At 71.9% G+C, this 57671-nt stretch carries 44 protein-coding genes, 1 tRNA gene, 1 rRNA gene and 1 pseudogene (1 of these 47 running past the window's edge); 15 read left to right on the top strand and 32 right to left on the bottom strand.

Annotation, left to right across the window (positions count from 1 at the left end):
* On the top strand, positions 1-560 hold the final stretch of the coding sequence (locus tag ACIRQ7_RS20135; protein WP_404264005.1) for a trypsin-like serine peptidase. Its footprint begins 628 nt before the window's first position; 560 of the gene's 1188 nt are visible here — the last part of the coding sequence; its start codon lies beyond the left edge, outside the window; it ends in the stop codon at positions 558-560.
* 127 nt (positions 561-687) lie between these two features.
* On the opposite strand, the gene hflX is transcribed toward ACIRQ7_RS20135, so the two are convergent.
* The 6 genes from hflX to miaA form a co-directional block, all read right to left on the bottom strand.
* On the bottom strand, positions 688-2175 hold the full coding sequence (hflX, locus tag ACIRQ7_RS20130) for a GTPase HflX (protein ID WP_403668749.1): 1488 nt from the start codon (positions 2173-2175) through the stop codon (positions 688-690).
* 236 nt (positions 2176-2411) lie between these two features.
* The gene (locus tag ACIRQ7_RS20125; protein WP_404264003.1) at positions 2412-3959 is read right to left on the bottom strand and encodes a M1 family metallopeptidase; all 1548 of its coding nucleotides are present in this window, start codon (positions 3957-3959) and stop codon (positions 2412-2414) included.
* Between the two features lie 73 nt (positions 3960-4032).
* Positions 4033-6276, bottom strand: coding sequence for a RelA/SpoT family protein (locus ACIRQ7_RS20120; protein WP_404264001.1), 2244 nt, complete (start codon positions 6274-6276; stop codon positions 4033-4035).
* Positions 6277-6465: 189 nt separating this feature from the next.
* Complete coding sequence (gene dapF, locus ACIRQ7_RS20115; protein WP_404263999.1) at positions 6466-7341, bottom strand: diaminopimelate epimerase; 876 nt, start codon at positions 7339-7341, stop codon at positions 6466-6468.
* A 61-nt stretch (positions 7342-7402) separates the two neighbouring features.
* Complete coding sequence (locus ACIRQ7_RS20110; protein ID WP_404264574.1) at positions 7403-7924, bottom strand: hypothetical protein; 522 nt, start codon at positions 7922-7924, stop codon at positions 7403-7405.
* Between the two features lie 108 nt (positions 7925-8032).
* Entirely contained in the window at positions 8033-8971 is a 939-nt protein-coding gene (gene miaA / locus ACIRQ7_RS20105; RefSeq protein ID WP_404263997.1) for a tRNA (adenosine(37)-N6)-dimethylallyltransferase MiaA, read from the bottom strand.
* Between the two features lie 181 nt (positions 8972-9152).
* On the opposite strand from miaA, the gene ACIRQ7_RS20100 reads away from it, so the two are divergent.
* The gene (locus ACIRQ7_RS20100) at positions 9153-9602 is read left to right on the top strand and encodes a hypothetical protein (RefSeq protein ID WP_404263995.1); all 450 of its coding nucleotides are present in this window, start codon (positions 9153-9155) and stop codon (positions 9600-9602) included.
* Positions 9603-9717: 115 nt separating this feature from the next.
* On the opposite strand, the gene ACIRQ7_RS20095 is transcribed toward ACIRQ7_RS20100, so the two are convergent.
* Both ACIRQ7_RS20095 and miaB read right to left on the bottom strand, forming a co-directional pair.
* On the bottom strand, positions 9718-10428 hold the full coding sequence (locus tag ACIRQ7_RS20095) for a class III extradiol dioxygenase subunit B-like domain-containing protein (RefSeq protein WP_404263994.1): 711 nt from the start codon (positions 10426-10428) through the stop codon (positions 9718-9720).
* A gap of 75 nt (positions 10429-10503) precedes the next feature.
* Positions 10504-12024, bottom strand: a complete 1521-nt coding sequence (miaB, locus tag ACIRQ7_RS20090) for a tRNA (N6-isopentenyl adenosine(37)-C2)-methylthiotransferase MiaB (RefSeq protein ID WP_404263993.1) — start codon at positions 12022-12024, stop codon at positions 10504-10506.
* A 185-nt stretch (positions 12025-12209) separates the two neighbouring features.
* On the opposite strand from miaB, the gene ACIRQ7_RS20085 reads away from it, so the two are divergent.
* A complete protein-coding gene (locus ACIRQ7_RS20085) occupies positions 12210-13208 on the top strand; it encodes a TAXI family TRAP transporter solute-binding subunit (RefSeq protein ID WP_404263991.1) in 999 nt (332 codons plus the stop codon).
* A 58-nt stretch (positions 13209-13266) separates the two neighbouring features.
* Here ACIRQ7_RS20085 and ACIRQ7_RS20080 read toward each other — a convergent pair whose 3' ends face one another.
* From ACIRQ7_RS20080 to ACIRQ7_RS20065, 4 genes are all read right to left on the bottom strand, one after another.
* Positions 13267-14781 (bottom strand): DEAD/DEAH box helicase, encoded by a 1515-nt coding sequence (locus ACIRQ7_RS20080; RefSeq protein ID WP_404263990.1) that lies wholly within the window; start codon positions 14779-14781, stop codon positions 13267-13269.
* A 67-nt stretch (positions 14782-14848) separates the two neighbouring features.
* Positions 14849-15052 carry a cold-shock protein gene (locus ACIRQ7_RS20075; protein WP_404263988.1) on the bottom strand — a complete coding sequence of 68 codons (204 nt, stop codon included), beginning with the start codon at positions 15050-15052 and terminating at the stop codon, positions 14849-14851.
* A gap of 167 nt (positions 15053-15219) precedes the next feature.
* Positions 15220-16656, bottom strand: a complete 1437-nt coding sequence (locus ACIRQ7_RS20070; protein WP_404263986.1) for a sensor histidine kinase — start codon at positions 16654-16656, stop codon at positions 15220-15222.
* 18 nt (positions 16657-16674) lie between these two features.
* Entirely contained in the window at positions 16675-17427 is a 753-nt protein-coding gene (locus tag ACIRQ7_RS20065; RefSeq protein WP_401480161.1) for a response regulator transcription factor, read from the bottom strand.
* 320 nt (positions 17428-17747) lie between these two features.
* Here ACIRQ7_RS20065 and ACIRQ7_RS20060 point away from each other — a divergent pair, with 320 nt between their 5' ends.
* The 7 genes and pseudogenes from ACIRQ7_RS20060 to ACIRQ7_RS20030 form a co-directional block, all read left to right on the top strand.
* Complete coding sequence (locus ACIRQ7_RS20060; protein WP_401480158.1) at positions 17748-18533, top strand: amino acid ABC transporter ATP-binding protein; 786 nt, start codon at positions 17748-17750, stop codon at positions 18531-18533.
* A 56-nt stretch (positions 18534-18589) separates the two neighbouring features.
* Positions 18590-19498, top strand: coding sequence for a glutamate ABC transporter substrate-binding protein (locus ACIRQ7_RS20055; protein WP_404263984.1), 909 nt, complete (start codon positions 18590-18592; stop codon positions 19496-19498).
* A 130-nt stretch (positions 19499-19628) separates the two neighbouring features.
* On the top strand, positions 19629-20276 hold the full coding sequence (locus ACIRQ7_RS20050) for an amino acid ABC transporter permease (protein WP_404263982.1): 648 nt from the start codon (positions 19629-19631) through the stop codon (positions 20274-20276).
* A 73-nt stretch (positions 20277-20349) separates the two neighbouring features.
* Positions 20350-21285, top strand: a complete 936-nt coding sequence (locus tag ACIRQ7_RS20045) for an amino acid ABC transporter permease (RefSeq protein ID WP_404263981.1) — start codon at positions 20350-20352, stop codon at positions 21283-21285.
* Positions 21286-21459: 174 nt separating this feature from the next.
* Positions 21460-23277: an FAD-dependent monooxygenase gene (locus tag ACIRQ7_RS20040; protein WP_404263980.1), complete on the top strand. Its 1818-nt coding sequence runs from the start codon at positions 21460-21462 to the stop codon at positions 23275-23277.
* Between the two features lie 157 nt (positions 23278-23434).
* Positions 23435-24022, top strand: coding sequence for a cysteine dioxygenase (locus ACIRQ7_RS20035; RefSeq protein ID WP_404263978.1), 588 nt, complete (start codon positions 23435-23437; stop codon positions 24020-24022).
* A 227-nt stretch (positions 24023-24249) separates the two neighbouring features.
* Positions 24250-24618, top strand: a pseudogene (locus ACIRQ7_RS20030) (rhodanese-like domain-containing protein); the annotation flags it as partial.
* Positions 24619-25136: 518 nt separating this feature from the next.
* On the opposite strand, the gene recX reads toward ACIRQ7_RS20030, so the two are convergent.
* The 4 genes from recX to ACIRQ7_RS20010 form a co-directional block, all read right to left on the bottom strand.
* Positions 25137-25781, bottom strand: coding sequence for a recombination regulator RecX (gene recX / locus ACIRQ7_RS20025; protein ID WP_404263977.1), 645 nt, complete (start codon positions 25779-25781; stop codon positions 25137-25139).
* A 6-nt stretch (positions 25782-25787) separates the two neighbouring features.
* A complete protein-coding gene (gene recA / locus ACIRQ7_RS20020; RefSeq protein WP_401480134.1) occupies positions 25788-26918 on the bottom strand; it encodes a recombinase RecA in 1131 nt (376 codons plus the stop codon).
* A 308-nt stretch (positions 26919-27226) separates the two neighbouring features.
* Positions 27227-28570 carry an AI-2E family transporter gene (locus ACIRQ7_RS20015; protein ID WP_404264573.1) on the bottom strand — a complete coding sequence of 448 codons (1344 nt, stop codon included), beginning with the start codon at positions 28568-28570 and terminating at the stop codon, positions 27227-27229.
* Between the two features lie 225 nt (positions 28571-28795).
* Positions 28796-28990, bottom strand: coding sequence for a DUF3046 domain-containing protein (locus tag ACIRQ7_RS20010; RefSeq protein WP_404263975.1), 195 nt, complete (start codon positions 28988-28990; stop codon positions 28796-28798).
* A gap of 78 nt (positions 28991-29068) precedes the next feature.
* Here ACIRQ7_RS20010 and ACIRQ7_RS20005 point away from each other — a divergent pair, with 78 nt between their 5' ends.
* Positions 29069-29992: a hypothetical protein gene (locus tag ACIRQ7_RS20005; RefSeq protein WP_404263973.1), complete on the top strand. Its 924-nt coding sequence runs from the start codon at positions 29069-29071 to the stop codon at positions 29990-29992.
* A gap of 64 nt (positions 29993-30056) precedes the next feature.
* Here ACIRQ7_RS20005 and ACIRQ7_RS20000 read toward each other — a convergent pair whose 3' ends face one another.
* The 3 genes from ACIRQ7_RS20000 to ACIRQ7_RS19990 all read right to left on the bottom strand — a co-directional run bounded on the left by ACIRQ7_RS20000 (position 30057) and on the right by ACIRQ7_RS19990 (position 32204).
* Positions 30057-30365: an AzlD domain-containing protein gene (locus ACIRQ7_RS20000; RefSeq protein WP_404263971.1), complete on the bottom strand. Its 309-nt coding sequence runs from the start codon at positions 30363-30365 to the stop codon at positions 30057-30059.
* Positions 30362-31108: an AzlC family ABC transporter permease gene (locus ACIRQ7_RS19995; protein ID WP_404264572.1), complete on the bottom strand. Its 747-nt coding sequence runs from the start codon at positions 31106-31108 to the stop codon at positions 30362-30364. Before ACIRQ7_RS19995 ends, ACIRQ7_RS20000 begins: the two co-directional genes overlap by 4 nt.
* A gap of 187 nt (positions 31109-31295) precedes the next feature.
* On the bottom strand, positions 31296-32204 hold the full coding sequence (locus tag ACIRQ7_RS19990; RefSeq protein WP_404263969.1) for an AraC family transcriptional regulator: 909 nt from the start codon (positions 32202-32204) through the stop codon (positions 31296-31298).
* A 136-nt stretch (positions 32205-32340) separates the two neighbouring features.
* Here ACIRQ7_RS19990 and ACIRQ7_RS19985 point away from each other — a divergent pair, with 136 nt between their 5' ends.
* The 3 genes from ACIRQ7_RS19985 to ACIRQ7_RS19975 all read left to right on the top strand — a co-directional run bounded on the left by ACIRQ7_RS19985 (position 32341) and on the right by ACIRQ7_RS19975 (position 38910).
* The gene (locus ACIRQ7_RS19985; protein ID WP_404263967.1) at positions 32341-37101 is read left to right on the top strand and encodes a DEAD/DEAH box helicase; all 4761 of its coding nucleotides are present in this window, start codon (positions 32341-32343) and stop codon (positions 37099-37101) included.
* Positions 37102-37246: 145 nt separating this feature from the next.
* Positions 37247-38101: an Fpg/Nei family DNA glycosylase gene (locus tag ACIRQ7_RS19980; RefSeq protein WP_404263965.1), complete on the top strand. Its 855-nt coding sequence runs from the start codon at positions 37247-37249 to the stop codon at positions 38099-38101.
* 32 nt (positions 38102-38133) lie between these two features.
* Positions 38134-38910, top strand: a complete 777-nt coding sequence (locus ACIRQ7_RS19975) for an SDR family NAD(P)-dependent oxidoreductase (protein WP_404263963.1) — start codon at positions 38134-38136, stop codon at positions 38908-38910.
* Here the strand turns inward: ACIRQ7_RS19975 and ACIRQ7_RS19970 are convergent.
* From ACIRQ7_RS19970 to ACIRQ7_RS19925, 10 genes are all read right to left on the bottom strand, one after another.
* The gene (locus ACIRQ7_RS19970; RefSeq protein ID WP_404263961.1) at positions 38858-39208 is read right to left on the bottom strand and encodes a hypothetical protein; all 351 of its coding nucleotides are present in this window, start codon (positions 39206-39208) and stop codon (positions 38858-38860) included. The two genes, ACIRQ7_RS19975 and ACIRQ7_RS19970, sit on opposite strands and share 53 nt — an antisense overlap.
* Positions 39209-39372: 164 nt before the next feature.
* Positions 39373-39843, bottom strand: a complete 471-nt coding sequence (locus ACIRQ7_RS19965; protein WP_404263959.1) for a Dps family protein — start codon at positions 39841-39843, stop codon at positions 39373-39375.
* Positions 39844-40032: 189 nt separating this feature from the next.
* Positions 40033-40416, bottom strand: a complete 384-nt coding sequence (locus tag ACIRQ7_RS19960) for a helix-turn-helix domain-containing protein (protein ID WP_401480104.1) — start codon at positions 40414-40416, stop codon at positions 40033-40035.
* Between the two features lie 94 nt (positions 40417-40510).
* Positions 40511-41047, bottom strand: a complete 537-nt coding sequence (locus ACIRQ7_RS19955) for a CinA family protein (RefSeq protein ID WP_401480101.1) — start codon at positions 41045-41047, stop codon at positions 40511-40513.
* Entirely contained in the window at positions 41044-41685 is a 642-nt protein-coding gene (gene pgsA / locus ACIRQ7_RS19950) for a CDP-diacylglycerol--glycerol-3-phosphate 3-phosphatidyltransferase (protein ID WP_401480098.1), read from the bottom strand. Before pgsA ends, ACIRQ7_RS19955 begins: the two co-directional genes overlap by 4 nt.
* Positions 41682-43163 carry a 30S ribosomal protein S12 methylthiotransferase RimO gene (gene rimO / locus ACIRQ7_RS19945; protein WP_404263957.1) on the bottom strand — a complete coding sequence of 494 codons (1482 nt, stop codon included), beginning with the start codon at positions 43161-43163 and terminating at the stop codon, positions 41682-41684. Before rimO ends, pgsA begins: the two co-directional genes overlap by 4 nt.
* Before the next feature lie 103 nt (positions 43164-43266).
* Positions 43267-44073, bottom strand: coding sequence for a helix-turn-helix domain-containing protein (locus ACIRQ7_RS19940; RefSeq protein WP_401480182.1), 807 nt, complete (start codon positions 44071-44073; stop codon positions 43267-43269).
* A gap of 225 nt (positions 44074-44298) precedes the next feature.
* Positions 44299-47076: a DNA translocase FtsK gene (locus ACIRQ7_RS19935; RefSeq protein WP_404263954.1), complete on the bottom strand. Its 2778-nt coding sequence runs from the start codon at positions 47074-47076 to the stop codon at positions 44299-44301.
* 111 nt (positions 47077-47187) lie between these two features.
* Positions 47188-47847: a two-component system response regulator gene (locus ACIRQ7_RS19930; protein WP_401480089.1), complete on the bottom strand. Its 660-nt coding sequence runs from the start codon at positions 47845-47847 to the stop codon at positions 47188-47190.
* Between the two features lie 255 nt (positions 47848-48102).
* Positions 48103-53631 carry a HAMP domain-containing protein gene (locus tag ACIRQ7_RS19925; RefSeq protein ID WP_401480086.1) on the bottom strand — a complete coding sequence of 1843 codons (5529 nt, stop codon included), beginning with the start codon at positions 53629-53631 and terminating at the stop codon, positions 48103-48105.
* Between the two features lie 262 nt (positions 53632-53893).
* On the opposite strand from ACIRQ7_RS19925, the gene ACIRQ7_RS19920 reads away from it, so the two are divergent.
* Positions 53894-56563, top strand: coding sequence for a SpoIIE family protein phosphatase (locus tag ACIRQ7_RS19920; protein ID WP_404263951.1), 2670 nt, complete (start codon positions 53894-53896; stop codon positions 56561-56563).
* A gap of 99 nt (positions 56564-56662) precedes the next feature.
* On the opposite strand, the gene ACIRQ7_RS19915 is transcribed toward ACIRQ7_RS19920, so the two are convergent.
* The 3 genes from ACIRQ7_RS19915 to rrf form a co-directional block, all read right to left on the bottom strand.
* Positions 56663-56735 (bottom strand) — tRNA-Thr (locus ACIRQ7_RS19915).
* A 56-nt stretch (positions 56736-56791) separates the two neighbouring features.
* A complete protein-coding gene (locus ACIRQ7_RS19910) occupies positions 56792-57469 on the bottom strand; it encodes a DegT/DnrJ/EryC1/StrS family aminotransferase (RefSeq protein WP_404263948.1) in 678 nt (225 codons plus the stop codon).
* 115 nt (positions 57470-57584) lie between these two features.
* Positions 57585-57671: ribosomal RNA gene (gene rrf, locus ACIRQ7_RS19905) — 5S ribosomal RNA — on the bottom strand; the annotation flags it as partial.

Here is a 57671-nt window from a genome sequence, read left to right as displayed (position 1 = left end):
CCGCCGAGAAGATGAAGACCACGCCGTTCGAGGACCGCGTCCCGGCCGGCAAGTGGTGGGCCGACGACATGGCGACGTCCAACGAGTGGATCAAGGACGGCGGCGCCGTTCCCGGCGTGCCGATGGCCCCGTACGACTTCGCGCTGATGCACGTCAAGCCCGAGGCCGGCAGCAACGGCAAGTCCCTTGAGGAGACCGCCGGCGGCGCGTACGACGTGGAGTTCAACGCTCCCGCGATCGGCAAGATCCCGAGCCTGACGGCGCAGGGCTACCCGGCCGAGCCGCCGTTCGACGGTGCGGTCCAGCAGCAGTGCACCGACAAGCCGACCCGTCTGTCGATGGACGCGAAGAAGCCGACCATGTACCGGATCGGCTGCACCATGACCGGTGGTTCCTCCGGCGGCCCCTGGTTCGCCAAGGGCAAGGACGGCAAGCCGGTGCTGGTCTCCAACATGTCGATGGGTCCGCGCCCGGCCAAGTGGGCGGCCGGTCCGCACCTCGGTACCGAGGCTCAGACCATCTTCCGGAGCATGAGCAAGAAGTGGGCCGCCAAGCAGTGATGCGGTGACGGGCGGCGCCGCACTCCGGCGCCCCCGTCGGCCCGCGGTACGCGCAGCACGAAGGCCCGCCTCCGGATCTCCCGGGGGCGGGCCTTCGTCGTGCGGTGCGGAGCCCTGCGTGCCGCTGCTAGGCGGCGGGCACGAACGGCTGGAATTCCGCGGCCAGCTCTTCGTGCACCCGCGCCTTGAGGACCGTGCCGTCGGCGGTGTGCTCCTCGGAGATGACCTCGCCCTCGGCGTGGGCCCGCGAGACCAGGGCGCCCTGGGTGTAGGGCACCAGTGCCTCGATCTCGACCTCGGGGCGCGGGAGTTCCTCGTCGAGCAGCTCGAGCAGCTCGGTCAGGCCCTGGCCCGTACGGGCGGAGACCACGATGGCGTGCTTCTCCTGGCGCAGCAGGCGCTGGAGCACCAGCGGATCGGCGGCGTCGGCCTTGTTGACGACGACGATCTCGGGCACGTCCGTCGCGCCGACCTCACGGATGACCTCGCGGACCGCGGCCAGCTGCTCCTCCGGCACCGGGTGCGAGCCGTCGACCACATGCAGGATGAGGTCGGAGTCGCCGACCTCCTCCATCGTGGAGCGGAACGCCTCGACGAGGTGGTGCGGGAGGTGGCGGACGAATCCGACGGTGTCGGCGAGGGTGTAGAGCCGGCCGCTGGGCGTCTCGGCCCGCCGGACGGTCGGGTCCAGAGTGGCGAACAGGGAGTTCTCCACCAGGACGCCGGCGCCGGTGAGGCGGTTGAGGAGCGAGGACTTGCCGGCGTTGGTGTAGCCGGCGATGGCGACCGAGGGGACCTTGTTGCGCCGGCGTTCCTGGCGCTTGATGTCCCGGCCGGTCTTCATCTCCGCGATCTCCCGGCGCATCTTCGCCATCTTCTCGCGGATCCGCCGCCGGTCCGTCTCGATCTTGGTCTCACCGGGACCACGGGTGGCCATGCCTCCGCCGCCGCTGCTGGATCCGCCGCCGCCCATCTGACGGGACAGCGACTGACCCCAGCCGCGGAGCCTGGGCAGCATGTACTGCATCTGCGCCAGGGAGACCTGCGCCTTGCCCTCACGGGACTTGGCGTGCTGGGCGAAGATGTCGAGGATCAGGGCGGTCCGGTCGACCACCTTGACCTTGACGACGTCCTCCAGGTGGATCAGCTGACCCGGGGAGAGCTCACCGTCGCAGACCACGGTGTCCGCGCCGGATTCGAGCACGACGTCGCGCAGCTCAAGGGCCTTGCCGGAGCCGATGTAGGTGGCCGGGTCGGGCTTGTCGCGGCGCTGGACAACGCCGTCGAGCACCATCGCGCCGGCGGTCTCCGCCAGCGCTGCCAGCTCGGCGAGGGAGTTCTCCGCGTCCTGCACCGTCCCGGAGGTCCATACGCCGACGAGCACCACGCGCTCCAGGCGGAGCTGTCGGTACTCGACCTCGGTGACGTCTTCGAGCTCGGTGGAGAGGCCCGCCACACGGCGCAGTGCGGCACGCGCCGAGCGGTCGTACTGATCGCCGTCCCGCTCCCCGTCGATCTCGTGGCTCCAGGCGACGTCCTCTTCCATCAGGGCGTCGGCCCGCAGGCTCTCGGAGAGGCGCTGGCGGTCCTGCGGAAGGGAAGAAGAGGAGGTCATTTGATCCTTTGTGTCGTTGGGAGTCCTCGACGGGGACCTGGCGGTCCCGCTGGAACTGTCGGTGATGACAACGTCCGGGCCGCCCGGGAGATTCCCCGGGTCCGCTCGACGCCGACCCGAAGATGGTCGCACGGCGGGTGAAGGCCGTCACGCGGGTTTCCGGCGCTTTCCCGCCGCGAGGCCGGCGGCACGGGGCGTGGCCGCCGCCCGTGCCCGCAAGGGGCCGCGGACGACGCTCACCGTCCGTGAGCGGGCTTCGCGGCGGCCGCCTTGGTTTTCCAGCCCGGGTGCCCCGGCATCGCGGGGGTGTGCCGGGCGTAGAGCCAGTCGTGCAGGAAGCCGGAGAGGTCCTGGCCTGCGACGTCGGAGGCGAGCGCCAGGAAGTCCGCGGTGTTCGCGACGCCGTCGCGGTGCCGGGCCACCCAGATCCTCTGGAGGCGGTCGAAGGCGGCGGAGCCGATCTTCTGCCGCAGTGCGTAGAGGACCAGGGCGCTGCCGTCGTAAACCGCCGGGCGGAAGATGCCGATCTTCTGGCCGGGGGCGGGGGGTTTGGGCGCGGCGGGCGGGCCGCCGTCGGCGCGCCAGCTGTCCGACGACTCGTAGGCGCGTCGCATCCGCGCTTCCATGGAGGCGCGGCTGTCGCCCTTCTCCTGTGCGTAGAGCGCCTCGTACCAGGTGGCGTGGGCCTCGTTCAGCCAGACGTCGGACCAGCGGCGGGGGCTGACGCTGTCGCCGAACCACTGGTGGGACAACTCGTGCACCATGATCGACTCGATGTACCAGGCGGGCAGCTGCTTGGTGGTGAACAACCGCTTCTCGAAAAGCGAGAGGGTCTGGGTCTCCAGCTCGAAGCCGGTGGTGGCGTCCGCGATGAGCACGCCGTACGACTCGAAGGGGAACCGGCCGACCCTGCGCTCCATCCAGGCGACCTGGTCCGGGGTCTTGGCCAGCCAGGGCGCGAGGGCCTTGCGGTCGGCGGTCGGGACGACGTCGCGCAGATACAGGCCGTGCGGTCCGCGGCGCGGCAGCACGCTGGATTTCCCGATGCTGACCTGGGCGAGCTCGGTGGCCATGGGGTGGGCCGTGCGGTACGTCCAGGTGCGGCGCGGTCCCCGGCCGCCGGCGCCCAGCGGCAGTCCGTTGGCGACGACGGTCAGGTTCCGCGGCGCGGTGATGTGGAAGCCGAAGTACGCCTTGTCCGAGGGGTGGTCGTTGCAGGGGAAGACGCGGTGTGCGGCGTCGGCCTGGTTGGCCATCGCCAGCCCGTCGGCGGTCCGGACCCAGCCGCCGTCGGCCTTGCCGCGCGGGTCGCTGGTGTGTCTGACGACGATCCGCAGCTCCTGCCCCCGGAAGACCGGGAAGGCGGGGGTGAGCACCAGGTCCTCGCCGTGCCGCTCGAACCGGGCCGGCAGGCCTTCGACGGACACGGAGCGGACGGTGCCGTGGGCGAAGTCGAGGTTGAGGTGGTCGAGCTCGGTGGTGGCGCGGGCGGTGATCTCGGTGACGGCGTTCAGCGGGCGGTCGTTCCGGCCCCGGTAGTCCAGCGACAGGTCGTAGGACATGACGTCGTATCCGGGGTTGCCGAGGGTGGGGAAGAGGCGGTCGCCGATACCGCGGGCCCCGGTGTCCGGGGGCGCGGCGGCGCCGAGCACGGTGAGGGCGGCCAGCCCGAGGGCGGCGGCGCGGCGGCCGGCCGGTGACAGGACCCGGCCGCGTGGGGCCCGGGGCGGCGTACAGGCGGGGCTGTCAGGAGCGCGGGGCGGGCGGCGCGAGGGAAGCGTCATGGCCTACCGCTATCAGCGCGGCCCGCTCCCCCGTGGGTGGCGCGGCAGGGCGGCACCCGAACGGGCGAGGTTCTCAGGAGGGCAGCGCGGCGGCGGGGTGGGCGCGGCCCGCCCGCAACACGTCGTAGACGCCCGGCACTTGGCGCATGGCGCGCATCAGGGACGGCAGTGCGGTGGCGCTCGGCAGATGCAGCGTGTAGGTGTGCCGGACGCGTTGCTCGTGCGGGGGCTCGACGGCTGCGGACACCACGGCGGCGCCCTGGGTGGCGATCGCTTCGGTGAGGTCGGCCAGCAGGTGGGGCCGGCTGAACGCCTCCGCCTGCAGGGTCACCCGGCAGGACTGGCCGCTCCGGTCCGCGCCCCGCCAGCGCACACCGACCGGCCGCCGCCCCATCGACGCCATGCGCGCCACCACGGGGCACAGGGCGCGGTGCACGGTGACCGTGCCGCCCCGTACGGAGAATCCCGTCACGGTGTCCGGTGGCACGGGCGTACAGCAGCCCGCCAGCCGCACCGCCGCGCCGGGCACGTCGGCGACGGCGAGGACGGAGGCCGGGGCGCGGTGCACGGGCCCGTCCGGGGCACCGTGCTCCGGGGCACCGTGCTCCGGGGCGCTCGGGGCCGGCGCGGCGGCGGGAGGCGCGGGGATCGTCCCGCCGGGCGCGGGTGGCGGCGTCGCGGTCACCGGGGGCCCCGCGAGCCACCGGGAGATGGCCAGGCGGGCGGCGGGCGTACGGGCGTGGTCGAGCCACTCGGGCGAGGGGCCCGTCGCGGAGTCCGGGGCCATCAGCAGCTGGAGGCTGTCGCCGTCGTGCAGGACGGTGGCGAGCGCGGCGAGCCGGCCGTTGACCCGGGCGCCGATGCAGCAGTGCGCTGCCTCGCCGTGCCGCGCGTAGGCGGCGTCCACACAACTGGCCCCCGCGGGCAGCCCGATGGCGCCGCCCGTACGGCCCCGGGTGTGGTGCGCGGCCGCGTCCGGCGCGCCGTCCGGCAGGGCGTCGGGGCAGAAGACGGTGATCTCCCGGTCCTGGGCGAGGTCGTCGCGCAGCGAGGTCCAGAACGTGTCCGGGTCGGGGGTGGTGCGCTGCCACTCCAGGAGCCGGGAGAGCCATCCGGGGCGGGTCGGGTCGGCGCGCTCGCCGTCGGGGGTGTCCGGGCCGTCCGTCGGGGCGTACGGGTTGCCGAGCGCGATGACGCCGGCCTCGGCGACCCGGTGCATCTGGTGGGTGCGGATCAGGGTCTCGGCGATCTCGCCGCCGTCACCGGTGACGGCGGTGTGCAGCGATTGGTAGAGGTTGAATTTGGGGACCGCGATGAAGTCCTTGAACTCGGAGATGACCGGGGTGAAGCAGGTGTGCAGCTCGCCGAGCACGGCATAGCAGTCGGCGTCCTCGGCGACCAGCACCAGCAGCCGTCCCAGGTCGGCGCCGGTCAGCTCGCCGCGCCCGAGGCGGACGCGGTGCACGGAGACGAAGTGCCGGGGCCGCACGAGGACTTCGGCGTCGATACCGGCCGCGTCCAGGGTCGTGCGGACCCGGTCGGCGATGGCGGCGAGCGGGTCCGGACGGCCGGCGTGCTCGGCGACGAGGCTGCGGGTGGCGGCGTACTCGTCCGGATGCAGGATCGCGAAGACCAGGTCCTCCAGCTCGCTCTTGAGCGCCTGGACGCCGAGGCGTTCGGCGAGCGGGATCAGTACGTCGCGGGTCACCTTGGCGATCCGGGCCTGCTTCTCGGGGCGCATCACCCCGAGCGTGCGCATGTTGTGCAGCCGGTCGGCGAGCTTGATGGACATCACGCGGACGTCGTTGCCGGTGGCGACCAGCATCTTGCGGAAGGTCTCCGGCTCGGCCGCGGCGCCGTAGTCGACCTTCTCCAGTTTCGTGACGCCGTCGACGAGATAGCAGACCTCGGCGCCGAACAGGTCCCGGACCTGATCGAGCGTCACATCGGTGTCCTCGACGGTGTCGTGGAGCAGCGAGGCGGTCAAGGTCGTGGTCTCCGCGCCGAGTTCGGCGAGGATCAGGGTGACCGCGAGCGGGTGGGTGATGTACGGCTCGCCGCTCTTGCGCATCTGGCCCCGGTGCGAGGACTCGGCCAGCACATAGGCCTTGCTCAGGATGTCCAGATCGGCGGCCGGATGGTGGCCGCGGTGCACCTTGGCGACATGCTCCATGGCATCGGGGAGGCCGTCGCGGGGGGCCGGGCCGAGCAGCGCCGCGCGCCCGATCCGGCGCAGCCCCCGCAGCTCCAGCCGGGCGAGACCGCGCTTGCGGCCCGCTGCTTCAGGGTTACCAGGGTTAGTGGCCTCTGCGCTCATGGGCACCTCCGGCAGCGTCGACCGGTGAGGTGGACGGCGTCAGTCGGACGTCCGGACCGGTGCTTGATGCTATCGAGCCCATCACGCACCGCTGACCCGCTCTCGCCCAGAGTGAAACGGATCACCCATTCGAGCGAAGTTTTCGGCCACGGCCGTGTCTCTCCGGGGGGCGGCCCGGAGAGGGGTGCGTCAGGCGAGTGCGGTGGTCAGCCAGGCCGGGTCGAAGGTGCCCTCGGCGACGATCACGGCGGGGCCGGTCATCTCGACCGTGCCGTCGGGCAGCTCGGTGATCGACAGGCTGCCGCCGAGGACATCGACGGTGTGGGTGACCGGGACGCCGGTGACGGCCGGGTCGGCACCGTCCCGGCGGGCGGTGGCGACGGCGACCGCGCAGGCGCCGGTGCCGCAGGAGCGGGTCTCGCCGGAGCCGCGTTCGTGGACCCGCATCGCCACATGGCGCGGGCCGCGGTCGACGACGAACTCGATGTTCACGCCGTCGGGATAGACCGACGCGGGTGCGAACGGCGGAACGTCCCGGAGTTCACCGGCGTGGCTCAGGTCCTCGACGAACGCGACGGCGTGCGGATTGCCCATATTGACGTTGCGGGCCGGCCAGCTGCGGCCGTCGAGCGTCACCACGACGCTCTCCTCGGGCAGCTCGGCGCGGCCCATCGAGACGGTGACGTCGCCGGTCTTGGCGAGGTGGACGCGGCGGATGCCGGCGCGGGTGGCGACGGCGAGATCGCCGGCCTCGACCAGCCCGGCGTGCAGCAGATAGCGCGCGAAGACGCGGACGCCGTTGCCGCACATCTCGGCGATCGAACCGTCGCCGTTGCGGTAGTCCATGAACCATTCGGCCTCGTCGGCCATCGCGCGCGCCTCGGGATCCGCGGCACAGCGCACGACGCGCAGCAGGCCGTCGCCGCCGAGGCCGGCCCGCCGGTCGCAGATCCTGCTGACGGCGGTCTCGGACAGCTCGAGGCGGCCCTCCGGGTCGGGAACGATCACGAAGTCGTTCTCGGTGCCGTGGCCCTTGAGGAAGTCGATACGCGGTGCGGTGCTCACCCCTGAATCGTACGGGGTCCGTGCCCTCGGGCGGGTCCCCGGGCGCCGCCCCCGCGAGCGGTCAGCGCAGGCGGTCGACGCGCCAGATGGCGAGGGCGGCCAGGACGATCACCACGGCGGCGTAGACGGCCACCACCCGCCAGTCGGCACGGCGGCCGGAGCCGCGGCCCGGGAGGCCGGGCCAGGTGTGGCCGACGCGGCGGGCGGCCATCATTCCCCAGCCGGCGGAGCAGCAGCACAGCAGGAGGCCGAGCATCGCTATGACGGCACCGCCGTCACCGCCGAATTCGAAGGCGAGGGGGAAGGCGAACATCAGCGAGCCGACGGCGGCGAGCACCACGATCGGCGCGAGCTGCCACAGCCGCAGCCGGCGGGGCGGGCGGAGTTCGCGGAAGGACTCGCCGCCCTCGGCGGACCCGCCGTCCTCGGTGTCAGGGCCGTCCGAGTCGTCCAGGGTGGCCTGCCGCGGGAGCGGGCTGCCGTCGTCGGCGGGCAGGTCGTCGGGGCCGTCCTGGGTCAGCGGTGCCGTATCGGCGCCGTTCCCGTCCGGTTGCTGCGCTCTGTTGCGAGGGCCGGCCTCCATTGCCACGCGCCCTCCCCACTGCAGACTGCACGCCTCGATCGAAGGTCGATGATGACACGCCCTCAGGGGGCCGGATGACGGCCGGAGCGTCCCGATGCCATGACGTGATCAGGCTGTGACCGGTCGTTCGAGCAACGCCAGCGCACGCCCGGGAAGTTCCGCCCTCCGGTCGGCCGCGCCGCTGAGCCAGTGCACGCGGGGGTCGCGGCGGAACCAGGAGTCCTGGCGGCGCGCGAAACGCTTGGTGGCGCGCACTGTCTCGTCGCGCGCCTCCTGGTCGGTGCACTCCCCCGCCAGGTGGGCGAGCACCTGCTGGTAGCCGAGCGCCCGGGAGGCGGTACGGCCCTCCCGCAGCCCCTCGCCCTCCAGGCGGCGCACCTCGTCGACGAGCCCGGCCTCCCACATGCGGTCGACCCGCAGCGCGATCCGTTCGTCCAGTTCGGGGCGCTCGACGTCGACGCCGATCTGCAGGGTGTCGTAGACCGCTTCGTGGCCGGGGAGGTTGGCGGTGAAGGGCCGCCCGGTGATCTCGATGACCTCCAGGGCGCGCACGATCCGGCGGCCGTTGCCGGCCAGGATGGCGCGGCCGGCCTCCGGGTCTGCGGCGGTGAGCCGGGCGTGCAGGGCGCCGCTGCCCTGTTCGGCGAGTTCGGCCTCCAGGCGGGCGCGGACCTCCGGGTCGGTGCCGGGGAAATCCAGGGCGTCGATCGCGCCGCGTACGTACAGGCCGGAGCCGCCGACGAGGACCGGGGTGCGGCCCTCGGCGAGCAGGCGGTCGATCTCGGCGCGGGCCAGCTGCTGGTATTCGGCGACGCTGGCCGCCCGGGTCACGTCCCAGATGTCCAGGAGGCGGTGCGGGACGCCTTGTTGTTCCTGCGGGGTGAGTTTGGCGGTGCCGATGTCCATGCCGCGGTAGAGCTGCATGGAGTCGGCGTTGATGACCTCACCGCCGGTGTGCCGGGCGAGCGCGACGCCCAGGTCTGACTTTCCGGCCGCGGTGGGGCCGACGACGGCGATGACCCGCGGAGCGGGAACGGCGATGTTCACCCCGTCAGTCTCGCAAACATCACGCCCCCATCCCGAATGAGCGACGTGACGCGCAACGGCCGGGGTCGTTTCCTGTTGCGGGATCCCGAGTGCCGGTTCACGACCGGCGCCCGCGGGCGGCGCAATGGGACGCTCCGAGGCGGCAAGGGATTTAGCCCAGATGAGCACAGTAGGAGCAGATATGGGTATTTTTTCGCGATTTCGGCGCCGTCCGTCCGACGCGTCGACGGAGGCTGGTGCGGCCACGACGGTAACGGCGGAGTCGGACACGGCGGAACCGGTTGACGAGGCGGTTACGGACGGGGCTGTCACGGCGGAGGAGACCGCCAAAACGGCGCCGGGGCAGGACGGTCCCACGGACCGGGCGGACGCGCCGGCAGCGGATGCGGGGAGCGCCGAGGAGAAGGGCGGGGCCGCGTCGGCGTCCGACGCCGATACCGCCGCTGCCGACACCGAGGCGGACACCGATGCCCCTGACAAGGGCGACGACGCCGCCGCGTCCGACGGTGCCGACGGTGCCGACGGTGCCGACGACGAAGCGGCGCCCGCGGCCGAGAGCTCCGGGATTCCGCGGCAGCAGTCCGCCGGCGCGGCCGCGGACAGCGACGCGGGCGAGAGCGCCCGCAACTAGCCGGACGCACGGCACACGGCAGCGGCCGCGAGGTGACTCACCTCGCGGCCGCTGCCGTACCGGCGGGACGACGGGACGTGCCCGGCCGCGGCTCCCCCGCCGGTCCGGGCGGCGACTAGGACCAGGCGGCGACGAAATAGCCGACGCCGTAGGGAGCTTCCTCGCGCAGCAGCGTGCCGCGCAGGTCCGCGCCCTCGGCCGCGCCCGCCAGGACCTGCCAGCAGGCCCTCCCGGACGCCTGGAGGTCGAAGGCCAGCTCCTCGTCGAGTGCGGTCAGCGCGGCGGTGTCGGCGGCGCCCAGGGCGCGGGCCGCTTCGGCGTCGAAGGCCTCGGCGCGCTCGTCGAAGTAGCCCGGTGCCTTGACCGTGCGGCGGGCGCTGCCGTCGCCCATGACCAGCAGCGCGACGCGCGGCGCGGAGGCGGAGATCTCGCGGCCCACCGGCAGGCAGCGGTCCCGGGTGAGCGGCTCGCCGACGCCCAGGCCCTCCACGGGCGCATCGGCCCAGTCCGTACGGGACAGCAGCCACGCGCCGACGGACAGCGACGGCGGCAGGCGCCGCTCGGAGGTCGTTCCGGGGGCGCCCAGCGCCACGTCGAGGTCCACGCCGAAGCCGCGGAAGGAGCCGATGGCGCCCTGCGGGTGCGGGCCGCGGCCCGCCTGTTCGGCCGGGCCCAGCACGACCAGCCGGTCCGGGCGGGCCGCGGCGAGCACCCCGACGGCGTCCAGGGCCGCGGCACGCAACCCGTCCAGCTCGGGCGCGGCACCGGCGGCGACCTCGGGAACGAGCAACGGCGGGCAGGGGCAGATGGCGGCGGCTACGAGCATGGCACGCAGCGTAACGCCCGTGGTGCGAGCCGGAATGCGGCAGCCCGGTGGCGGCCGGGGCCGGCCCGGGGTGCGTCAGTCGCAGCCGCAGCCCGGGGAGGCGGCCGGCACGGACGCCGGGGCGCCGATGGTGGGCAGCCCGAGCAACACGCCCTGGGGCTTCTGGGCGGGGGCGGCGTTGCGCTTCTCCCAGGCGTCGCCGGCGCGGGTGCGGCGCACGGTGCGGGTGGGGCCCTCGGCGAGGAGGTGGTGCGGGGCGGCGTAGGTGATGTCCACCGTCACCATGTCGCCGGGGCGGACCGGCTCCTGGGGGCGGGTGAAGTGGACGAGACGGTTGTCGGGGGCCCGGCCGGACAGCCGGTGGGTGGCGTCGTCCTTGCGGCCCTCGCCCTCGGCGACCAGGACCTCCAGGGTCCGGCCGACCTGCTTCTTGTTCTCCTCCCAGGAGATCTCCTCCTGGAGGGCGACCAGGCGCTCGTAGCGCTCCTGGACGACGGCCTTGGGGATCTGGCCCTCCATGCCGGCCGCGGGGGTGCCGGGCCGCTTGGAGTACTGGAAGGTGAAGGCCTGGGCGAAGCGGGACTCGCGGACCGTGTGCAGGGTCTGCTCGAAGTCCTCCTCGGTCTCGCCCGGGAAGCCGACGATGATGTCCGTCGAGATCGCGGCGTCCGGCATCGCGGCGCGCACCTTCTCGATGATGCCGAGGAAGCGGTCCTGGCGGTAGGAACGGCGCATGGCCTTGAGGACCGTGTCCGAGCCGGACTGCAGCGGCATGTGCAGCTGCGGCATGACGTTGGGGGTCTCGGCCATGGCGGCGATGACGTCGTCGGTGAAGTCGCGGGGGTGCGGGGAGGTGAAGCGCACCCGCTCCAGCCCCTCGACGGCTCCGCAGGCGCGCAGCAGCTTGCTGAACGCCTCGCGGTCGCCGATGTCCGAGCCGTAGGCGTTGACGTTCTGGCCGAGCAGGGTGATCTCGCTGACGCCCTCGGCGACCAGGGCCTCGACCTCGGCGAGGATGTCGCCGGGGCGGCGGTCCTTCTCCTTGCCGCGCAGCGCGGGCACGATGCAGAAGGTGCAGGTGTTGTTGCAGCCGACGGAGATGGACACCCACGCCGCGTAGGCGCTCTCGCGGCGGGTGGGCAGGGTCGACGGGAACGCCTCCAGCGACTCGGCGATCTCGACCTGCGCCTCCTCCTGGATGCGGGCGCGCTCCAGCAGCACCGGCAGCTTGCCGATGTTGTGCGTCCCGAAGACCACGTCGACCCAGGGGGCCTTCTTGACGATGGTGTCGCGGTCCTTCTGGGCGAGGCAGCCGCCGACGGCGATCTGCATGCCGGGCCGCGCGGCCTTCTTCGGGGCGAGCTGGCCGAGGTTGCCGTAGAGGCGGTTGTCGGCGTTCTCCCGCACCGCGCAGGTGTTGAAGACGACGACGTCGGCGCCGTCGGCGCCCTTGGGCGCGCGGACGTATCCGGCGTCCTCCAGCAGGCCCGACAAGCGCTCGGAGTCGTGGACGTTCATCTGGCACCCGTAGGTGCGGATCTCGTAACTCTTGGATTCCTGAACGTCCACTGCGTGGCTCCGGTCACTGCTGGTCATACGACAAGGGTAGGCGGTGCCCGGAGTGCCTCTCGACAAAGGCGCCGATCCCGCTCGGGCGGGCGCCGGCAGCCTCCTGAGGTGCACGTCATGGCCGTGGCGGACAGGGGGCGCAGCGGTCCGCGAAAGCGGCCGCACGGCGCCGCCCCTCCCTTTCCGGCCTCGGTACTGGCAGGATCCCGCCCATGGCCACCGCACTTCCCCGCCTCACCCGCCGCCGGGCACTCCGGGCGGCGATCGCGGCACCCGTCGCGCTCGGACTGCTGCTGTGGTGGCTGCTGTCGATGGGCTCCGAGCCGGCCCCCGGCGGCCGGGTCACCCTGGCGACGGGCGTGCCGACCGGCGTGTACGCGCGCTACGGCGAGCTGCTCAAGCAGGATCTGGCGCGGGACATGCCGGAGGTGGATCTGCGGCTGGCGCGCAGTGAGGGGTCGATCGACAATCTGCGCCGGCTGACCTCCGGGCGCGCGGAGTTCACCATCGCGACGGCGGACGCGGTCGCGACGTACCGCAGCAGGAACGAGCCGGGCGCCGCCCGGCTGCGGGCCTGTGCCCGGCTGTACGACGACTACATGCAGCTGGTGGTGCCGAAGGGGTCCGCGGTCCGCTCCGCCAAGGACCTGGGGCGGCTGCGGGTGGGGGTCGGCGCGGACGGCTCGGGCGTCCAGCTGATCACCCGGCGGCTGCTGGAGGCGGCCGGGCTGGACTTCGAGAAGGACATCACGGCGGAGCGGGTGGGCATCGACAAGATGCCGGGAATGCTGAAGAGCGGGAAGCTCGACGCCTTCTTCTGGTCGGGCGGGCTGCCCACGACGGCGGTGCAGCAGCTGGCGAAGACGTACCCGGTACGGCTGGTGCAGCTCGGGGACCTGAGCGACCGGCTGCACCGGCAGGGCGAGCGCACCCGCTATTACCGTGCCGCGGTGATGCCCGCCGACGCCTACCCGCAGGTCCAGGACGGGCAGGCGGTCAAGACCATCGCGGTGGCGAATCTGCTGGTGACGACGGACCGGGAGGACGCCGCGCTGACGCGGGGCATCACCGAGACCGTCATCCGCAGCCGGGACTGGATCGGGCTCCAGGTGCACGCGGCGCAGCGGGTGGACCTGCGGACGGCGGTGTTCACCGACCCGCTGGAGCTGCACACGGGCGCCCGGCGCTATTACCTGTCGGAAAAGCCCTGAGCCTCGCGACCGGGCGCCGCGCGCGTCCCGGCCGGGTGGCCGGGACGGCGCCCGAAGGTCAGCCCCGCGCGGTTCCTGAGGGGCGGCGGGCGGGCCGGCTGCGGCGCGGGCGGCGCCGGCCACCTCCGCCGGAGGCTCCGGCGCCGGCGGCCGGATCGGGCGCGGTGACCTGGACGGGCACCCCGGTGGGGGCCTGGGCGCCGGTGATCCGTATGAGTTCGGTGTCGCCGGGGGCGACCTCCGCGGTGCCCGGGATGATCTTCGCCTGGCGCATCAGCCGCGTCATGTCGCGCCGCTGGCCGGGCGTGACGAGCGTGACGACGGTGCCGGACTCGCCGGCCCGTGCGGTGCGTCCGCCCCGGTGCAGGTAGTCCTTGGCCTCGGTCGGCGGGTCGACGTTGACGACGAGGTCGAGGCCGTCGATGTGGATGCCGCGGGCGGCGACGTTGGTCGCGATCAGCGCCGAGGCATCCCCGGTGCGGAACTGTTCGAGGGTGCGGGTGCGCTGCGGCTGGGTCTTGCCGCCGTGCAGTGCGGCCGCGCGCACTCCCTGGGCGAGCAGGTGCTTGGTGAGCCGGTCGGCACCGCGCTTGGTGTCCACGAACATGATCACGCGGCCCTGCCGGGCGGCGATCTCGGTGGCGGTGGCGCGCTTGTCGAGATCGTCCACGTACAGGACGTGGTGGTCCATGGTGGTGACCGTGGCGGCCGACGGGTCCACGGAGTGGGTGACCGGATCGGTCAGGAAGCGGCGCACCAGCTTGTCGACATTGCGGTCGAGGGTGGCCGAGAACAGCATCCGCTGGCCGTCCGGATCGACCTTCTCCATCAGCCGGGTGACCTGCGGCAGGAAGCCCATGTCGGTCATCTGGTCGGCCTCGTCGAGGACGGTGATGGTGACCTGGTCGAGCTTGCAGGCGCGGCGGTCCAGCAGGTCGGCGAGCCGTCCTGGAGTGGCCACGAGCACCTCGGTGCCCTTGCGCAGCACGTCCACCTGACGGGAGATCGAGGTGCCGCCGACGACGGTGGCGCAGCGCAGTTCCAGCGCGGTGGCGTAGGGGGCGAGCGCCTCGGTGACCTGGCCGGCGAGTTCACGGGTGGGGACGAGGACCATCGCGAGGGGCCGCTTGCTCACGGCACGCCTGCCCGCGAGGCGGCTGAGCATCGCGAGGCCGAAGGCGAGCGTCTTGCCGGAGCCGGTCCTGCCGCGGCCGAGCACATCGCGGCCCGCGAGCGTCGCGGGGAGCGTGGCGGCCTGGATGGGGAACGGCTCGGTGACGCCTTGCGCGCGCAGCGCGGTCAGGAGGGCCGGCGCCAGCGGCAGCTCGTCGAAGGAGCCGGCGGGCGCGGGGACGGACGCCGCGGTGGGCGTCCTGGGGGCGGCGCTCTGTCGCGGTGCGGTCGCTGGTGTCACGGAAGGCCCTTCGGGAGCGAGAGGGAAGACGTGGGTCGTGCCGGTCTCGCACTCTCCCGTGGGGGTGACACCCGATGGCCGAGGACGGGGGATGCGGTGATCCTCTTGGCGGTGTGGCCGTGCGGCCGTGTGGCGGCGGATGCGTTTGCATCCGCGCATCTGTGCATACGGGACGGGGCCCGCACCGGCTGACCGGTGCGGGCCCCGTCACGAGACGCGGGGTGCGTCAGGCGGGGATGATGTTCTCCGCCTGCGGGCCCTTCGGGCCCTGGGTCACGTCGAACGAGACCTTCTGGCCCTCCTGCAGCTCACGGAAGCCCTGAGCCTGGATGTTCGAGTAGTGGGCGAAGACGTCGGGGCCGCCGCCGTCCTGCTCGAGGAAGCCGAAGCCCTTTTCCGAGTTGAACCACTTCACGGTGCCAGTAGCCATTTTTTTCTCCTTCATGGGGCAAACCGGAGACCACACTTCGTGGAATCCATGTCGCCGAGATGATTGCCCCACACCGGACCGGCGAAGGTCCGGAAAACAATGAACGCCCGGGGCTACAAGCCTCCGGGCGCACACAACGTTCATGGGTACCACAACTGCAACGTTGTTTACGGTAGCACAGGAGCAGCCGACGGCGCGGTGCGCGGCACGGTGACCGTCACCCGGAGGCCGTGCGGCGGATGGGGCGCGTAGGAAATGGCGCCGCCGCCCGCGGCGAGCAGGATGCGGGTGATCGACAGGCCGAGCCCGGAGCCGGAGACGTTCTGGTGGCGGCTGCTGCGCCAGAAGCGGTCACCGATCCTGGTGAGCTCGTCGTCGGCCAGGCCGGGGCCGCGGTCGGCGACGGTGATGGTGACGCTCTCGCCGTCCCGTACGACCGCCACGGTGACCGGTTCGTCGGGCGGGGTGAACTTCAGGGCGTTGTCGACGACGGCGTCCAGCGCGCTGGAGAGGGCTATCGGGTCGGCCCACCCGGTGACGGCCCCGGCCCCCTCGTACGTCAGCCGGACGCCCTTACTGTCGGCCAGCGGCCGCCAGGAGTCGACGCGTTCGGCGGCGAGTGCGGCGACGTCGGTGAGCTGGAGGTCGGCAGCGGCGTGTTCGGCGAGCGCGAGGTCGAGGAGGTCGTCCAGGACGCGGGCGAGCCGTTTGCCCTCGGTGCGCACCGACGCGATCTCCTCGTTGCCGTCGGGGAGTTCGAGGGCCAGCAGCTCGATACGCAGCAGCAGCGCGGCGAGCGGGTTGCGCAGTTGGTGGGAGGCGTCGGCGACGAAGGCACGCTGTTGTTCCAGGACGTCCTCGACGTTGTCGGCCATCTCGTTGAACGAGCGGGCCAGGCGGCGCAGTTCGGGCGGGCCGGCGGTGGCGGCGACCCGGGAGTTCATCCGCCCGGTGGCGATGTCGTGACTGGCCGTGTCGAGGACCCGTACGGGCCGCAGCACCCAGCCGGTGAGCCGGATCGCCGCGCCGACCGCGACGAGCATCGCCACGCACTCACCGGCCGCGATGAAGAGCCAGTCGTGCAGGATGTGCGCGCGCATCCGGTCCGTGGGCGAGTCGGTGACGACGACGGCGACGACATCCCCGTCGCGGATGACCGGCGAGGCGACCGGGACGCGGCCGGTGTCGTCCCAGGGCCAGATCTGGTGCGGGTCGTGGCTGCGGCGGCCGGCCAGCGCCTCGTTGAAGGCCTGCCGGCCCTCGCCGTCGCGCGGCACCGTCAGGGACGCGGGCGCCGCGGCCATCGGGCTGTGGTCGCGGTAGAAGACGCCGGCCCGGATGCCGTAGAGGGTGTGATAGCGCTCCAGTTCGGCGCCGAGGGTGGCACGCCGTTCCCCCTCGTCGGGGCTCTTGACGGCCGTGGGCCCTTCGGGGCGGGCGGTGACGAACTGCGCGAGGGAGGCGAACCGCGCGGCGTCGTCGATCCGGTCGACGACCACCTTCTGCTGCTCCACGCCGGCGGTGATCACGCCGAGCGGTACGCCGAGCGCGAGCAGCACAGCGGCCATGAGGACGATGAGGAGCGGGAGGAGTCGGGTACGCACGTGCGGGCGGCGGGGCGGTCAGGGCGCCGGGGACGCGGGCGGCCGGGTGCCGGGCGCGGCGGGGGTGCCGGCGGCCGGGGCGACGAGGCGGTAGCCGACGCCGCGCACCGTCTCGATCAGCGCGGGCATGCGGAGCTTGGCGCGGAGCGAGGCGATGTGCACCTCCAGGGTCCGGCCGGTGCCCTCCCAGCTGGTGCGCCACACCTCGCTGATGATCTGCTCCCGGCGGAAGACCACACCGGGGCGCTGCGCGAGCAGGGCGAGCAGATCGAACTCCTTGCGGGTGAGCGGGACCGCGGTGCCGTCCACGGACACCTGGCGGGTGGGGAGTTCGACGGTGACCGTGCCGAGCCGCAGCGGCTCCTGGGGGGCGGCCTCCTCGGCCGGCTGATCGGCACCGCCGGCCGCGCCGCGGCGGCTCACCGCGTGGATACGGGCCAGCAGTTCGCCGGTGTCGTAGGGCTTGACGACATAGTCGTCGGCCCCGAGATTGAGTCCGTGGATGCGCGAGCGCACATCGGCCCGAGCGGTGACCATGATGACGGGGATGGCGCAGATCTTGCGGATCCGGCCGCACACCTCGAAGCCGTCCTGGTCGGGCAGCCCGAGGTCGAGCAGGACCACGGCGAACGGCTCGGCGTCGGCGGGCAGCAGGGCCCGCAGCGCCTCCTCGCCGTTGCGGGCGTGCACGACGGAGAGGCCGTGCTTGGCCAGCACCAGGGACAGGGCCGCCGCGACATGGTCGTCGTCCTCGACGAGCAGCAGTCTCATCGGCCTCCTCCTCGGGTGCGCGCTTTTGTACAGGCCACAGGGCATCTACGGCGATGGAGGGTGTGCGCGTCAAGGGGCGGCCACCTCCCGGCCGCCATCCGTTACCCAGCCGGTACGCCGCCACGACATCCGCACGGCGCCCCGGGCCTGCCGGAACCGCGCCGCCTTTCGCACCGCACCGTACCGCCCGTAAGTCCGCGTTCACACAGAGTGTCCCTTTGCGGCCGGATCGTTATGCTCAATTCTCCCTCAGATGTAATGACGCTGGTCGCAGCGCATTACTAGGGTCCTCCCAACCGAGGAGGACGGAGCTACCGCCGATGAGCGAAGTATCGGTGACCAAGAACGCCGAGGGTCCCGCACCGGCAGGCGACGAGCTGGTCGTGCTGGACCACGTGAACAAGCACTTCGGCGCGCTGCACGTGCTCCAGGACATCGACCTGACGATCCGCCGCGGCGAGGTCGTCGTCGTGATCGGCCCCTCGGGGTCCGGCAAGTCGACGCTCTGCCGCACGATCAACCGCCTGGAGACCATCGACACCGGCAGCATCACCATCGACGGCAGGCCGCTGCCGCAGGAGGGGCGGGAGTTGGCGCGGCTGCGCGCCGACGTGGGCATGGTCTTCCAGTCCTTCAACCTCTTCGCGCACAAGACGGTGCTGGAGAACGTGATGCTGGGCCAGACCAAGGTCCGCAAGACGGACCGGGCGGCCGCCGCGAAGAAGGCCCGTGCGCTGCTGGACCGGGTGGGTGTGGGCACGCAGGCGGACAAGTACCCCGCGCAGCTGTCCGGCGGACAGCAGCAGCGCGTGGCGATCGCCCGTGCGCTGGCCATGGACCCGAAGGTGATGCTCTTCGACGAGCCGACCTCCGCGCTGGACCCGGAGATGATCAACGAGGTGCTGGAGGTCATGCAGCAGCTCGCCCGGGACGGCATGACGATGGTCGTCGTCACGCACGAGATGGGCTTCGCCCGCTCCGCGGCGAACCGGGTCGTCTTCATGGCGGACGGGCGCATCGTCGAGGAAGCCGAGCCGAACCAGTTCTTCAACAACCCGCGCAGCGACCGGGCGAAGGACTTCTTGTCGAAGATTCTTCATCACTGACGCCGTGGTTGGGCCACGATGACTGCCAACACTTGTTGATCCAAAGGATGTTCACCATGAGGATGCGTAAGACGGCTGCTGCGGGTGCGATGGTGCTCGCTCTGGCGGCGACGGCAACGGCGTGCGGCGGCGAGTCGGGCACGGCGGGCGACAAGCCGGCCGGCGGCGACGTGTTCAAGGGGACCTACAAGGCCGCCAAGAACGTCAAGGTCGACTCGCAGGTCCTGAAGGACGCGCAGAAGGCCAAGAAGATCGTCATCGGGGTCAAGGCCGACCAGCCGTACCTGGGGTTCCGCGACACGGACAACAAGTACTCCGGCTTCGACATCGAGATCGCCAAGATGGTCGCGGCCGACCTCGGTTTCACCGAGAGCCAGATCACGTTCAAGCCGATCGACTCCAACAGCCGTGAGACGACGATCAGCAAGGGCGACATCGACTACTACGTCGGTACGTACACGATCAACGACGAGCGCAAGAAGCAGGTCGGCTTCGCGGGCCCGTACTACACCGCGGGCGCCGACCTGCTGGTGCGCCGGGAGGAGAAGGGCATCACCGGCCCGACCTCCCTCAAGGGCAAGAAGGTCTGCTCGATCGTCGGCTCCACTCCGCTCCAGGAGATCAAGAAGGCGAAGTACGGCGCCGACACCACCGAACTGTCGAAGTACTCGGAGTGCGTGACGCAGCTGCTCGACAACCAGGTCGACGCGGTCACCACCGACGACGCGATTCTCAAGGGCTTCGCGGCCCAGCGTCCCAAGAAGCTCAAGGTCCTGGACAAGCCGTTCACCAAGGAGCCCTACGGCGTCGGCCTGAACAAGGACGACAAGGCGCTGCGCGAGGCGATCACCAAGGCGCTGGAGCACCACATCGCGAACAAGGACTACCAGAAGGCGTACGAAGGCACGCTCGGCAAGTCGGGCTCGAAGTACGTCGCCCCGGAGACCCCGCTTCCGCGGTACTGAGGCTCCGGCGTTCCTGTTCGACCACACGCCGCCCCGTACGCCCGCAGCGGCGGGCGTACGGGGCGTGCTGTTGCCCACCCCGCTTTGACCCCCTGCCCGCCGTCGACCCGACCGCTACCGCGGAGACCCCATGAACGTACTCCTCGATCATCTGCCCGAGTTCCGTGACGGGTTCCTCGGAACCCTGGCGATCACCGCGTCAAGTGCTCTGGTCGCCCTGGTATTCGGCGTTCTCATAGCCGGGTTCCGGGTCTCGCCGATTCCGCCGCTGCGCGCCTTCGGGACGGCCTGGGTCACACTGCTGCGCAACACCCCCCTGACGCTGCTCTTCCTGATCGCCTTCTTCGTCGTCCCGCGGATCCTCATCCCGGGCCTCAGCCCGTACGTGCTGGCCACCCTGGCGCTCGGCTTCTACACCTCGTCGTTCGTGTGCGAGGCGGTGCGGTCCGGTATCAACACGGTGCCGCTGGGACAGGCCGAGGCCGCGCGCAGCATCGGCATGACGTTCGCCCAGACCCTGCGGATGATCGTTCTCCCGCAGGCCACGCGCACCGTGCTGCCGCCGCTGAGCAGCATCTTCATCGCGCTCACCAAGAACTCGGCCATCGCCGGCGCCTTCAGCTACCCGGAGCTGTTCAACGTCTCCAAGCTGCTGAACGACAAGGGCTACGCGATCGCCTGGATCTTCCTGTGGGTCGCACTCGCCTACCTCCTCATCACCTTCGCGATCAGCGGCCTCTTCCGTCTGCTGGAGCGCCGGATGGGGGTCGCCCGATGAACGGACGCGACAGGCGGAACGGCACGACCTGGATGTCACGCGCATGCGGCGCGGAACGAAGCGAGGTAAGGGCATGAGCGGCGCCAGCGTTCTCTACGACGTACCCGGGCCGAGGTCGAAGGCACGCAACCGCGTCTACGCCGTCGTCGGCACACTCGCGGTGGTGGCGCTGATCGCCTTCGTCGTGCTGCGACTGGACGCCAAGGGCCAGTTCGCGCCCGAGATGTGGGACATCTTCAACTACGCCGGTGTGCGGAACAACATCCGCAACGGCCTGCTGACGACGCTTGAGGTCTTCGCGGTCGCCGCGGTGCTGTCCCTGCTCCTGGGCGTGCTGCTCGCGGTGGCACGGCTCTCGGACCACAAGCCGGTCCGGTGGCTGGCGACCTCGTTCATCGAGCTCTTCCGCGCCGTCCCGCTGCTGATCACCGTCTACGCGCTGTGGGTGATCCTCCTCAGCAACCGCGACGCCTTCGGCCTCTCCGGCAGCCAGCCGCAGTTCTGGGCGCTGGTCATCGGACTGACGGTCTACAACGGATCGGTCCAGGCCGAGGTGCTGCGGGCCGGCATCAACTCCGTCCCGAAGGGGCAGAGCGAGGCCGCGTACGCGCTGGGGCTGCGCAAGACGCAGGTCATGACGACGGTGCTGATCCCGCAGGCCGTCCGGGCCATGCTGCCGACGATCATCAGCCAGCTCGTGGTGACCCTGAAGGACACCTCCCTCGGCTACATCATCACGTTCGAGGAGCTGCTCTACACCGTCCGTCTGATGAGCAACAACACCATCGTGAACGGCGCGGACACCTACATCCCGTTCATCATCGTCATCGGCAGCATCTACGTGGCGATGTGTCTGGCGCTGTCCGCCCTGGCCACCTGGATCGAGCGGCGCGGCCGGCGGGCGAAGACCGGTATCGGCGTCGCCGAGGCCGGCGAGCCGGTGGCGGCCACCGACGCCCTGGAAACCGGCGACGCGGCACCCGGCGGCCCGGCCCGCAAGGACAACTGACGGCCGGACAGGTCCTTGATGAACCGTCCGGAGGCGGCGGCACCCGTGCCGCCGCCTCCGTCACTTGACGCGAGCGCCCGCAATGGGTTGCATACGCTGTGTGATCACGCACCGGGCTCCAACTGCCAGTTCCCGCACGTCCCGTAAGCACCACCGGGCCCGGGGAGTCACGCCGTGGACCCGGTGATCATCGTCGGGGCCGGCCCGGTCGGCCTCTCGCTCGCCCTCGCACTCGCCCGACTGGCCGTACCCTCCATCGTGCTCGACGAGACCGACGGCCAGGAGGACACCCGCCCCGCCCGCACCGCCGTGCTCCGCCAGGACACCGCAGCCTTCGCCGGCCGGCTCGGCTGCGCCGGCGCCCTGGAGACCGAGGGCACCCGCTGGACGGCCTGGCGCACGATGCGCCGCCGCCGGCTGCTGGAGCGCGTCGCCTTCGACCCCCGGCCGGGCGCGGCCGCCGCCACCGCCTCCCCCGTCCACCTCCCCCAGCACGCGCTGACCCGCGCACTGCGTGCCGCCCTCGCCGACCAGAAGCTCGCCCAGATCGTCACCGGCAGCCGGCTGGCCGAACTGGAGCAGGACCCGCACGGCGTCAGCGCCCACACCCGCGGCCCCAACGGCACCTGGTGGCGCGGGAGTTACCTCGTCGGCTGCGACGGCCCGCGCTCCACCGTCCGCAAGCTGCTGGACATCCGCTTCCCCGGCCGGACGGCCGTCGAACGCCATGCGGTCGCCGCACTGCGCACCGAACTCCCCTGGCCCGGCGAGGCCCTGCTGCACCGCTCACCGGCCCGGCCCGCCGGCGGCCCCGGCAGCGAGGTCTCCGCCCGGCCGATGGCCCACGGCGTCTGGCGGCTGGACTGGCTGCTGCCACCGGGACGGGACCTCGTCACCCCGGACGCCCTGATCGCCCGGATCCGCGACTCACTGGCCGGCTGGACCGGCGAAGCGGCGCCGCCGGAGACCGGGGGCAACGCCGTCACCGGGCTCTCGGGAGCCACGGACGAGCGCGGCGGGGCACCCGCCCGCGGACGCGGGCACCGGCGCCAGGTCCCGCCGTACGACCTCCTCGACACCGGCGTGCACACCGTCCACCACCGGCTCGCGCGGCGCTGGCGGGAGGGCCGCGCCTTCCTCGCCGGGGACGCCGCGCACCTGCTGGGCGCGCTCGGCACCCAGGGGCTGGACGAAGGCCTGCGGGATGCCGAGAACCTCGCGTGGAAGCTGGCGCTGGCCTGGCACCAGGGGGCATCAGAGACCCTGCTGGACAGCTACCAGGCCGAACGCCGGGGCTCGGTCGCGGCCCGGCTGCGCGCCGCCGACCAGGCCCTGCCGCTGCTGCGGGACGGCGGCGCGGGCCGCTGGCGGACCCTGGTCCCGGGCGCGGCAGGCGGCCGGAGCACCCTCCTCACGGACGGGCACCTGGGCCGCGGCCCGCTGGGCGCACCGCCCGTGTACGCCCGCTCGCCGCTCGCCGCGGCCGACGGCACCGGCTCCCCGGTCGGAACGCGGCCGGGTGCGCCGGTCACCGATGTGGCGGTGACGGCGGGCGACGGCGCCGAGGTCCGGCTGCGCGACCGCCTCGGGCAGGGACTGCTCGTGGTGCTGGTAGCGCCCGGCACCGGGGTCTGGGAACAGCGGCACTGGCAGTCGGCGGGTCTGATGCCGCAGCTGACCGACGCGGTCTCCGCGCTGCCGATGCGCTCCGAGGTCCTGGTCACCGAGGCCTACCCGGGCGCGCCCGCGCACACCGTCCTCGTCGTACGCCCCGACGGCCACCTGGTCGCGGCGCTGCCCGGCGTCCGCCCCGACGAGCTGTACGCCTGCGCGGACGCGGTACGGGGCGGGTCGTACGGGACCGGCGGGACCAGCGGAACCAGCGGAACCAGCGGGAGCATCCCTCCGCCGGTTGACCCGGTTGGTCCCGATGATCCGGTTGGTTCTGTTGACCCTGTGGGAAGCACCGTGTTTCACTCCGAGGGTGACTGACCAAGGCTCGCGATTCTGGCGGAGGGTCCATCTGGACCTGGTCCGCCATGCGAGCTGCATGTGTCGTCCGTCCTGCTGATCCGCATCCCCTCCCCCGCGCGGCCGTGTGCCTTCATCCGGCAGCCGCGCCTCTTCGCGATCCCCAGGACGGTCACCCGTGCCCGACGTACGTACCCCCGCGCGCCCGCACACCGCAGGCCCTGACGGCGGGGCAGCCGGCAGCAACACCGACGAGGGAACCGGCCCCCGAGCCGGCCCCAGCGCTTCCGCACTCCTCGACTTCGCCCACCGCACCGCCGCCGACACCACGCTCATCGCCTCACTCCCGCTCGACCCCGAGGGCCGCACCTGGATCCGGCTCGACGGACCGGGCGGCAGCGAGGCCTGGCTGATCGGCTGGCCGCCCGGTACCGGCACCGGCTGGCACGACCACGGTGGTTCGCGCGGCGCGTTCGCCGCGGCCGCGGGCGAGCTGACGGAACAGTCGCTCACCGCCCAACTCCCCACCGAGGGCTGGAAAACCTTGGAACTCGCCGACGACGTGGACCGGGAGCGCAAGCTCAGCGGCGGCCGCGGCCGGGCGTTCGGCCCGCACCACGTCCACCAGGTGCTCAACACGTCCCCGCACACCCACGCGGTATCCGTGCACGCCTATTACCCGCCACTGCCCCTGATGCGGCGCTACAGCCGCACCGGGCAGCTCCTGCGCCTCGAAGCGGTCGAAAGCCCGGACGAGTGGGAGTGAGCGCGGGGCGGGCGCGAGGTGGAGTGCGGGATGGGCGCGGGGCGGAGTGCCGGACGGGCCCGGGATGGGCGCGAGGTGAGTGGGAGCGAGCGGGTGCGTGGGAGCGAGCAGGTGCGTGGGAGCGAGCAGGTGCGTGGGAGCGAGCAGGTGCGTGGGAGCGAGCAGGTGCGTGGGAGCGAGCAGGTGCGTGGGAGCGAGCAGGTAGCTGGAAGTGAAGGGGCCGTGCGATGAGTGCCATTGACGAGCTGCTGGAGCGGACCCGGAGCGAACTGGAGCGGGTGGGCCCCCAGGAAGCCGCTGCCGCCCAGGCCGCCGGCGGGCTCCTGGTGGACATCCGCTACGCGGAACTGCGGGAGCGCGACGGCACGATCCCCGGCGCATTGATCGTCGAACGCAACGAGCTGGAGTGGCGCCTCGACCCGACGGGCGACCACCGCGCACCGGAGGCGACCCACCACGATCTGCCGGTCGTGGTGGTGTGCAACGAGGGATACGCCTCCAGCCTCGCGGCAGTATCGCTGCGCCAACTGGGCCTGCACCGCGCCACCGACCTCATCGGCGGCTTCCAGGCCTGGCGAACGGCAGGCCTACCGGTGCGGAGCGCGGCCGGGAACGCGGGCGAAAGCACGGGCGGGGACGGGGACGGGGACAGGGACGGGGTACACGGGCGGGGCTGACTGTTGGGGGGCGGCGGGGCGACCGGGCGAGCGTGGGCGGGGCGCTTGAGGTCAGTCATGGGGGGCTTCCCCCCCCGGCCCCCGCCCCACCCCTCCCACCCCACCCCGCAAGCTCAAAGCGCGTGCCATAGGCCCATTGCCCCGGCACATGAAGCCCCCACGCCTGAAGCCCCCACGTCATGCGCCCGGCGCCCCCACGCCATGCACCCGGCGCCCCGCGCAGGCACCCCTCAAAGCCGTCGAAGGCACCCTCGGTCGCCCACCCGCATGAAGCCTCGCCAGGCACCGCGCGCCCCACGCCGTGCCTCGTCAGACACCAGGCGTCAATCCCCCGCCCGACCCTCGTCCTCCCCCGCCCCCACTTCCGGCCCCCGCTTCCGGCTTCCGCTTCCCACTACCGGCTCCGGCTCGGCTCCCGGCATGAAGCTCACTCGGCGTCAGACGTCCGGCAGGTGATGATCCAGCAGTTCCGGGTCCTCGCCCTCCTCCTCCAGCGCCCGGCGGACCACGCGGAGGGCGAGCCCTTCCGAGTAGCCCTTGCGGGCCAGCATCGAGGCCAGGCGGCGCAGGCGTTTCTCGCGGTCCAGGCCCCGGGTCGTGCGCAGTTTGCGGTCGACCAGTTCGCGGGCCGTGGACTCCTCCTGATCGGAGTCGAGGCGGCTGACGGCCACGTCGATCACGGCGGAGTCCACGCCCTTGGTACGCAGTTCTCGGGCCAGGGCCCGGCGGGCCAGGCCTCGGCCGTGGTGGCGGGACTCCACCCAGGCGTCGGCGAAGGCCGCGTCGTCGATCAGTCCGACGTCCTCGAAGCGGGACAGCACTTCCTCCGCCGCCTCCTCGGGGATGCCCCGCTGGTGCAGGGCGTCCCCGAGCTGCTTGCGTGTACGCGGACTACCGGTGAGCAGGCGCAGGCAGATGGCCCGTGCCTGCTCCTCGGGCGTACGCGGTGGTCCCGTCTCGGCCCTCGACGAGGTGGGACCACCGCCGTTCTTACGGCCCTTGCGGCCGCTACGGTCCTCGGCTTCGCCGGCAGCGCCGCTGGTGACGTCCTCGCTGCCCGACCAGTCCGTTCGCCGTGTCATGGCGGGCTAGCTCTTGGCCGCGGCGGCCTTGGAACCCTTGGCGCTCTTGGCCGCCGGCGCCGGAACCGTCTTCGGCGGCTCTCCGTCCGCCCCGACCGGACCCGCTGCGTCCGCGCCGGGCTCCGCCGTGGGCTCCTGCGGCTTCACGCCGACGCCCAGCTTCTCCTTGATCTTCTTCTCGATCTCGTTGCCGAGGTCCGGGTTGTCCTTGAGGAAGTTGCGGGCGTTCTCCTTGCCCTGGCCGAGCTGGTCGCCCTCGTAGGTGTACCAGGCGCCGGACTTGCGGACGAAGCCGTGCTCGACGCCCATGTCGATCAGGCCGCCCTCGCGGCTGATGCCCTGGCCGTAGAGGATGTCGAACTCGGCCTGCTTGAAGGGCGGCGCGACCTTGTTCTTGACGACCTTGACGCGGGTGCGGTTGCCGACCGCGTCCGTGCCGTCCTTGAGGGTCTCGATGCGGCGGATGTCGAGGCGCACCGAGGCGTAGAACTTCAGCGCGCGGCCACCGGTGGTGGTCTCGGGCGAGCCGAACATCACGCCGATCTTCTCGCGGAGCTGGTTGATGAAGATCGCGGTGGTCTTGGACTGGTTGAGCGCGCTGGTGATCTTGCGCAGGGCCTGGCTCATCAGCCGGGCCTGGAGGCCGACGTGGGAGTCGCCCATCTCGCCCTCGATCTCCGCCCGCGGCACCAGGGCGGCGACGGAGTCGATCACGATGAGGTCGAGCGCACCGGAGCGGACCAGCATGTCCGTGATCTCCAGCGCCTGTTCGCCGTTGTCCGGCTGGGACAGGATCAGGGCGTCCGTGTCCACGCCGAGCTTCTTGGCGTACTCGGGGTCGAGTGCGTGCTCGGCGTCGATGAACGCCACGGAGCCGCCGGCCTTCTGGGCGTTCGCCACCGCGTGCAGGGTCAGGGTCGTCTTACCGGAGGATTCCGGGCCGTAGACCTCGACGACGCGGCCGCGCGGGATGCCGCCGACGCCGAGCGCCACGTCAAGGGCGGTCGATCCGGTGGGGATGACCTCGATGGGTTCGTTGGGGCGCTCCCCCATGCGCATCACGGCGCCCTTGCCGAATTGCCGTTCAATCTGTGCGAGCGCGGCGTCCAGCGCCTTCTCGCGGTCAGTGCCTGCCATGGGTTCCACCCGATTTGCTTGAGTCGATCGCTTCACGTCCATGACGCTAACGCCTGCCACTGACAATGCGCCCGGACCCGGCTCCGGCCTGTGGATAACTCCGCGAAAAGCCCGGAAACACAGGCCGGATCTCCCATGAGAATAGATGTTCGATTTTGGTGTCAAGCGCACCACACCAGCACGGCACCGCGGCGGGCGCGTCCGGATGCGCCGGCCCGCCCGGCCGGTCGGCCCCCGCCACCGGCCGGTCAGCACCCCGGCCGGCACCGATCACACGGGAGACGCCGCCACCCTGGAGGAGCCGTGGCTCACCGCCTGCCCGGGGCCCCTCCCGAAGCGTCCCCGCCGTCGCGCGGGTCGTCCCGGCCCTCTCCGCTCCCGCCCCGGCGCCCGCCCTCCACGTCACCCGCGCCGGTGTCACCGCCCGCGTCCTCCGTGCCGCCTGTGCTGCCCGTGCCGCCCGTGCTGTCCGTGCCGCCCGTATCCAGGTGGGAGCCGCCGCCCTCGGACTCCTTGTAGTCCTTCAGAGGGGAGGCAGGCTGCTCGTCGTGGAGGGTGCGGCGGAAGCGCGCGACCATCCGGGCGCCCCGCCTGCGGCGACCCCCGCCGTGGACGCGGGGGTCGTCGGTGACCTCGTACCGCTTGACGTACGCGCCCAGGAACGCCTGCAGAGTCGCGGTCACCGGGATCGCGATCAGCGCGCCGACCACGCCCATGAGGGCCGTGCCGGCGACGACCGACCCGAAGGCGACGGCCGGATGGATGTCCACCGTCTTGGCGGTGATCCGGGGCTGCAGGAGGTAGTTCTCGAACTGCTGGTAGACCACGACGAATCCGAAGACCCACAGCGCGTACCAGGGGTTCACGGTGAACGCGATCAGGATGGGCAGCGCGCCCGCCAGATACGTGCCGATCGTCGGGATGAACTGCGAGACCAGACCGACCCACATGCCCAGCGCGGGGGCGTACGGCACCCCCAGGATCTCCAGCAGGACGTAGTGCGCGATGCCGGAGATGACGGCCATCAGGCCGCGCGAGTAGAGATATCCGCCGGTCTTGGCGACCGCGATCTCCCAGGCCCGCAGCACCTCCGTCTGCCGCCTCGGCGGGAGGACGGAGCACAGTGCGCGGCGCAGCCGGGGGCCGTCGGCGGCGAAGTAGAACGAGAACAGCGCCACGGTGAGGAGGTTGAACAGGCTCCCGAGGACGGTGGCGGAGACGGCGAGGACGTTGTTGGCGCTGTCCTGGACGTACTTGCGCAGCCAGTCGGACTTGAGGAGGTTGTTCTGCACCTCCAGCCGGGAGAGGTGGGTGTGGAAGGTGCTGTTGACCCACTTGATGACGGAGTCCAGATACTGCGGGAACTCCTCGACCATGGTGGCGATCTGGCCGGCCAGCATCGATCCGAGGAGGGTGAAGAACCCTGCCGCGGCGACGAGGGTGCCGAGGAAGACCACGCCGGTGGCCAGCCCGCGCCGCATGCCGCGGGCCGCCATCCAGTCGACGGCCGGTTCGACGGCGAGGGCGAGGAAGAACGCGATCAGGATGTTCAGCAGCAGCGTGATGAGCTGGTGGAATCCCCAGCTGGCGAGCTGGAAGCAGGCCACCAGGGCGAGCGCGAGCACCATGGCGCGCGGCAGCCAGCGCGGCATCCGCGCGTCGGCCCGGTCCTCGGGTCGTGGGTCGTCGTTGCTGGTGATCTCATCTGTCGCGGGCACGGAGCAAGTGTCGCGCACGGAACTGACAGTCCCGGCCGTGCCCCGCTCATCCATCAGCGATGCCCGCCTGCCGGGCGTCGTCACCCCGTCAGGTGGACCAGGCGGATGCCCCGCCGGGCCGCGGGGCGAAGGGGCCGGGCGCGCCGTGCGGGGCCGCGCTCAGCGCCTCTCGTACGGCACGTCCATCGCCGAGCAGACCACCCGCCACACCTCTTTGGCGCTCCACCCCGCGTCCAGCGCCTCATGGACGGTCCGGCCGCCGAGGTCGGACATCACATGGTCGCGCGCGAAGGAGTCGGCGTACGCCGCACCGAAGTGATCCGCCATCCGCTGCCAGAAAACCGTCAACCGCATGCCCTCCAGTATCCCGCCCTGGGAGGGCAGCCGTGCGCGAGCGGTGCCGGGCCGCGTTTTCCGCTCTACGGTCGGGCCATGGCCGACAACGCAAGTCCCCCTCCGTCCCCGCTGGCGCGTGCCGAGCGCTTCATCTGGCTGACCGCCCGGGTGCTCGAACAGCGGCTTTTCGCGTACCACTTCCTCGGCGGCGGCGCCGACCCGGTGGAGACCGCGCTCGCCGCGTACCGCAACGACGACGAGGGCTACGGCCACGCGCTGGAGCCGGATCTGCGCGGCCCGGTCAGCCAGCCACTGCACACCGCGCACGCCCTGAAGGTCCTGGACCGCATCGGGCGCTGCGACGGCCGCCAGGTGGAGCGGATCTGCCGCTATCTGACGCGGATCTCGACCCCGGAGGGCGCGCTGCCCGCGCTGCATCCGTCGTTGCGCGGCTATCCGGCCGCCCCGTGGATCCCGGTGGTCGACGATCCGCCGAGCGCGCTGCTGGCCACCGGCCCCGTGGTGGGTCTGCTGCACCGCAATGAGGCGTGGCACGCGTGGTTGTTCCGGGCCACGGATTACTGCTGGGCGGCCGTGGAATCGCTGACGCAGACCCATCCGTACGAGGTCGAGGCGGCGGTCACCTTCCTGGACAGCGCCCAGGACCGCCCGCGGGCGGCGGCAGCGGCACAGCGGCTGGGTGAGCTGGTGCGGGACCAGCGGCTGGTGCTGCTGGACCCGGAGCGGGCGGACGAGGTCCCGGTGGCGCCGGGGTACGGCCCGGGGGAGCACCATCTCGCGTACGACTTCGCGCGGGTGCCCGGTTCGCTGGCCCGCCGCTGGTTCACCGACGCGGAGATGGACCGGGCGCTCGGTCATCTCGCGTCGCTCCAGGAGGAGGACGGGGGCTGGCCGCTGAACTGGCGGGTATGGGCACCGGGGACGGCGCTGGAGTGCCGTCCGATGGTGACGCTGGAGGCGCTGCTGACCCTGCGGGCGTACGGGCGGCCGCTCGGCTGACGCCCGTGGCCCAGGGCCGTCTGCGCCGGTCGGGCGGCCGGGGCCGCGGCGCGCCGCCGCTCGGTCACCCGCCCAGGGCCCGTACCCCCGCGGTGACGACCACGGCGGCGCCGACGACCAGGAGGAAGGGTGCCCGCAGGACCAGCGCGACGGCCGCCGCGGCGACGCCCGCGGCCTTGGCGTCGAGCAGCAGGTGCTGCCCGTCGCTGAAGGTCTGCTGGGCGGTGAGCGCGGCCAGCAGGGCGACCGGGAGCAGCGCGGCCAGCCGTTTGACGAGCGGGCGCTCCAGGAGGCCCGCGGGCGCGGACAGGCCGAGGTACTTGACCAGGTAGCAGCCGACGGCGGTGGCACCGATCGCGATCCAGACGCTCATGACCGGTCCTCCCCGGTGGCGTGACGGTGGCCGTCCCCGGTGGCGGCGACGGCGTCGCCGGAGTGGGCGCGATCGTCGGCCTCCTGCGTCCCCGTGGCCCGTTCCCGTCGCCCCTGGACGAACAGGACGGCGGGCGCGGCGAGCGCGGCGAGCAGCACCGGCACACCGGTGGGCAGCACGGGCAGCGTGATCATGACCAGCAGCACCGCGAGCCCGGCCGCCGCCCGTTCGACGGTGGCCTTGAGCATCGGTGCGAGCAGCGCGAGGAAGACGGCGGGGCCGGCCGCGTCCAGGCCCCAGGCGTTGGTGTCGCCGAGCGCTTCGGCTCCCAAGGCGCCGCCCAGGGTGGTGAGGTTCCACAGGACGTACAGGCTCAGCCCGGTGACGGTGAAGCCCAGCCGGGCGGTGTGCCGGTCGGGCTGCGCCAGGGAGACCGCCGCGGTCTCGTCGATGACCCAGTGGGCGGCGAACGGTTTGGCCGAGGCCCGGTAGCCGAGGATCGAGGACAGCCGCAGCCCGTAGAAGGCGTTGCGGGCGCCCAGGAAAAAGGCCCCGGCGGCGGCGGTGAGCGGGTTGCCGCCCGCCGCGAGCGCGCCGACCAGCGCGAACTGTGAGGCCCCGGTGAAGACGAGGAGGCTCAGTGCGCAGGTCTGCAGCAGGCTGAGACCGGCGCCCGCCGAGGTCACGCCGAAGGCGAATCCGGAGAGGCCGACGGCGATGCCGACGCCCAGTGCGTCCCTGATGACGGCGGAGTCGCTCTTCGCCCGTTCCGACGGTGTTGCCGGTGCCCCTGCCGCTGACGGTGCCCCTGCCGCTGCCGCTGCGGCTGCCGGCGGAACCGCCTGTTCCGTAGTGCGTATCTCTGTCTGTTCTCCCACGCCCCGCAGACTAGGAGGCGGCCCCGCGCCGGTCTTGTACGTTCTTGCGCCGCTACCTTCCGGCGCCGTCCGCCGGGGGCGACGCGCGTTCCCTCCGGTAGGCGCCCGGCGGAACGCCCACGATGCGGGTGAAGTGGCGGTTCAGGTGCGGCTGGTCGGTGAAGCCGACGGCCAGTGCCGTCCCGGCGGGGGCGCCGCCCGCTTCCAGGAGCCTGCGGGCGCGGCGCACCCGGGCGTCGGTGAGCCAGGTGTGCGGCGGCATGCCGTACGCCTCCTTGAAGGCGCGCAGCAGCGCGAACGGGCCGGTGCCGAGCTCCTGGGCCAGCTTCTCCAGGGAGGGCGGGTCGGCCATCCGCTCCTCCAGGAGGGCCTTGGCGCGGGCGGCGGCGCGGGCGCCGGCCGTAGGGGGTGTACGGGTCGGGAGCGGTCCTCCGTAGCGGCTCAGCAGCCCGGCGACGGCGAGGCGCAGCAGGCTGTCCGCGGCGAGGGCGTTTCCGGCTTCGGCGGCACCGTGGATGCCGGTGATCATGCGGCCCAGATGCGGGTCCTCGGCGACGGTCCGGGTGAATCCGGCGGTGCCGCGCAGGGCGCTGGTCTCCTCGGCGATCCCGGCGACGAGGCGGGCCGACGGGTAGAGCGTGGAGTAGGCCCAGCCTTCCGGGGCGCCGGCCCGCGCGGTGTGCGGAACCTCCGGGTTGATCATGACGATGCCGCCGTGGCCGGCCCGTACGACGCCGTCGGGCAGTCCGATCTCCTCGATCCCGTCGGTGACCGCGCAGACGACGTAGCCGTCGTGGGCGTGCCGGGGGAAGGAGTGCCCGATGTAGCGGGCGCGCAGCAGGTCGAGCCCCGGCAGCTCGGCGTGGCGCCAGTGGCGTGCCCATTCGCCGCCCGCCCGCGGCGCGGCCGGGGTGCCGGCGCGGCCGTCTGCGGGCGTGCTGCCGCCGCTGCCCGTGACCATGCCTCCATTCTGCGCCCGCGCGACAGCCGTCGGCCGGTGCGTCCGCACCCTGGACGGCTGCCCGGGAGCAGGTCCGCGGCCCTGTCCCCGCCGCTTCGCCGCGGCGTTGTCAGTGGTCCGGTGCACGATGGGGGACATGGCCAAGGCAGCGCTCGACTCGTTCTCTCCCGCGACCCGCGGCTGGTTCGCCGGGGCGTTCAGCGCGCCCACCGCCGCGCAGGAGGGAGCCTGGCGGGCGATCGGTGAGGGGGCTGATGTCCTGGTCGTGGCGCCGACGGGTTCCGGCAAGACGCTGGCGGCGTTTCTCGCGTCGCTGGACGCCCTCGCGAGCAGTCCCCCGCCGGCGGAGCCGAAGAAGCGCTGCCGGGTGCTGTACGTATCGCCGCTGAAGGCCCTCGCGGTCGATGTGGAGCGCAATCTGCGCAGTCCGCTGACGGGCATCCGCCAGGAGTCGGTGCGGCTCGGGCTGCCCGAGCCGGACATCACCGTGGGCATCCGCTCGGGGGACACCCCGCCGGCCGAGCGCCGTTCGATGGCCAACCGCCCGCCGGACATCCTCATCACGACCCCCGAGTCGCTGTTCCTGATGCTGACGTCCTCGGCGCGGGAGGCGCTGGAGGGCGTCGAGACGGTCATCGTGGACGAGGTGCACGCCGTCGCCGGGACGAAGCGCGGCGCGCATCTGGCGCTGTCCCTGGAGCGGCTGGATGCCCTGCTCGACCGTCCGGTCCGCCGGATCGGTCTGTCGGCGACGGTGCGTCCGGTGGAGGAGGTCGCCCGCTATCTGTCGCCGCAGCGCCGGGTGGAGATCGTGCAGCCGCCGTCGGGGAAGCGTTTCGATCTCTCGGTGGTCGTCCCGGTGGAGGACATGGGCGAGCTGGGCGGCTCACCTGTCCAGGAGGGCGACACCGGCGAGAAGCCGTCGATCTGGCCGCAGGTCGAGGAGCGGATCGCCGATCTCGTCCAGGCCCATCGGTCCACGATCGTCTTCGCCAACTCCCGCCGCCTGGCGGAGCGGTTGTGCAACCGGCTCAACGAGATCGCCTACGAACGCGCGACAGGTGAGGCCCTGCCCGAGCACCACTCCCCCGCCGAGCTGATGGCTGAGGCGGGCGCGGCGAAGGGTGCGCCCGCGGTGCTGGCCCGCGCCCACCACGGCTCGGTCTCCAAGGAGCAGCGTGCCCAGGTGGAGGAGGACCTGAAGGCGGGCCGGCTGCCCGCCGTGGTGGCCACGTCCAGCCTGGAGCTGGGCATCGACATGGGCGCGGTCGATCTGGTCGTCCAGGTCGAGTCGCCGCCGTCGGTGGCGTCCGGGCTGCAACGGGTGGGCCGGGCCGGCCATCAAGTCGGCGCGGTGTCGACGGGCATCGTCTTCCCCAAGTACCGCGGCGATCTGGTGCAGGCCGCCGTGGTCACCGAGCGGATGCGGACCGGCGCCATCGAGGCGCTGCGGGTGCCGGCCAACCCGCTGGACGTGCTCGCCCAGCAGATCGTCGCGATGACCGCGATGGACAGCTGGGACGTCGAGGAGCTGCTGTCGGTGTGCCGCCGGGCGGCGCCGTTCGCCGCGCTCCCCGAGTCGGCGTTCACCGCGGTGCTGGACATGCTCGCCGGGCGCTATCCGTCGGACGCGTTCGCGGAGCTGCGGCCGCGCATCGTGTGGGACCGCGTCGCGCAGACCGTGACGGGCCGCCCCGGCGCCCAGCGGCTCGCCGTGACCTCCGGGGGCACGATCCCCGACCGCGGCCTGTTCGGGGTGTTCCTCGCGGGCGGCGACACCGGCAAGGGCGGCGGCGGCCGCCGGGTCGGAGAGCTCGACGAGGAGATGGTCTACGAATCCCGCGTCGGCGATGTCTTCACCCTGGGCACGACGTCCTGGCGCATCGAGGACATCACCCGCGACCGGGTGCTGGTCACCCCCGCCCCCGGGGTGCCCGGCCGGCTGCCGTTCTGGAAGGGCGACCAGCTCGGCCGGCCCCTCGAACTGGGCCGTGCGCTGGGCGCGTTCCTCCGTGAGGTCGGCGCGCTGGCGCCGGCGGACGCCCGCGCCCGGCTGTCCGCCGCCGGTCTCGACGACTGGGCGAGCGACAACGTGCTCAGCTATCTCGCCGAGCAGAAGCAGGCCTGCGGACACGTCCCGGACGACCGCACCATCGTCGTCGAACGGTTCCGCGACGAGCTGGGCGACTGGCGGGTGGTGATCCACTCCCCCTTCGGCGCGCAGGTGCACGCCCCCTGGGCACTGGCCCTCGGCGCCCGCCTGGCCGAGCGCTACGGCATGGACGCCCAGGTGATGCATGCCGACGACGGCATCGTGCTGCGGCTGCCCGACGCCGACCTGATGGGCCTCGACCTCCTCGACTCCGACACCGGCTTCGACCCGGCCACCGACCCCGGTCTCGCCGCCCGGGGCGCGGAGTACGACCCCGAGCAGTCCCCCGTCGGCGCCGCCGATGTCGCCTTCAACCACGGCGAGGTCGACCAGCTCGTCACGGACCAGGTGGGCGGCAGCGCGCTGTTCGCCTCCCGTTTCCGCGAGTGCGCCGCCCGCGCGCTGCTGCTGCCGCGGCGCAGCCCCGGAAAGCGCACCCCGCTGTGGCAGCAGCGTCAGCGCGCCGCCCAACTCCTCCAGGTGGCGAGCGAGTTCGGCTCGTTCCCCATCGTGCTGGAAGCCGTCCGCGAATGCCTCCAGGACGTCTTCGACGTACCCGGCCTGACGGAGCTGATGGGCGACATCGAAGCCCGCCGGGTCCGCCTGGTGGAGGTCACCACCCCCGAGCCGTCCCCGTTCGCCCGCTCGCTCCTGTTCGGCTATGTCGCCCAGTTCCTGTACGAGGGCGACTCCCCGCTGGCGGAGCGGCGCGCCGCCGCCCTCTCGCTGGATTCCCGGCTGCTCGCCGAACTGCTGGGCCAGGCCGAGCTGCGTGAGCTGCTGGACGCCGAGGTGCTGGCGGAGCTGGAGCGGGAGCTGCAGTGGCGTACGGACGACCGGCGGGCCAAGGACCCGGAGAGCGTGGCCGACCTGCTGCGGATGCTGGGGCCGCTGACCGGCGCCGAGCTGGCCGAGCGCGGCGCGGAGCCGTCGTGGGCCGGGGAGCTGGCCGCCGCCCGCCGCGCCATCACGGTCCGGATCGCGGGGAGGGACCACTGGGCCGCCGTCGAGGACGCCGGCCGGCTCCGGGACGCGCTCGGCACGGCGCTGCCCGTAGGCGTCCCCGAATCGTTCACCGAACCGGTCAAGGACCCGCTCGGCGATCTGCTCTCCCGTTACGCCCGCACCCACGGCCCGTTCACCTCCGAGCAGGCGGCCGCCCGCTTCGGTCTCGGCACGGCCGTCACGGACGGCGCGCTGCACCGCCTCGCCGCCGCCGGGCGGGTCGTCCAGGGCGAGTTCCATCCGGCCGGGATCGGCCAGGAGTGGTGCGACGCCCAGGTGTTGCGCAGACTGCGTCGCCGCTCGCTCGCCGCGCTCCGGGAGGAGCTGGAGCCGGTGCCGCCCGCCGCCCTGGCCGCTTTCCTCCCCCAGTGGCAGCACATCAGTGCCCCGCGTCCCGCCGGGCAGCCCTCCGGCGGCTCGCACGGCCTGCGCGGGATCGACGGCCTGGTCCGCGCCATCGAGCAGCTGCAGGGCGCGCCGGTCCCGGCCTCCGCCCTGGAAAAGCTCGTCCTGCCGTCCCGGGTCGCCGACTACACCCCGGCCCTGCTGGACGAACTCACCGCCACCGGCGAGGTGTTGTGGGCGGGCGCGGGTGCCCTCCCCGGCAAGGACGGCTGGCTCTCCCTCCATCTGGCCGACACCGCGCCGCTGCTGCTGCCGCCCCCGCTCCCCCTGGAACTCTCCGCGCTGCACGATTCCGTGCTGGCCGCGCTCGCCCCCGGCTACGGCCTGTTCTTCCGCCAGCTCGCCGACCAGGTCCGTGCCACGACCCACCCCGACGCCACCGATCCGCAACTCGCCGACGCCCTCTGGGAGCTGGCCTGGTCGGGCCGGCTCACCAACGACACCCTCGCCCCGCTGCGCGCCCTCCTCGGTTCGGGCCGTACGGCCGGCTCGACCGCGCACCGCGCCCGCCGCTCCGTCCCCCGCGGCAGGTACGGCTCGCTGACCGCGGCCGCCGGCCGCACGGGCCGCCCCACCGCGTCGCGTTCCGGCCCGCCGACGGTGGGCGGCCGCTGGTCGCTGCTGCCCGCCCTCGAAGCGGACGCCACCCACCGCGCCCATGCCCTGGCCCGCACCCTCCTGGACCGGCACGGCATCGTCACCCGCGGCGCGGTCGCCGCGGAGGGGGTCGAGGGCGGTTTCTCGGCGGCCTACCGCGTGCTGGCCGCCTTCGAGGAGTCCGGGCAGGCCCGCCGCGGCTATGTCGTCGAGGGGCTGGGCGCGGCGCAGTTCGCGATGGACGGCGCCGTCGACCGGCTGCGCGCGGTCAGCACCCAGCGCGAGCGCACCGCCGACGACGCCGCTCCCGAGGGCGGCGCGGTGGCGCCCCGCCGCGGCGGCCCCCAGCGCGCGGTGGTCCTCGCCGCGGCCGACCCCGCCAACGCCTACGGCGCCGCGCTGCCCTGGCCCGACCCACCCGAGGGCTCGACCCACAAACCCGGCCGCAAGGCAGGCTCGCTGGTCGTCCTCGTCGACGGCGAACTGGCGCTCTACATGGAACGGGGCGGCAAGACCCTGTTGCTCTGGCCGCTCACCCACGACCCGGCCGGACACCCCGGCGACGCCCGGGTGCAGCCCGCCGTGGCGGCGCTCATCGACGCCGCACGCGCCGGCGCCCTCGGCACCATCACCACCGAACGCATCAACGGCACCTCAGCCCTCACCTCCCCGTACGCCACCACCCTGGAGTCCGCCGGCTTCCACCCCACCCCACGGGGGATGCGGCTCCGCGGATAACCAGACCGATGACCAGGCCCGATGACCAGGAGGACGCCGAGGACGCCGAGGACGCCGAGGACGACAGCAGGGCGAGGCACCCGGCGCGAGCCCCCGCCGAACCGCCGGCCGGTGCCTCGGGACCGCCCCCGGGCATGATGGTCACATGCCCGAAGGTGACACCGTCTGGCGCGTGGCCAGGCGCCTCGACGACGCGCTGGCCGGCCATCTCCTGACCCGCTGCGACCTGCGCGTCCCCCGGCTCGCCACGGCCGACCTGACCGGCCGCACGGTGCTCGGCGTACTCCCCCGCGGCAAACACCTGCTCACCCGCTTCGAGGGCGGACTCACCCTCCACTCCCATCTCCGCATGGACGGCGCCTGGAAGATCTACGCCCCGGCCGAACGCTGGCGCGGCGGCCCGGCCCACCAGATCCGGGCGATCCTCGGCACCGCCGACCACACCGCCGTCGGCTACCGCCTGCCCGTGCTCGACCTGCTGCGCACCGCCGACGAATCGCGCGTCGTCGGCCACCTGGGCCCCGACCTCCTCGGCCCCGACTGGGACCCCGCCGAGGCGCTGCGCCGGCTGCTCGCCGACCCCGGGTGCCCCCTCGGGGAGGCCCTGCTCGACCAGCGCAATCTCGCCGGTATCGGCAATGTCTACAAGTCCGAACTCTGCTTCCTGCTGCGCGCCTCACCGTGGCTGCCCATCGCCCGGCTCCCGGCCCCCGAACGCGTCCCGGCCCTCGCCCACAAACTCCTCGACGCCAACAAGCACCGCCCCGCGCGCATCACCACCCCCAGCGCCCGCCCCGACCGCCGCCTCTGGGTCTACGGCCGTGCCGGGCGCCCCTGCCCACGCTGCGGCACGACCGTCCGCACGGCCGATCAGGGCCCCGCCGCCGAGGAACGCGTCACCTACTGGTGCCCCACCTGCCAGCCCGCCCCACCGGACGCACCCCTCCGCCCACCCTCCGGTCCGCAGGGCCCCCAGGACCGCCCACCGAAGACCCATTGACGGTCCGTCAGATCCCTCCCTACCCTCGCCCCATGCCCCTCACCGCGTACGACCTCACCGGCCGCACCGCGATCGTCACCGGCGCGGCGAGCGGTATCGGCCGCGCCACCGCCGTACTCCTCGCCGAGGCCGGTGCCACCGTGCACTGCGCCGATCTCGACGACAGGGGCGCCGGCGCGACCGCCGCCGCCATCACCGCCTCCGGCGGCTCCGCCCACCCGCATGCGCTCGACGTCACCCGGCGCGAGCAGGTCGCCGCCCTGGTGGACGAGGCCCGGCGGCGCAGCGGCCGGCTCGACGTGATGGCCAACATCGCCGGGATCATGCACTCCTCGGCCGTTCTGGAGACGGCGGACGCCGATCTCGACCGGGTCTGGAACACCAACTTCAAGGGCGTGCTGTACGGCTGCCAGGAGGCCGCCCGGGTCATGATCGCCACCGGCATACGGGGCAGCATCGTCACCATGTCGTCCGGCGCCATCGACACCGGTGCGCCCGGCCTGCTCTGCTACGGAGCCGCCAAGGCCGCCGTGGTCCAGCTCACCAAGACGCTGGCCACCGAGGTCGGCAGGCACGGTATCCGGGTCAACGCGGTCGCCCCGGGCTGGGTGCGGACGGCGATGACCGACCGCCACACCGACGAGGGCAGGCAGCAGGCGGAGCGCCCCATGGTCCGGATGTCCCCCCTGGGCCGGGTCGGCGAGGCCGAGGACATCGCGCACGCCGTGCTGCATCTGGCCTCGGACGCCTCGTCCTTCACGACCGGCCAGATCCTCCGCCCGAACGGCGGCGTCGCCATGCCGTGGTGAGCGCCGCCCAGCTCGGCGGCCTCGCGCGCCTGCGCTCGCCCCTGGCCCGCCACGGGACGCAGTGCACCGGCAGCAGGCTCAGCCCCCAGCCGCCCACCACCACGGTCCCCTCGATCACCCCCGCCGACTGCGGCCACAGCGCCAGCCGGAGCGCCGCCCACCACCACAGCGCCCCCAGGAGGGCCATGGCTATCCAGCGGCTGCGGCGGCCCGGTATGCCCCGGGTGCGCGGCCCGGCCGTCCCGGACACCGATATGCCCCCGCCCACCCCACGGGCCTCGATGCCGCGCCACCCCATGACTGCCTCCTCCGGCCGACGCTAGGCGGGCCCGCCGACCGGCGGGAGAGCGCACCGGGGCATTCCCGGCGCGTACGGGGCGTTGGCACGCCCACCCGGATCCGGCGCACCAAAGGCGGACGGGTCACATCCCGCCGTCCGTCGGCGACGCCCTCGGTTGCCGGTCAGTGGGACTCGGCCTGGAACATCCAGTGGTGCTTCTCCAGCTCGGCGGTCAGGCCGATGAGGATGTCCTGGCTGACCGGGTCGGGGTCGGCGGTCGCGGTGATGCGCTCGCGCATCCGGCCGATGACCGCGCTCAGGGCCTCCACCAGGGCGCGAACGGCGTCGCCGTCCTTGATCCAGCCGTCCGTGACCTCGCTGATCCCGCTGGTCTTGGCGACGGTGACGGCCCGGCCGTCGGGCGAGACGCTGATCGCCGAGGCCCGCTCGGCGACCGTGTCCGCGTGCTGCCGTGCGGTGACGACGACGTCGTCGAGCTGGAGGTGGACGGAGCGGAAGCGCGGCCCGACCACGTTCCAGTGCACCTGCTTCGCCACCAGCGAGAGGTCCACGAGGTCGACCAGGGCGCCCTGCAACGCGTTCCCCACGAGGGTGCGATCCTCATCGGAAAGTGTGCTCTTGACCACAGACATCCAGTTACTCCTGTTCAAGGCAGTACTTCCGGAATACTCCGTTTCGCCCATCGTACAAACGATGCAGCTCCACGGTCAGGTCAAGCGGTCCAGCCGGGCACCACCCCCGCTGCCGCACCGCGGGCGGGCAGCACGAAGCCCCGGCCGACTGCGGTCGGCCGGGGCTCGGCGTACGTATGGGCGGGGGTGTCAGGCCGCGACGACGTCCACGACGTCTGCCGGGGACTTGATGGTCACGCGATCCTCCGGCACACCGGCCAGAGACGCGACGGACACCGAATTGAGCTTCGGCCGCACCGGCGCGGGCACCGGGTCGCTCGCGGCCGCGGACTGTGCCAGCTCGGCGAGTGCCAGCTCATCGCTGACCTCTCGCATGAGCTCTGACATGCGCACGTCCAGCGCGTCACAGATCGACGAGAGCAGCTCGGAGGAAGCCTCCTTCTGCCCCCTCTCGACCTCGGACAAATAGCCGAGCGATACCCGGGCGGAGGAAGAGACCTCGCGCAGGGTTCGGCCCTGGCGCTGACGCTGTCGGCGCAGCACGTCACCCAGCAGGCGACGAAGCAGAATCATCGCTGGCTCCCTCCTCGGACCTCGGATCCGGATCCTTCTCGCCCCACCGTACCGCCTCGGGCGGTAGCCGTGCCGGGCGCAAGTTCGTGTTCACTCAGGGCTGCAAACATCCATTCCCCCCGTGTTGTTCCGTATCCTGTGCACGCGCATTTTCTGCTAGTTCGCTCAACAACAGGACGAGCACGGCCTGGACACTGTTACGGCGGATCCGGTCACGATCACCTTCCAGCACCAGCCGCAGCGCCTCTCCGGCGCCGTCCGGCCCCTCGACCGCGACGAAGACGGTGCCCACCGGCTGCCCGTCCTGAGGGTCGGGCCCGGCCACCCCGGTGGTGGCGATACCCCAGTCGGCGCCCAGCTCCCGCCGCACACCGGACGCCATCTGCCGCGCGACCTCACCGTCCACGGCCCCGCGCTCGGCCAGGAGCGCGCCATCCACACCCAGAATGTCCCGCTTGAGGTCGGTTGCGTACGCCGTCACCGACCCGCGAAGGACCCGCGAGGCCCCCGGGACGGCGGTCAGCTCGCCGGCGACCAGGCCGCCGGTGAGGGATTCGGCGACCGCCAGGCTCTGCCCGCGCACCGCGAGCAGCTCCAGCGCCGCGGCCGCCGCAGAACCCGGCGCGTTCACCGGACGGCTTCCCGCTCGGTCCGCTCCTTGGCGAGGCCCGCCCGGCGCAGCACCACGGCCTGCCGGACGTAGTCGAATCCGGTGGCGACGGTCAGCAGCACGGCCACCGCCATGACCCACCAGCGGAACGTCGCCAGCGGCCCGGTCAGCACCAGGACATACATCCCCACGGCGGTGCCCTGCGCCAATGTCTTGATCTTGCCGCCACGACTGGCCGGAATCACACCGTGTTTGATCACCCAGAACCGCATCAGCGTGATGCCCAGTTCCCGGAAGAGGATCAGACCGGTCACCCACCAGGGCAGGTCGCCCAGCACCGACAGGCAGATCAGCGCCGCACCCATGATCGCCTTGTCCGCGATCGGGTCGGCGATCTTGCCGAAGTCCGTGACCAGGTTGTACGCGCGCGCCAGATGTCCGTCGAAGACGTCGGTGATCATGGCGACGGCGAAGGCCGCCCAGGCGAAAGCGCGCCAGGCCGGGTCGGAGCCGTTGTCGTGCATCAGCAGCAGCACGAAGGCCGGGACCAGGACCAGCCGCAGCATCGTCAGGACGTTGGCGATGTTCCACAGCCCGGCCTGCCGCGCGGCCGGAGCCGTGCGCGGCCCGCCCGCCGCGGAAGCCGAGGCTCCGGTCATCTGCCCGCCTCCTCGGTACACGCCGCGCCGTCCACCGACAGCACCTCGGCCACGAGATCCACGCCCTCGCTCGCCACGACCTTTGCTTCGACCATACGACCGGGGGCCAAGTCCTGGTCGGTCGACAGCAGCGTGACGCCGTCGGTCTCCGGCGCCTGGTGCGCGGCCCGCCCGACCACACCGTCCTCGTCGTCGGTCCGGTCGACCAGCACCCGCAGGCTCTCGCCGACCCGCTCCTCGGCGCGCTGCGCGGTCAGCTCCTCGGCCAGCCGGGACACCCGCGCGAGCCGTTCGGCGACCTCGTCCGGGTCGACCTTGTGCTCGTAGGAGGCCGCTTCGGTGCCGTCCTCGTCGGAGTAGCCGAAGACGCCGATGGCATCGAGCCGGGCCTCGGTGAGGAAGCGCTCCAGCTCCTCAAGGTCCCGCTCGCTCTCGCCCGGGAAGCCGACGATGAAGTTCGAGCGGGCACCGGCCTGGGGCGCCTTCGTACGGATCTGCGCCAGCAGGTCCAGGAAGCTGTCGGTGTCGCCGAAGCGGCGCATCGCGCGCAGCACGCCGGGCGCCGAATGCTGGAAGGACAGGTCGAAGTACGGCGCCACCTTGTCGGTGCCGGTCAGGACGTCGATCAGCCCAGGGCGCATCTCGGCGGGCTGCAGATAGCTGACCCGGATCCGCTCGATGCCGTCGACGTCCGCCAGCTCCGGCAGCATGGTCTCCAGCAGCCGGATGTCGCCGAGGTCCTTGCCGTAGGACGTGTTGTTCTCGGAGACCAGCATGATCTCCTTGACGCCCTGCTCGGCCAGCCAGCGGGTCTCACCGAGCACGTCGGACGGCCGGCGGGAGATGAAGGAGCCGCGGAAGGACGGGATGGCGCAGAACGAGCAGCGCCGGTCGCAGCCGGAGGCGAGCTTGACCGAGGCCACCGGATTGCTGCCGAGTCTGCGGCGCAGCGGCGCCCGCGGCCCGGAGGCGGGCGCAACGCCCTCGGGGAGGTCGGCCGGCGGGGTGTCCTGGGCGTGGCCCGGCAGCGCCACGTCGGCGCCCTGGCGCTCGGCCGGGCTGATCGGCAGCAGCTTGCGGCGGTCGCGCGGGGTGTGGGAGGCGTGGATGCCGCCATTGAGGATGGTCTGCAGGCGGTCGGAGATATCGCTGTAGTCGTCGAAGCCGAGCACGCCGTCGGCCTCGGGGAGCGCGGTGGCGAGCTCCTTGCCGTAGCGCTCGGCCATGCAGCCGACGGCCACGACGGCCTGGGTCTTGCCGTGATCCTTCAGATCATTGGCTTCGAGCAGGGCATCGACGGAGTCCTTCTTGGCGGCTTCGACGAATCCACAGGTGTTGACGACGGCCACATCGGCATCGGCGGCTTCCTCGACGAGCTCCCAGCCGTCCGCTGCCAAGCGGCCTGCGAGCTCCTCCGAGTCCACCTCGTTACGGGCGCAGCCAAGAGTGACAAGGGCGACGGTACGGCGTTCGGGCATGGGGCTCAGCCTACTTCGTCCCGGCCGGACCCTTGGCGCGCAGGTCTCCGCCGCCGGTCCCGGGCGCCCCGGGCCGGGCGGCGGACGCGCCTGGCGCCCGGTCTCAGCCCGCCTGGGGATCTCCGGGTGTGTAGCTGAGCCGCTCCACGGAACCCTCGTCGCCGACCTGCTTGACCTCCTTGCCGTTGACGTACAGCTGTACGGCGCCGGCGTTGCCGAGGACCAGGTCGATGCGTTCCTTGTCGGTGAAGGTCTTGGACTCGCCCTGCTTGAGCAGGCCGTCCTGGAGGAGCTTGCCGTTGGAGTCCTTGGCGGAGACCCAGCTCTGGCCGTCCCGGGCGGTCACCTTGATCGTGACCTTGTCCTTGGGCAGCCCGGCGATGGCGCTGTCGGAGGGATCGGGGGCCGGGGGCCGGGTGGTCGTCGGCGTCTTGGTGGGCGCCTTGCCGGGCTTGTGGACGTTGGCGGTGTCACCGGCCGTGACCGGAGCGCCGCCCTTGCTGCCGTCGCTGAAGAGCGTGAAGCCCGCGAAGCCGACGACGGCGACGATCGCCGCGACCATCGCCGCGGTCCAGTTGGGGCGGCGCGGCTCGGAACGGATCCGCTCCGCTTCGAAGAGCGGCGCCGCGGGGGTCGGGGCCGGCCGGCCGCCGTGTTCGGCGTCGTACCGTGCGATCAGGGGTTCGGGGTCGAGGTTCACGGCGCGGGCGAGCGTGCGGATGTGTCCCCGGGCGTAGACGTCGCCGCCACAGCGCGAGAAATCTTCCTGCTCGATCGCGTGCACGATGGGGATGCGCACCCGTGTCGAGGAACTGACCTCTTCGACGGTCAGTCCTGCGTCGATACGGGCCTGCTGGAGGGCACGACCGACGGAAGGCCGGTCGTCTTCGGGGGAGTTGCCGATGGACACGGGGGCGCCTTTCGAGCGTGTAGCCACCTGCTGGAGGTTCAGTCTAGGGGTGGGGCGAAAGGGTCGGGCAAGCGGAAGAGCGGGCTTTGTACGCCATCGGAACGCCCGCGGACCAAGCCGCCGGGACCGTCGGCGCAGCATCGTTCCCTCATCTCCCTCAACTTGACGTATCGGCAGAAGAAACGGTTGCTTTTCCCTCTCGTATGAGCGATCCGGAAGTGTGTGCTACTCCGTAGCCTCCCCCCGGATCACCGCGAGCACTCCGTCCAATTCATCCGGCTTCACCATGACATCGCGGGCCTTGGACCCCTCGCTGGGCCCGACGATGTTGCGGGACTCCATGAGATCCATCAGCCGTCCGGCCTTGGCAAAGCCCACCCGAAGCTTCCGCTGCAGCATCGATGTCGACCCGAATTGCGTCGAAACCACCAGCTCGGCGGCCTGGCACAGCAGATCGAGGTCATCGCCGATGTCCTCGTCGATCTCCTTCTTCTGCTTCGTGCCGACCGTGACGTCGTCGCGGAAGACCGGTGCCATCTGATCCTTGCAGTGCTGGACGACCGCCGCGACCTCGGATTCGGTGACGAAGGCACCCTGCATACGGACGGGCTTGTTGGCGCCCATGGGCAGGAACAGTCCGTCGCCCTTGCCGATCAGCTTCTCCGCACCCGGCTGGTCGAGGATGACCCGGCTGTCGGCGAGCGAGGAGGTGGCGAAGGCGAGCCGGGACGGCACATTGGCCTTGATCAGGCCGGTGACGACGTCGACGGAGGGGCGCTGGGTGGCGAGCACCAGGTGGATACCGGCGGCGCGGGCCAGCTGCGTGATGCGGACGATCGAGTCCTCCACGTCCCGCGGCGCGACCATCATCAGGTCCGCCAGCTCGTCGACGATCACCAGCAGATACGGATACGGGGACAGCTCGCGTTCGCTGCCCTCGGGCGAGGTGATCTTGCCGCTGCGGACCGCTTCGTTGAAGTCGTCGATGTGCCGGTATCCGTACGCCGCGAGATCGTCGTAGCGCAGGTCCATCTCGCGGACCACCCATTGGAGTGCTTCGGCGGCACGCTTGGGGTTCGTGATGATCGGCGTGATCAGGTGCGGGATGCCTTCGTAAGCGGTCAGTTCGACGCGCTTGGGGTCGACCAGCACCATCCGCACGTCCTCCGGGGTGGCCCGGACCATCACCGAGGTGATCAGGCAGTTGATGCAGGAGGACTTGCCGGAGCCGGTGGCGCCGGCGACCAGGACGTGCGGCATCTTCGTCATGTTGGCCATGACGTAGCCGCCCTCGACGTCCTTGCCGAGCGCCACCAGCATCGGGTGCTCGTCGCCCGCCGCGTCGGCCAGCCGCAGCACATCGCCGAGGTTGACCATCTCGCGGTCGGTGTTGGGGATCTCGATGCCGACCGCGGACTTGCCGGGGATGGGACTGATGATGCGGACGTCGGGGCTGGCGACGGCGTAGGCGATGTTCTTCGCCAGCGCGGTGATCTTCTCGACCTTCACGGCCGGGCCGAGCTCGACCTCGTACCGGGTGACCGTCGGGCCGCGGGTGAAACCGGTGACCGCGGCGTCGACCTTGAACTCCTGGAAGACCGTCGTCAGCGAGGCCACTATGGCGTCGTTGGCGGCGCTGCGGGTCTTGCCGGGGCCACCGCGCGCCAGCAGGTCCAGGGACGGCAGCGAGTACGTGATGTCGCCGGACAGCTGGAGCTGTTCGGCACGGGCCGGCAGATCGCCCGACGGCTCCGGCGGCGCCTTGGTGAAGTCCGGCACCGCCGGGGTGTCCTCGGCGTCGTCCCGCTTGCCGGGCACGCCGCGCCCCGCGTCGCGGGCCGGCGGCACCGAACCGCTCTCCCCCGTGCCCTCGTCGCGCTCCCGGCGCTCCCCGGAGATGCTGCTGCTGAGCCCGGCAACGAGCGGCGAGGGCTGCACGCCGTGCAGCACGGCGCCGTCCAGTGCGGCGGCAGCCGCGGCGGCCACGTCCACCGCGTCCATCGGCCGGTCCGGATCGGGCTGTACGGAGGCCCGGCGCGGACGGCGGCGCCGGGACAGCGCCTCCTCCTCTCTCGCGTCCGGGTCCGCCGGCGAGATCGCCGCGCCCCTGCGGGGCCTGCGGTCGGGCTGCTCACGCCACTCCTCGGCGTACTCCTCCGGCTCCTCGGCGTCCGCCGGACTCACCGCCGGCTCCAGCACGCCCAGCTTGGCGCCCAGCGCCCGCAGCCGCTGCGGGATGGCGTTGACCGGGGTCGCGGTGACCACCAGCAGCCCGAAGACGGTCACCAGCACCAGCAGCGCCACGGCGAGGGTCTGCCCGACGGTGAAGATCAGCGGCTTCGACGCGACCCAGCCGAGATAGCCGCCCGCGTCCTGCATCGCCGCGATGCCCTCGCCCCGGCCCGGGGATCCGCACGCCATCGCGACCTGCCCGAGCACCCCGACCACCAGCGCGGACAGCCCGATGATGATCCGGCCGTTGGCCTCGGGCTGCTCGGGATGCCGGATCAGCCGTACGGCGATACCGCCCAGCAGTATCGGCACGACCAGGTCGAGGCGGCCGAACGCGCCGGTCACCAGCAGCTCGACGAGGTCGCCGACCGGGCCGCTGAGGTTGGACCAGGTGCCGGCCGCGATGACCAGCGCCAGCCCGAGCAGCAGCAGCGCCAGGCCGTCCTTGCGGTGCGCCGGATCGAGGTTCTTCGCGCCCCGGCCCACCCCGCGGAACAGCGCGCCGATGCCGTGCGCCACCCCGAGCCAGCAGGCCCGGACGAGGCGGTAGATACCCCCGGTGGGGGACGGCACCGGCTTGGGGGCCGCCTTCTTCGCGGGCGCCCTCTTGGCCGGAGCCTTCTTCGCGGCCGCGGTCTTCTTCACCGGCGGCTTCCTGGTGGGCGCCTTCTTCGCGGCGGTCTTCTTGGCCGCGCCCCCGGGCTGTCCGGCGCGCTGCTTCGAGGGGCCCGCCGTGCTCTGGGTTCCCTTGCCGGACGTACGTGAGGCCATGGCGTCGAGATTACAGCGGACGGCGGGCATGACACGAGCGCACGGCCCTTCACCCATCCGTGTCGTGCGCCCGCCTCATGAAAGGGCGTCAGGCCCCGCCGGGAGCGCCGGTCAGCCCGCGGCGGTGCCCGAACCGGGTTCGAGTGCGTCCAGCGCCCGGCGCAGGCCGGTGAGTTTGCGCTCCAGATGGGCGGCGGTGGCCACGGCCGCGGCATCCGCCGACTCGTCCAACTGCTTGGACAGCGCCTCCGCCTGCTCCTCGACCGCCGCCAGCCGCGCCGAGAGCTCGGCGAGCAGCCCCGCGGACTCCCTCGCCTCGCTGGCGCTCGGCCGCCCGCCCTCCAGCTGCAGCCTCAGCAGGGAGGCCTGCTCCCGCAGTTGGCAGTTCTTCATGTAGAGCTCGACGAACACCGAGACCTTCGCGCGCAGCACCCACGGATCGAACGGCTTGGAGATGTAGTCCACCGCGCCGGCGGCGTAGCCACGGAAGGTGTGGTGCGGACCGTGGTTGATCGCCGTCAGGAAGATGATCGGGATGTCACGGGTGCGCTCGCGGCGCTTGATGTGCGCCGCCGTCTCGAATCCATCCATCCCCGGCATCTGCACATCGAGCAGAATCACCGCGAAATCGTCCGTGAGCAGTGCTTTGAGCGCTTCCTCCCCTGACGATGCCCGTACCAGTGTCTGATCGAGCGCAGAGAGGATCGCCTCCAGCGCCAGCAGATTCTCCGGCCGGTCATCGACCAGGAGGATCTTGGCCTTCTGCACCATGGCCCGTCCTCCTCGCCCCGGCATGGAACCGGACGCCGCCCCAGGGGACGACTCCGTCACGCCGCCCGTCCTTGTGCCGGTCATGGTAGCTGCACCCCGCCTGTCGCCACACCCTGTCACCGCGATGTCACTGTGCACTTAGCAGAAACGCAGCGAGGGACCAGAAGGTTCCCCGAATCACACGCTTCCACACGTCCACGGCAACCCTGAGTCAGCACGCGGTGATCCTCTTACGCCTCCATACTGGACGCTCCGTCACCCCGCGCGCATCCATTGCTCCATGACCGACAACAGATGATCGGTATCCACCGGCTTGGTCACGTAGTCGGAGGCCCCGGCTTCGATGCTCTTCTCCCGGTCGCCCTTCATCGCCTTCGCGGTCAGCGCGATGATGGGCAGCCCGGCGAACTGCGGCATCCGGCGGATCGCGGCCATCGTCGCGTAGCCGTCCATCTCCGGCATCATGATGTCCATCAGGACCAGGACGATGTCGTCGTGCTGTTCCAGCACCTCGATGCCCTCCCGGCCGTTCTCCGCGTACAGCACCGCGAGCCCGTGCTGCTCCAGGACGCTGGTGAGCGCGAAGACGTTCCTGATGTCGTCGTCGACGATCAGCACCTTCTCGCCGTGGAAGCCGCCCTCGAAGACCGGGTCGACCAGATCCTGGCCGTTGCCGATCCAGGGCTCCTCGGCCGGCTGAGCGGCCTGCCGGGGCGGCTCCGGGGCCGGCTCCTGGGGCAGCTGCCGCTGCGGGGCAGGCGCCGGCTGGCCCGGCAGCGCGAAGCGGCGTGCGGCGCCCGAAATCGCCCGGCGGCGGCGCCTGTTGAGCGTGCCCCCCGACCCCGGCTCGTCGCCCTGCTGCTCCTCGTCCGGGTCCTGGCCCTGGCGCCCGTGCTCGATCTCGCGGGCCTCCGCGTCCATCACCAGTCCGCCCGCCACCAGCTGCGGATAGCCCTGCGGCGGCAGCCCGCCGGGGTTGTGCGGCAGGTAGAGGGTGAAGGTGGACCCGCGGCTGGGCTCACTGGCGGCGTGGATCTCGCCGCCCAGCAGCCGGGCGATCTCCCGGCTGATGGACAGGCCCAGACCCGTACCGCCGTACTTGCGGCTGGTCGTGCCGTCCGCCTGCTTGAACGCCTCGAAGATGACCCGCATCTTCGTGGACGCGATGCCGATGCCGGTATCCGTCACCGAGAAGGCGATCATGTCGGCGTCCGGGTCGCGCAGCGAGCCGTGCTCCAGAAGCTGTTCGCGGATCGCCACCGGGACGTCCGCTCCCGCCGGCCGGATGACCAACTCGACGGCGCCGCTGTCGGTGAACTTCACCGCGTTGGACAGCAGGTTGCGCAGCACCTGCAGCAGCCGCTGTTCGTCGGTGTGCAAGGTCGCCGGCAGCTCCGGGGAGACACGTACGGAGAAGTCGAGTCCCTTCTCCGCGGTCAGCGGCCGGAAGGTCGCCTCGACGTAGTCGACGAGCTGGACGAGCGCGATCCGGGTCGGGCTGACGTCCATCTTGCCGGCCTCGACCTTCGACAGGTCGAGGATGTCGTTGATCAGCTGGAGCAGGTCGCTGCCCGCGCCGTGAATCGTTTCCGCGAACTCGACCTGCTTCGGGGAGAGGTTCCCCTCGGCGTTGTCGGCCAGCAATTTGGCCAGAATCAGCAGCGAGTTCAGCGGCGTACGCAGCTCGTGCGACATGTTCGCCAGGAACTCCGACTTGTAGCGCATCGAGACCGCGAGCTGCTCGGCGCGCTCCTCCAGGACCTGCCGTGCCTCCTCGATCTCGGTGTTCTTCACCTCGATGTCGCGGTTCTGCTCGCGCAGCTGCTCGGCCTTCTCCTCCAGCTCGGAGTTGGACAGCTCCAGCGCCTTCTGCCGGCTCTCCAGCTCGCCCGACCGCTCCTTGAGCTGCTCGGTCAGCTCCTGCGACTGCTTGAGCAGCACCTCGGTCTTGGTGTTGACCGAGATGGTGTTGACGCTGGTCGCGATCATCTCGGCGATCTGGCTGAGGAAGTCCTTCTGGATCTGGGTGAAGGGCTGGAAGGACGCCAGCTCGATCACCCCGAGCACCTTGTCCTCGAAGAGCACCGGCAGCACGATCACATTCGCCGGCGGCGCCTCCCCGAGCCCGGAGGCGATCTTGAGGTAGCCGGCCGGGACGTTCTCCACCAGGATCGTGCGGCCCTCCTCCGCGGCCGTGCCGATCAGCGTCTCGCCCGGCCGGAAGGTCGTCGGCATCCCGCCCATGGCGTAGCCGTACGAGCCCATGAGCCGCAGCTCGTACGCGCCGGCCTCGCCGCCGTCCGCGCCGATCTCCTTGCTGTCGGGCTGCGCGGCGAGGAAGAACGCGCCGTGCTGGGCGGAGACCGCGGGCGACAGCTCGCTCATGATGAGCGTGGCGACGTCCTTGAGGTCCCGCCGGCCCTGCATCAGGCCGGAGATCCGGGCCAGGTTGCCCTTGAGCCAGTCCTGTTCCTCGTTGGCGAGGGTGGTCTCGCGGAGCGTGGAGATCATGGTGTTGACGTTGTCCTGGAGCTCCAGGATCTCGCCGGCCGCGTCCACGTCGATGCGGACGTTGTGATCGCCGAGGGTGACGGCCGCGGCGACCGCGGCGATGGCCCGCACCTGGCGGGTCAGGTTGCCCGCCATCTCGTTCACGGACTCGGTCAGGTCCTTCCAGGTGCCGGCCACGCCGCGCACCTGCGCCTGACCGCCCAGCTGGCCTTCCGTCCCGACCTCGCGGGCCACCCTGGTGACCTGCTCGGCGAAGGACGACAGCTGGTCGACCATGGTGTTGATGGTGGTCTTCAGCGCGAGGATCTCGCCGCGCGCGTCGACGTCGATCTTCTTGGTCAGATCGCCCTTGGCGACGGCGGTGGTGACCATCGCGATGTTGCGGACCTGGCCGGTGAGGTTGTTGGCCATCGAGTTCACGGACTCGGTGAGGTCCTTCCACGTCCCGGCGACGCCGGGGACGCGGGCCTGGCCGCCCAGGATGCCGTCGGTGCCCACCTCACGGGCCACTCGTGTGACCTCGTCGGCGAACGACGACAGGGTCGTGACCATGGTGTTGACGGTGTCGGCGAGCTGCGCGACCTCGCCGCGCGCCTCGACCGTCACCTTCTTCGTCAGATCGCCGTTGGCGACCGCCGCCGAGACCTGCGAGATGTTCCGCACCTGGATGGTCAGATTGTTGGCCATCAGGTTGACGTTGTCGCTGAGGTCCTTCCAGATGCCGGTGACGCCCGGAACCCGGGCCTGGCCGCCCAGTTGGCCTTCCGTACCGACCTCACGGGCGACCCGCGTGACCTGCTCGGCGAACAGCGAGAGCTGGTCGACCATGGTGTTCACGGTCGTGACGAGTTCGAGGATCTCGCCCTTGGCGTCGACGGTGATCTTCTTGGACAGGTCGCCGCGGGCGACCGCCGTGGTCACCTCGCCGATGTTGCGCACCTGGGACGTCAGGTTGTTCGCCATGAAGTTGACGGACTGGGTGAGGTCCTTCCAGGTGCCGCTGACGCCCTGCACCTCGGCCTGGCCGCCCAGGATGCCCTCGGTGCCGACCTCCCGGGCGACCCGGGTGACCTGCTCCGCGAAGGACGAGAGCTGGTCGACCATGGTGTTGAGGGTGTTCTTCAGCTCCAGGATCTCGCCCCGGGCGTCCACGTCGATCTTCTGCGACAGGTCACCGCGGGCGACCGCCGTGGCGACCTGCGCGATGTTCCGGACCTGCGCCGTCAGGTTGCCGGCCATGCCGTTGACGGAGTCGGTCAGATCGCGCCAGACGCCGGCGACGCCGGGCACCTGCGCCTGGCCGCCGAGCCTGCCGTCCGTGCCGACCTCCCGGGCGACCCGGGTGACCTGATCGGCGAACGCGGAGAGCTGGTCGACCATCGTGTTGATGGTGTTCTTCAGCTCCAGGATCTCGCCGCGCGCGTCCACGTCGATCTTCTGCGACAGGTCACCGCGCGCGACCGCCGTCGTCACCTGCGCGATCTGCCGCACCTGCGAGGTCAGGTTCCCCGCCATGAAGTTGACGGAGTCGGTCAGTTCCTTCCAGGTGCCGCTGACGCCGTCCACCCGGGCCTGGCCGCCCAGACGGCCCTCGGTGCCCACGTCCCTGGCCATCCGCGTGACCTGATCGGCGAACGAGGACAGCTGGTCCACCATCGTGTTCACGGTGTTCTTCAGCTGGAGCATCTCGCCGGACACATCGACGGTGACCTTCTGCGACAGATCGCCGTTGGCGACCGCCGTCGTCACCTGCGCGATGTTGCGCACCTGTCCGGTGAGGTTGCGGAAGGCGGTGTTCACGGAGTCCGTGAGGTCCTTCCACGTCCCCGCGGCGCCCGGCACGGCCGCCTGGCCGCCCAACTCGCCCTCGACGCCGATCTCCCGCGCCACCCGGGTCACTTCGGCACCGAACGACGACAGCTGACCCACCATCGTATTGACGGTGTTCTTCAACTCCAGCATTTCACCGGCGACATCGACGGTGACCGTCTGCGAGAGGTCGCCGTTGGCGACCGCCGTCGTCACCTGCGCGATGTCCCGGACCTGCGCCGTGAGGTTGCGGAAGGCGGTGTTGACGGAGTCCGTCAGGTCCTTCCACGTACCGGCCGCGCCCGGCACCTGCGCCTGACCGCCCAGCTGGCCCTCGGCGCCGACCTCGTTCGCCACCCGCGTCACTTCGTCGGCGAAGGTGCGCAGCGTCTCGGTCATGGTGTTGATGGTGTCGGCGAGCTGCGCGACCTCGCCGCGCGCGCTGACCGTGACCTTCTGCGACAGATCGCCGCTCGCGACGGCGGTGGTGACCTGAGCGATACCGCGCACCTGCGCGGTGAGGTTCCCGGCCATGAGATTGACCGAATCCGTCAGGTCCTTCCACACGCCGGCGACGCCGGGAACCTGTGCCTGGCCCCCCAGCTCGCCCTCCGTGCCGACCTCCCGGGCGACCCGGGTCACCTCCGAGGCGAACGAGGAGAGCTGGTCCACCATCGTGTTGACGGTGTTCTTCAGCTCCAGCATCTCGCCGGCGACGTGAACCGTCACCTTCCGGGACAGATCGCCCTTCGCGACCGCCGTGGTGACGAGAGCAATGTCACGCACCTGAGCGGTGAGCCGGGACGCCATCGTGTTGACGGATTCCGTGAGGTCTTTCCACGAACCGGACATACCGCGCACCCGCGCCTGCCCGCCGAGCTTGCCCTCCGTACCGACCTCACTGGCCACCCGGGTGACCTCGTCGGTGAATGCGGAGAGCTGGTCCACCAGGCCGTTGACCGTCCGGCCGACCTTCAGGAACTCGCCCCTGAGGGGATGCTCCGACGAGCTGTCCGAACTGCGCGAGCGCAGGTCCATCCGCTGTTCCAGGTCACCCTCGGACACCGCCGACAGCACCCGTCCCACCTCGGAGACGGGCCGTACGAGGTCGTCCACCAGGGCGTTGGAGGCGTCGATGGCCGCGGCCCAGGATCCCTCGCAGGCGCCGACCTCCAGCCGTTCCGTGAGCTTTCCCTCACGTCCGACCACCCGCCGCACCCGGGCGAGCTCGCCCGTCAGATGCAGATTGCGGTCCGCGACCTCGTTGAACACCGCCGCGATTTCCGACATCGCGCCATCGCCGGAAACCGTGAGCCGCTTGCGGAAGTTCCCGTCCCGCATGGCGACCAGAGCGACCAACAGCCGATTCAGGGCAGCCGTATCCACCTCGGTCGTCCCGTTGTTCCGGGATCGTCCGCTTTTCGCGCGCGTGCTTGTGGCTCGCGCGGCTGCGCCAGACTCCACCGTGTCCCTCCCGCAGGGTCGACCGTTCTACCCGGGCTTTCTCTTGATACCTGCCCAGTGTTTCACCATGGCCCAACCAGGCCATAACAGTTCGGCAGCATCGCACACCCTCCCGAGGCACGATTAGGACGGAAACACCCGTGACCGGCATCCTCGGGCGCGGCGAAGGTAAGTAACCTGGCATACGGCTGTCCATCCGCCCCGGCCATCCAGCTCGGGCGGTGGCGGGAGCACAACAGGTATTCGGAGGGGCGCCGCGACCATGGGGGAGCAGATCACCGACACACGCATGAGGAGACCAGTGATCACCGCGCGGGCCGCCGCCACGTTCGAGCCGGTCGGGCGCTCTGTAGCCACTGCCCGCTCCTTCGTCCGCGACACCCTTCAGGGCTGGGGCCACGGCGACATCGTCGATGACGCCGTCGTCCTCACCAGTGAGCTCGTCACCAATGCGGTGGTGCACGCCGGCACCGCCGCCGATGTGCTGTGCCTGCGGACGGAGGGCGGGGTGCGCATCTCCGTCGCCGACCGCTACCCGGAGCGTGAGATTCCGCTCCAGAACGCCGGCCAGACCGTCGTCCACCCCGACCGCGAGGGCGGCCGCGGCCTGCTGCTGTGCGGCGCGCTGGCCTCCCGCTGGGGCGTGGAGTACACCGCCGCCCAAAAGCACGTCTGGTTCCAGCTGGACCTCCCCGAGCGCCCGGCCGGCACCCGCTCCGCCGGACCCGCCCTCCCCGTGGACGCGCTCCCCGTCGCCGACAGCCGGGTCCGCGTCGCCGTCATCCAGATCGACCGCGGCGGCTGCGTCAGCACCTGGAACGACGACGCCCGCGACCTCTTCGCGTACGACTCCGAGCAGGTCATCGGCAAACCCCTCACCGACTTCGCCGCCTGGCCGCACACCCCCGGCACCGGCACCGGCATCGCCGAGGCCCTGCAGCTCTCCCGCTGGGAGGGCTCGTACGGCATAAGGGGCGCAGACGGCCGGGTCGTCCCCGTCTACGCCTCCCACCTCCGCGTCCGCGACGCCGACGGCGAGGCCTCCACGGTCTGCCTCCTGGTCCGCGACCACGAACGCGCCATTCTGCAGAGTCCCCAGCGGACCCCCGCCCCCGATACCGCGTCACAGGGCGACCGGGGCGAGGGACGCCCCTCCGACCCGTTCGAGGTCTTCATCGGTTCGCCGGCCCCCGACGACCTGGACGGCCTGCTCCAGCGCACCGTCGAGCGCGCCCGCGACATGCTCGACGGCGACGCCGCCTACCTCCTGCTGGCCACCGACGACGAAACCGAGCTGGAGGTCCGCGCCTCCACCGGCCTGCCCTCCGCCCGCCAGCGGTTCGCCCGGGTCCCCGTCGAAGCAGGGTCCGGACGCTACGGCTCCGCCCGGATGCCCGCCGTCCACGAAGACCTCACCGCCGTCCCCGGGGCCGTCCCGCTCCTCAGCGGCACGGGCATGCGCTCGGTCGTCACCGTCCCGCTCAAGGTCGAGGGCCGCCTCACCGGCTCCCTCGGCGTCGCTGCGGAAGGCGCCGGCCGCTACACGAACGAGGAGGCCCTGCGCCTCCAGTTCGCCGCCGACCGCATCGCCCTCGCCGTCGAACGCGCCCGCCTCACCGAGCTCGAAAGGCTCCGCCGCGGCTCGCTGTCCTTCCTCGTCGAGGCCTCCGACCTCCTGGCCGGCACCCTCGACCGCGACCAGACGCTGGCCCTGATGGCGCAGATGACGGTCCCCACCCTCGCCACCTGGTGTGCCGTCTACACCGTCGCCGACCAGGCCTCCGAGCCCGAACTCTCCTACGTGCTCCACGAGGACGAGGACCGCATCGACGGCCTCAAGACCCTCCTGATGAAGGTCGATCCCCCGGATCCGGTCCCCACCCCGGGCGCCCGCGTCTGGACCGCCCCCACCGACGCCGCCCACGACGCCGCCCTGCGCACCTCACTGCGCAGTCTGGGGCTGGGCAACTCCGCCCGCCCGTCCACCGGTCCGGGCACCACCCTCGCCACCGCCTCCGCGGTCGGCGGCGAAACCGTCGTCCTGCCGCTCGTCGCCCGCAACCGCGTCATCGGCATGCTCACCCTCGGCAAGCCCACCGAGGAGCACTTCCGCCAGGAAATCCTCGAACTCGCCGAGGACCTCTCCCGACGGGCCGCCCTCGCCCTGGACAACGCCCGCCTCTACTCCGAGCGGACGGCCATCAGCCAGTCCCTCCAACGCAGCCTGCTGCCCCCGGAGCTGCCGGACGTCCCCGGCGTCGAGGTCGAGGTCATCTACCGCGCCGCAGGCGAAGGCAACGAAGTCGGCGGCGACTTCTACGACCTCTTCCCCATCCGCGACGGCGCGTACGGCTTCGCCATCGGCGACGTCTGCGGCACGGGCCCGGAGGCGGCAGCCGTCACGGGCCTCGCCCGCCACGCCCTCCGCCTCCTCGCCCGCGAGGGCTTCGGCGGCCCCGCCGTCCTGGAGCGGCTGAACGCCGCCATCCTCGACGAAGGCGCCCGCAGCCGCTTCCTGACGCTCCTTTACGGTGAACTCTGGCCCCAGGAAGACGGCAGCGCCCTCCTCAAGGTCGTCTGCGCCGGACACCCCCTCCCGCTCCGCCTCCGCCAGGACGGCTCGGTCGAGCCCGCCGCCGAACCCCAGCCCCTGCTCGGCGTCATGGACGACCTCGAACTCTACGAACAGACCGTCACCCTCGACCCCGGCGACGTCCTGCTGTGCGTCACCGACGGCGTCACCGAACGCCGCGAAGGCACCCGCATGCTCGGCGACGACGGCCTCACCGACGTCCTCACGACCTGTACGGGCCTCACCGCCGGCGCCGTCGCCGCCCGCGTCCTGCGCGCCGTGGAACGCTTCGCCGCCGAACCCGCATCCGACGACATGGCCATCCTCGCCATGCGTGTCCCGGAATTGCAGGCGCGCTAGGAGAAGCCACCAGAGCGTGGCCCCGCACCCCGGGGCCACGCCAACTCCCGCACACGACAAAGGCCCCCGCCATACGGCGGGGGCCTCGTCTCTCACCAGAGCCCCAATACGGAATCGAACCGTAGACCTTCTCCTTACCATGGAGACGCTCTGCCGACTGAGCTATTGGGGCGCGTCAGCGGAATAGATCATACCCGAACTCCGCGGCAGCTCCGAACCACCCACCAGCTAAAAGGCCGGCTCCAGCAGACCCCCCAGCGCATTGCACGCACTGACCATCCTGTGCAACTCCCGCCGCGACAGCCCCGCATGCACAGGCAGCGCCAGCGTCTCGTCAACGGCCCGCTCCGTCTGCGGCAGGAACACGTCCCGCCACAGCCCCGGCGTCCGGTACACAGGCGCCTGTACGGGCACCTGGCACGCCACTCCCCTCGCCCGCAGCGCCCGCGCGAACGCGTCCCGGTCCGGCCGGCCGTTCCCCGGCACCCGCACCACATACCGCTCGTACGTGTGCCCCGCCGACGGCGTCGGCGTCCCGACCCCGCTCAGCCTGCTGTCCAGATACGTGGCGTGCTGCCGGCGCCGCTCGGCCCCGGCGGACTCCGCCCCGGGCTCCTCCTCGACAACCACCAGCAGCCCGTGCCGCTGCCCGACCTCCCGGATCCACCCCGCGTCCGCCTGCCGCCCGAAGCGGTGTATCGCCACCACCGCGGCCGTCCGGCTCGTCACCACATCCGACACCGCGGCAGGATCGAGGCAGTAGCTGTCCGCGTCCACGTCCGCGAACACCGGCACAGCGCCCAACGCCGCCACCGCCCCGGCCACTTCGGCGTTGCCGTAGGCCGGCACCACGACCTCATCACCGGCGCGCACACCGGCCGACTCAAGCGTTCGCACAGTCCTCATGCCGCGGATACTGGCGACGCGAGGTGAACGTGGCGTTACGCCCGCCACCCCGGCACCAAAACAAAAAAGCTCCGGCTCCTGAATCCTCAGATTCAGGAGCCGGAGCTCAATAATTGTTCGGCGGCGTCCTACTCTCCCACAGGGTCCCCCCTGCAGTACCATCGGCGCTGAAAGGCTTAGCTTCCGGGTTCGAAATGTAACC

Origin of the sequence: Streptomyces sp. NPDC101393 (genome assembly GCF_044767385.1) — a bacterium.
In the GTDB taxonomy this organism is placed as follows: domain Bacteria; phylum Actinomycetota; class Actinomycetes; order Streptomycetales; family Streptomycetaceae; genus Streptomyces.
This window is presented reverse-complemented; position numbering and strand designations above follow the sequence as displayed.

What these genes read in the sequence shown, in the direction of transcription:
- hflX (WP_403668749.1), bottom strand. Translation starts at nt 2,175, where the DNA reads ATGACCTCCTCTTCTTCCCTTCCGCAGGACCGCCAGCGCCTCTCCGAG.
- ACIRQ7_RS20125 (WP_404264003.1), bottom strand. Translation starts at nt 3,959, where the DNA reads ATGACGCTTCCCTCGCGCCGCCCGCCCCGCGCTCCTGACAGCCCCGCC.
- ACIRQ7_RS20120 (WP_404264001.1), bottom strand. Translation starts at nt 6,276, where the DNA reads ATGAGCGCAGAGGCCACTAACCCTGGTAACCCTGAAGCAGCGGGCCGC.
- ACIRQ7_RS20110 (WP_404264574.1), bottom strand. Translation starts at nt 7,924, where the DNA reads ATGGAGGCCGGCCCTCGCAACAGAGCGCAGCAACCGGACGGGAACGGC.
- ACIRQ7_RS20100 (WP_404263995.1), top strand. Translation starts at nt 9,153, where the DNA reads ATGGGTATTTTTTCGCGATTTCGGCGCCGTCCGTCCGACGCGTCGACG.
- ACIRQ7_RS20095 (WP_404263994.1), bottom strand. Translation starts at nt 10,428, where the DNA reads ATGCTCGTAGCCGCCGCCATCTGCCCCTGCCCGCCGTTGCTCGTTCCC.
- miaB (WP_404263993.1), bottom strand. Translation starts at nt 12,024, where the DNA reads ATGACCAGCAGTGACCGGAGCCACGCAGTGGACGTTCAGGAATCCAAG.
- ACIRQ7_RS20085 (WP_404263991.1), top strand. Translation starts at nt 12,210, where the DNA reads ATGGCCACCGCACTTCCCCGCCTCACCCGCCGCCGGGCACTCCGGGCG.
- ACIRQ7_RS20080 (WP_404263990.1), bottom strand. Translation starts at nt 14,781, where the DNA reads ATGCGCGGATGCAAACGCATCCGCCGCCACACGGCCGCACGGCCACAC.
- ACIRQ7_RS20075 (WP_404263988.1), bottom strand. Translation starts at nt 15,052, where the DNA reads ATGGCTACTGGCACCGTGAAGTGGTTCAACTCGGAAAAGGGCTTCGGC.
- ACIRQ7_RS20065 (WP_401480161.1), bottom strand. Translation starts at nt 17,427, where the DNA reads ATGAGACTGCTGCTCGTCGAGGACGACGACCATGTCGCGGCGGCCCTG.
- ACIRQ7_RS20060 (WP_401480158.1), top strand. Translation starts at nt 17,748, where the DNA reads ATGAGCGAAGTATCGGTGACCAAGAACGCCGAGGGTCCCGCACCGGCA.
- ACIRQ7_RS20055 (WP_404263984.1), top strand. Translation starts at nt 18,590, where the DNA reads ATGAGGATGCGTAAGACGGCTGCTGCGGGTGCGATGGTGCTCGCTCTG.
- ACIRQ7_RS20050 (WP_404263982.1), top strand. Translation starts at nt 19,629, where the DNA reads ATGAACGTACTCCTCGATCATCTGCCCGAGTTCCGTGACGGGTTCCTC.
- ACIRQ7_RS20045 (WP_404263981.1), top strand. Translation starts at nt 20,350, where the DNA reads ATGAGCGGCGCCAGCGTTCTCTACGACGTACCCGGGCCGAGGTCGAAG.
- recX (WP_404263977.1), bottom strand. Translation starts at nt 25,781, where the DNA reads ATGACACGGCGAACGGACTGGTCGGGCAGCGAGGACGTCACCAGCGGC.
- recA (WP_401480134.1), bottom strand. Translation starts at nt 26,918, where the DNA reads ATGGCAGGCACTGACCGCGAGAAGGCGCTGGACGCCGCGCTCGCACAG.
- ACIRQ7_RS20015 (WP_404264573.1), bottom strand. Translation starts at nt 28,570, where the DNA reads ATGCCGCGCTGGCTGCCGCGCGCCATGGTGCTCGCGCTCGCCCTGGTG.
- ACIRQ7_RS20010 (WP_404263975.1), bottom strand. Translation starts at nt 28,990, where the DNA reads ATGCGGTTGACGGTTTTCTGGCAGCGGATGGCGGATCACTTCGGTGCG.
- ACIRQ7_RS20005 (WP_404263973.1), top strand. Translation starts at nt 29,069, where the DNA reads ATGGCCGACAACGCAAGTCCCCCTCCGTCCCCGCTGGCGCGTGCCGAG.
- ACIRQ7_RS20000 (WP_404263971.1), bottom strand. Translation starts at nt 30,365, where the DNA reads ATGAGCGTCTGGATCGCGATCGGTGCCACCGCCGTCGGCTGCTACCTG.
- ACIRQ7_RS19990 (WP_404263969.1), bottom strand. Translation starts at nt 32,204, where the DNA reads ATGGTCACGGGCAGCGGCGGCAGCACGCCCGCAGACGGCCGCGCCGGC.
- ACIRQ7_RS19985 (WP_404263967.1), top strand. Translation starts at nt 32,341, where the DNA reads ATGGCCAAGGCAGCGCTCGACTCGTTCTCTCCCGCGACCCGCGGCTGG.
- ACIRQ7_RS19980 (WP_404263965.1), top strand. Translation starts at nt 37,247, where the DNA reads ATGCCCGAAGGTGACACCGTCTGGCGCGTGGCCAGGCGCCTCGACGAC.
- ACIRQ7_RS19975 (WP_404263963.1), top strand. Translation starts at nt 38,134, where the DNA reads ATGCCCCTCACCGCGTACGACCTCACCGGCCGCACCGCGATCGTCACC.
- ACIRQ7_RS19970 (WP_404263961.1), bottom strand. Translation starts at nt 39,208, where the DNA reads ATGGGGTGGCGCGGCATCGAGGCCCGTGGGGTGGGCGGGGGCATATCG.
- ACIRQ7_RS19965 (WP_404263959.1), bottom strand. Translation starts at nt 39,843, where the DNA reads ATGTCTGTGGTCAAGAGCACACTTTCCGATGAGGATCGCACCCTCGTG.
- ACIRQ7_RS19960 (WP_401480104.1), bottom strand. Translation starts at nt 40,416, where the DNA reads ATGATTCTGCTTCGTCGCCTGCTGGGTGACGTGCTGCGCCGACAGCGT.
- pgsA (WP_401480098.1), bottom strand. Translation starts at nt 41,685, where the DNA reads ATGACCGGAGCCTCGGCTTCCGCGGCGGGCGGGCCGCGCACGGCTCCG.
- rimO (WP_404263957.1), bottom strand. Translation starts at nt 43,163, where the DNA reads ATGCCCGAACGCCGTACCGTCGCCCTTGTCACTCTTGGCTGCGCCCGT.
- ACIRQ7_RS19935 (WP_404263954.1), bottom strand. Translation starts at nt 47,076, where the DNA reads ATGGCCTCACGTACGTCCGGCAAGGGAACCCAGAGCACGGCGGGCCCC.
- ACIRQ7_RS19930 (WP_401480089.1), bottom strand. Translation starts at nt 47,847, where the DNA reads ATGGTGCAGAAGGCCAAGATCCTCCTGGTCGATGACCGGCCGGAGAAT.
- ACIRQ7_RS19920 (WP_404263951.1), top strand. Translation starts at nt 53,894, where the DNA reads ATGGGGGAGCAGATCACCGACACACGCATGAGGAGACCAGTGATCACC.
- ACIRQ7_RS19910 (WP_404263948.1), bottom strand. Translation starts at nt 57,469, where the DNA reads ATGAGGACTGTGCGAACGCTTGAGTCGGCCGGTGTGCGCGCCGGTGAT.